Raw genomic sequence first — 41,751 nt, 5'->3', positions numbered from 1 at the left:
AGAGCGCGTGCGCCGTGATGGCGACCCTCCACCCTCTCCCTGGTGACAATAGCTGTGTGGAACCACCCGATCCCATCCCGAACTCGGAAGTGAAACGCACACGCGCCGATGGTAGTGTGGCTTAAGCCATGCAAGAGTAGGTCATCGCCAGGGGCTTTACCCAGAAGGCCGGATCCAACAGGATCCGGCCTTCTTCTTTTGCCCGCCAGAAACCCTGCCGCGCGCCTTCTATTAGGCCGCCCATCCAAGTGGCCGCCCATGCAAAAGGCCGCCCATGCAAAAGGCCGCCCGAGGGCGGCCTTTCGGCTCTCTTCAACCACGAGCCCGGGCGCCGCTAGCCCCGCGACGCCGCACGAAACGTCACCACCAGCACGCCCCGCCAGTCAGGCAGCGCGCGGTTCAACGGTGCCAGGCTTGGAGATGTAGTGCTGCACTGGGAGCAGCAAGCATCGTAGTCTTTGCGCTTTATGGCTTCAGGCCTAGCGGAATGGGCCGATAACCATCGGACAAGGAGCACTGTGTTGATGGCTAGCGCCTCCCCCGATGAACTCGCAATTGGCATTACGCTGCCTTGGCCGGTCTATGACCGGCATGGGAAGTTGTTGCTGGGACGCGGGGTGCTCATCAGTTGCCAGGCGCAGCTGGACGCTCTGCTCGATCGGGGGGTGTATGCCAGCGCCCGGGTCGGTGATGCGCCGGATACCCTGGCGCACTCGAGCGAGCTGCCCGTGTTCGAGGCAGCGCAGGCGCTGCAACGCGACATGCAGCGGGCCCACTGGCAGCTGTTGAATCGGGTGCCAGATTCCCTTCCTCGGGTCACCGCGCTGGCGGATGCTGTCCATGCGTTGATGCGGCGCGACCCCGACGCCATGCTGGCGGCGCTACAGCTGGAGATCGATGCCGATAACCACGCGGCGCGACAGCTTCACGCTGCAGCCTTGTGTGTCCTCGGCGCACGAGTGCTCGGGTTGGATGAAACAGGGGCCCGGTCGCTGCTGCTTGCGGGGCTGACGTACGACCTTGCGTTGGGGCCGCTTGCGACCGTGCTCAATCGGCAGAGTGGCGGCATGACGTCCGAGCAATGGCTTGAGGTCAAGGCCCATCCCAGTACGGCGCATGGCCTGCTGGTGGAGGTGGGCGTCTCGGACCCACTCTGGCTGGACGCAGTGCTGCACCACCACGAACGCCTGGACGGATCCGGATACCCAGTCGGATTGACCGGCGGGGCGATTGCCCCGCTGACACGAATGCTTGCGATTGTGGACATCTACACCGCCATGGTGCGTCCGCGTGCGTATCGCGGGGCGGTTCACGCCAAGGCGGCACTGCGCAGCATCTTCCTCGAGCGGGGGCGCGCGGTGGATGAGGCGATGGCGCAGGCGTTCATCAAGGAAATCGGCGTTTTCCCGCCGGGCACGCTGGTGCGACTGGCCAATGGCGAAGTCGGCGTGGTACGTCGGCGCGGAGAGAATGCGGCGCACCCGACCGTGGCCCGGCTGGTGATGCCGGGTGGAGCATTGGCTTCGATCGGCCTGCAGCGGAACACGGGCGAGCCCGAGTTTGCCGTCATCGAGACCGTGGCCCAGGAACCGCACAGCGCGTTGTTGGCCCGCGCCGTGCGATTGTGGATCTGACGGACAGGCGTCGTTTCAGAGCACCTGCGGGGGCTCGCCGCCCACGATGACGATGTCCGCACGGCGGCGGGCGAACAGACCGACGCTGACGACGCCCGGGATCTGGTTGATCGCCTGTTCGAGGCCGACCGGATCGGTGATCGACAGATTGTGGATGTCGAGGATCAGGTTGCCGTTATCGGTCACCACGCCCTGACCTTCGGCCGTCTGGCGCCACACCGGTTGGCCCCCCGTCATCGCGAGGATCTCGCGGGCCACGAGGCTGCGAGCCATGGGAATGACCTCGACGGGCAAGGGGAACTTGCCGAGCACCTCGACCCGCTTGGCCGGGTCGATGATGCAGACGAACTTCTGGCTGGCCTCGGCAATGATCTTTTCGCGGGTCAGCGCCGCACCACCGCCCTTGATCAGGCACTTGTTCGGATCGCACTCGTCGGCCCCGTCGACATACAGCGACAGCGGGCCGGTGGCGTTGAGGTCGAGGACTTCGATGCCGTGGGCCTGAAGCCGCGCGGTACTCTGATCGGAGCTGGAAACCGCGCCCTTGATGCGGTCCTTGATGCCCGCGAGGGCGTCGATGAAGTAGGCCACGGTGGATCCGGTGCCGACGCCGACGATCATGCCGTCCTCGACGAACTCAATGGCCTTTTCGCCGGCCAGGCGCTTGGCTTCGCTCATGGTGATGTGAACTTTGGGAGTGGTGACAGGAGGAGAGGGACCGACCACAGCGCCGCTTCGGCAGTCAGGCCGGAGGGATTCACTCAAGACTCAGCAGGTGCGTCCATTGCGCAGCGCTGACGGGAAACACCGACAGCCGGTTGCCACGTCGGACCAGGGCAAACTCCTCGCCTAAAGCGTCGGTGTGTTGCTTGATTTCATCGAGCGCGATGGTGCGCTTGAGCTTGCGATCGAATGCCACGTCCACCAGGAACCAGCGCGGCTCCTCGCGCGAGGCCTTGGGGTCGTGGTAATCGGATTTGGGGTCGAACTGGGTTTCGTCCGGATAGGCGCGGCTCGCGACGGTCGCGGTTCCCACGATGCCCGGAACCGGGCAGTTGGAGTGATAGAACAGCACCCCGTCGCCCACCTGCATCTGGTCACGCATGAAATTACGTGCCTGGTAGTTGCGCACGCCGTTCCACGGCTCGGTGCCAACTCGCTGCAGGTCGTCGATGGAAAAGGCGTCGGGTTCGGACTTCATCAGCCAATAGCGGCGGCGGGTCGTCATGCGGGTACTTTTCGACAATCAAAGAACGTGGATTCAGTGCACACGCCATCCACCGGTACGTCCCATTCCGCGGCATGGAGGGCATCCACGCGCTGTACGTCGAAGGCGGCGCCCACCAGGTAGGGCGGCGCGGGCTGCTCATGACGGAGGGCGAACGTGCGGTCATACCAGCCGCCGCCCATGCCCAGCCGTTGGCCGGTGGCATCGAAGCCAACCAAGGGCATGACGGCGAGGGTGAGCTGGGAGGCGTCCAGCAGGGAGTCGGGGCCAAGGTCCGGCTCCGGAATCCCGAGCCGATTGGTGACAAGGGCGTCACCCGAGCGCCATGGCGCAAAGCGGAGGCGGTCGTCGTCCCCGAGCACCGGGAGGCAGTACACGCAACCCGGCGGCAGCCGGAGCTGCCAGGCATGCAAGGCAATCTCACCGTCCATGGCCCAGTACCCGGCGACGTAGCCCTGAGTCGGGGCAAACGGTAGCGTCAGCAAACGGGTGGCCAGTTGTTCGGCGGCGGCCATGCGCGTGGCCGGGGGCAGGGCACGGCGATGGCCGCGCAGCAGGGTGCGAAGTTGTCGGCGTTCTGCCGCGAGATCGAAGGTCATCCAGCGCAATCCGGGGCGGCGGGGCGAACCTGGCCGCGGTTGGCCGGGATCACCGGCAGTGCGGCGCACTGTCGGTGGGGAAAGGAAAGTCCTCCGCTCGTGCCGATGCGTACGAAACGACCTTGAACCCGGGGTTCAAGTGGGAACGCTGGGTGGCCGTCGGGCTTCCCGCTGCGTGGCGGACATGCACTCCGGGCCGCCGTTGCGCCCCCGTGGTCGTCATTAAGGGACAAGGCGAATGTTTGCGTACGCCGTCGAACACAGCAGAGGACGTGCATGCAGTATAGCGTGGTGGACGGCACGCTGGCGGCCGCCCGTCGGTGCGGAACGAGCGGCATTCAGCCGGCCGAACAAATCGCCCCGGCGTCGGTGTCGGCCGTTTTAACGGGCCGTGGCGTCGAACAGACCGTCAAGCTTGCGCTGCAGATCGCCCAGGCTGCGTGCGAGCTCGCGGTCGCGGCCCGCGTTTTCGGTGCGCGCCAATTGCAGTTCGTGAGCGAGATTGAGCGCGGCCAGGACCGCCACGCGGTCAAGAGCGGCCATGCGGTTATTGCCCCGGATTTCGCGCATCTTGCCGTCGAGGACCTTGGCGGCCGCCAGCAGCCCGTCGCGCTCGTCGGGTTCGCAACCGACGGTGTACTCACGGTCGAGGATGCGGATGGTGACCGGATGGCTTGCGCTCACGTGTGCTGCTCCAGCGACTTCAGGCGCGCGATCATGGCCTCGACGCGGGTACGCGCCAGCTCGTTCTTGGCCAGCAGGGCGGACCGCTCGCCCACGAGCTGTTCCTGTTGCTGGCGCAGGCTGCGATTCTCCTCGCCCAGCCGGCGGGTCCGCTCGGTCAGCTCGTCGAGCCGGGCGCTGAGCGACTGCAACTGGGCAATGAGTTCGTCACGATCCATGCTTGAACGATAGCAGCGTGGAGCGGCCGGTCAAGGCACGGCGGTCGCGACCCGCTGGCCTTCCCACTCGAGGATGAACGACAGGCAGTCATCCTCGGGCAAGGGCCGGGCGAGCCAGTAGCCCTGGATCTCGTCGCAAGCGTGGGCCCGCAGGAACTGCATCTGTGCCTCGGTCTCCACGCCTTCGGCGATGACGTTCAGGCCGAGGGAGTGCGCCATCGTGATCACGGTGGTGGTGATGGCTTCATCGTCCGGGTCCACGGTGAGGTCGGCGATGAACGCCTTGTCGATCTTGAGGGTGTTGATCGGCAGCCGCTTGAGGTAGGCAAGCGACGAATAGCCGGTGCCGAAATCGTCGACCGCGAGGGCGATACCGAGTTCGCGGAAAGCCTGCAGGGTCGACGAGGTCTGTTCGGCGTTCTCCATGATGACGCTCTCGGTCAGCTCCAGCTCGAGGCGGTGCGCGTCGATGCCGGTCGCCTCCAGCGTGCGCGCCACCACATTGGGAAGGCCGCCACGCAGGAGCTGAAGGGCGGAGACGTTGACGGCCATGGTCAGCGAGCCGAGGCCGCGATCCTGCCATCGCTTGAGCACGGTGCAGGCCTCGCGCATGGCCCATTCCCCGATCTCCATGATCAGGCCCGTTTCCTCGGCCAGGGGCACGAACTGGATCGGCGCAATCTCGCCGTGCTCGGCGCTGGTCCAGCGCAGAAGCGCCTCCACGCCGGTAATGCGCTGGTCGCGCAGCGAGAGGCGGGGTTGGAACACCAGGCGCAGTTCCCCGCGGTCCAGGACCTTGCGCAACGCTGCGGAGATGGTGGCGCGTCGGCGGATCTCCAGGTCCATGCTGTCGGTGTAGCGCATGAACGTGCGGCGGCCGATTGCCTTGGCCTGGTACATCGCGGTGTCGGCGTGCTTGAGCAGGTCGGTGGGCACCTGCGCGTGGTCGGGGTACAGGCTGATGCCGATGGAGGGCGAGATCACCACCTCGTGCCGCTCGTCCAGGTCCAGCGGCTTCTCGAAGGCGGCGATGATCTGCAGTGCGACCTGTTCGGCCTGCTCGCCGCTGTCGATGCCTTCCAGCACCACGGTGAACTCGTCGCCGCCCAGCCGCGCCACCGTGTGCTGGACGCCCACTGTCTGCTGCAGGCGCGCCGCGGCCGCGCGCAGGATCCGGTCGCCGGCAGCGTGGCCCAGGGAGTCGTTGATGTCCTTGAACCGGTCCAGGTCGAGGAACAGGACGGCGATGCTCTGGTTCTGCCGCCGCGCGCGCACGATGGCCCGGGACAAGCGCTCGGAGAGGAGCGTGCGATTGGGCAGGCCGGTGAGGGTGTCGTAATTGGCGAGGTAGCGCAGTTCCTGCTCGGCCCGCTTCTGGTCGGTGATGTCACCCAGCACCGCGACGTAGTGGCCGCGCTGGCCGCTGGCATCGTGCACGATGCTCGCCTGGAGCCAGCACAGGAATTCGGTGCCATCCTTGCGCTGTTGCCACACCTCGCCGGACCAGCGGCCCTGGCGCTCCAGCTCTTCGCGCATGTGGCGGTAGAAATCCGGGTCGTGCTGCAGGCTGTCGAGCAGGCTGGTGTCGCGGCCGATCACTTCCGCGTCGGTGTAGCCCGTCATGCGCGAGAACGCGGGGTTGACCGAGATGAAATTGAAGTCGCGGTCGAACACGGCGACGGCTTCCGCCATGCTGCGTAGCACTTCGCTGGCGATGCGTCGCTCGCGCTCCGCACTGCGGCTGGCGGTAATGTCGCGGGCGGTGCCGGCCACGCGCACGGCGCGACCGTCGGGGCCGCGTTCAACCACCCGGCCGCGGGCTCGCACCCAGTGCCAGGTCCCGTCGGGCGCGCGCATGCGGTGTTCGGACGTGAACATGGCCGAGTCGCCCCGCAAATGCTGGCGCAATTGATCCAGCACTTGGGGCACATCCTCGCCATGGATCACGTTATCCGTGGTGATCTGCGTGTGGATGTCACCGCCGCTGGGATCGCCGCTCTGGTCGTCCACGCGCATGCGGTGGACTTGGCCGCGGGCCAGGTCGTAGTCCCAGAACTGTTCGCCCGAGGCCCACAGGGCCAGCTTCAGGCGTTCCTCGCGTTCGCGGATCTGGCGGAAATAGCTCTGGTCGAGGCGTCGCCGCCGGTTCCAGCGCCAGCCAAGCGTTGCGCTCGCTCCCAGGAAGGCGAGTACCGCGCCAAAGATGGCCAGCGGGTGCCGCCAGAAAGGCGGAGCAACGCGCACCGGAACCTGGAGCTCTTGCGGACTCCAGATGCCATCGCGATTGGTCGCTTGGGCGCGCAAGGTGTACCGGCCGGGGGGCAGCCGGGTATAGGTGATGTCGGGAGACGCGCCGTTGTCGACCCAGCCCCGATCGAACCCTTCCATTCGATAGCGGTAGCGGATGCGCGCGGCTGGATCGAAGTCGAACGCCCCGATGCGCAACCGCAGGATCTCCGCGCCGGCGGGAATGTCCAATTTCCAGGGCAGCCACAACGCGCCGCTGTCGCCGGTCGCGTCCAGTCCGATACGCGCGGCGAGCAGCCGCACCGGTGGTGTGTAGCGGGAGTCGGGGATGCGTGAGGGATCAAACAGGTTCAGGCCCCGCACACCGCCGAACGCCAGACGGCCGTCGCTCAACCGGGCGACGGCACCTCCGTTGAACTCCAGGTCCTGAAGACCATCGGCCAGGGTGTAGGCCCGGACATGATCGGTGGCGGGGTCGATGCGAAGGATGCCGATATCGGTGCCCAGCCACAGCTCGCGGCCCTTGGACTGGCCGATGGAGAAGACCGTGGGCGTGATATTGGTGCCCAGCTTGCCTGCCAGGGGACGGGAAAAACGGATGCTGCCGTCGCTGCTTTCGTGGGCGCGACTCAAGCCCGAATGCGTGCCCACCCACACCGTGCCGTCCGCGGCTTGGAACACGCTGCGGACAAGATTGCCGGCCAGGCTGTCGGGGTTGTGGTCGCTGTGGCGCAGGTGGCGGATGTTGCCGGTGGACGGATCCAAGATGTCGAGGCCGTCACCTGTGCCGACCCAGATCCGGCCCTTGCTGTCCTCCAGCACTGCATGGACGGTGGGATGCGAAATCGAGCCCCGGTCGCGTTCCCGCCAGGGGTACTGGGTGACGCCAGAGCCGTCGCGCCGGTAATGGAGCAAGCCCATTTTGCTGGTGCCCAGCCACAGGTCACCGTCGCGCGAGCGCACCATCGAGCGCAGGCTGGGGCGACCGAACGGTCCCAGTTCAATGGTTTCGGTTTCACCCGTGCCCACATCGAAACGCAGCAGGCCGTGGGTCGTGGCAAGCCAGAGGCGGCCATGACCCGCATCGTCCATGTCCATGACCCGGCGGATGTCCCGCACCGATTTTGGGGTGTCGGGCAGCTGCTGCGTCCACTCGGTGAAGCGGTCGCCGGCGCTGGCATAACGAAGCAGGCGACCGTCGTCGGTGCCCAGCCACAGGACGCCCGGGGCGGACTCATACACGGAACGGATGCTGTCGTCTGCCGCGGCGCTTCCTTTGTGCTTGGCCTCCGGTTCGAGCACGTAGGAGAACCTGGAGCCCTTGGGGTCGGTGACCGACACGCCCCGGAACCAGCCGCCCGCCCACAACATGCCACTGCGATCCACCATCAAGGCGGTGATCTGGTCTTCCGGAAGGCTGGCCGGGATCGATTCATTCTCCTCGATGGCGAGGACTTCGCCCGTCTTCGGATCAATGCGGCGCAGCCCGTGATTGCCGACCGCGAACCACAGGCGCCGATCGGGCGCCTCGGTGATCGAGTGGATGTCACCTTCGGCCGGGGTGTCGCCGACGGGCCACGCGCGAAGGATTTCCCGGCCATTGGAATGCAGTCGGTACAACCCGTCCGCGCGGCCGACCCACAGGTGCCCCTGCCGGTCAAACGCCAACCCGGTCACCGCGACCGCAGGCCCGACCCGGACCGGATGGCCGCTTGCTCCGATGCGGTACACCCCCGTGGGACCGCCGTACCAGAGCGTGCCCTGGGCATCGACGGCGAGACGCTGTGGTGCGACCTCGCCATCCGCCGTCCCGGACGCGTGAAGGATCCATCGCCGCTGTCCACTCGCGGGGTCCAGCGTTTCCAGGCCGGCCGCGGTCGCGACCCAGAGCAGGCCGCGATGGGGCATCAGGGCCACGACCCGTTGGCGCGGCCCATCGAACGTGCGGTCGGCGTCGTACCGCTGCACCGCGCCAGTGCCCAGATCCAGCCGCGCGAGGTAGCGCGACTGCGTGCCGATCCACAGGCCCCGAGGTCCGTCCAGTGCGAGCGCGGTGATGAAGCTGTCGGGCAGGCTGGCCGGGTTCTGGGGGTCTTGCCGATAGGGCACGAAGCGCTGGCCGTCGTAGCGGTGCAGCCCCCCTTGGGTGCCTACCCAGATGAACCCCTGCGGATCCTGTGCCAGGGCCGTCACAGTGTTCTGGACCAGCCCGCGTTCACTGCCCAGCGACTGGAAGTAGAACTCGCGCGTGGCCGCCACCGCCTGTGGCGGTTGGGCCGGTACCAGCAAGGCCAGTGCCATCAGGCCACGGCCAAGGGCTTTGCGGAGTGGGGAAGACAGCACGGCACCGGGTGCGGAAAGGCAACGCAGCCAGTGTAGGCACCCTGTGAAAGCGCCACAACCAACAGGGGCCGCCCCGGGGCCACGGTGCGGGTTGTTACACTGGCGTCCCCATGACGTGAAGATGCACGTGGCCGAGACCGAACTCCCTTCCTACAGTGCCGTGGACGCGGAAATCCGCCGCCTGGCTTTGGCCATGACTCCGTCGGAGTTGCATGGCGCCTTGTGCGGCTGGTTGGCCGGTGGTGGTGCATCGACCCAACGGGATTGGCTGGCCAGCGTGCTGGTGGATGCGTCGCTGGCCGCGCCCGATGAGAACTCCCCGCTAGACCAGCTCCGCCAAGCCAGCGCCGCCCAGTTGGGCGACCGCAGCTTCGGCTTTGATCTGCTGCTGCCAGAGGCCGATGCGCCCCTGGTCATCCGCAGCGGGGCGCTGTTCGACTGGTGTCGGGGCTTCCTCGGCGGATTTGGGCTGGCGGCGGGAGGCAAGTCGAGCCTTTCAGAAGAGGGGAGCGAGGCGCTGGCGGACATCGCCAAGCTCGCAGCGGCCCAACCCCAGGAAGAGGGCGATGACGAAGACGAGGCAGCCTTGGCCGAAATCGAAGAGTTCGTACGGGTCGCCACCCTCCTGCTGCATGGGGACTGCGTGCTGGCGGCGCAGCACCGGGCCCGCCTGAACTGAGGCCACGTCGCAATGGCCAGTCCCACGGGCATTCCTGCCGCCAACTACGCACGCCGTCGCAAACAACTGATGCGCATGGCGGGCAACGAGGCGATTCTCGTCCTGCCGGCTGCCGCCGAACGCATCCGGAGCCGGGACACGCATTACCCATACCGGCAGGACTCCGACCTGTGGTACCTGACGGGCTTTCCAGAGCCGGAGGCCGTGCTGGTCCTGGTGCCCGGCCGCAAGCACGGTGAGGCCTTGTTGTTCTGTCGCGAGCGACATCCGGAGCGTGAAGGCTGGGACGGGCCGCGTTTTGGTCCGGAAGGCGCCGTCGATGCGTTCGGTCTGGATGATGCGTATCCGATCAGCGACATCGACGACATCCTGCCGGGCCTGCTGGAGGGCCGCAGCCGGGTGTATTACCACTTCGGCCGGGACGCCGAGTTCGATCTCAAGCTGATCGGGTGGGTGAACCGCGTGCGCGCGATGATGAAGATGGGCGACCGCCCGCCGCACGAGTTCCTGGAACTGGGCCACCTGCTGGACGAGATGCGGCTGATCAAGGACCGCGACGAACTGAAGCTGATGCAGCGGGCCGCCGACATCTCCGTGCTGGCGCATGAAGCTGCGATGCGCGCGGTGCGTCCGGGTGTGCACGAGTTCACGCTGCAGGCCGAGCTGGAGCGCCAGTTCCGCCTGCACGACGCCCAACCGGCGTACGGCAGCATCGTCGGGGCGGGTGCGAATGCGTGCGTGCTGCACTACCACGCCAACAATGCCCCGGTGCGCGATGGCGACCTGGTGCTGATCGACGCCGGTGCGGAATTCCGCGGCTACGCGGCCGACATCACCCGCACGTTCCCGGCCAACGGTCGGTTCACGGCGCCGCAGCGCGCGCTGCACGACCTGGTGGTGCAGGCGCAAGCCGCTGCCATGGCGAACGCGCGCCCCGGTGTGCCCTACGAGGCCGGACACACGGCGGCCGTGGAAACGTTGACCGAAGGACTGCTGCGGCTGGGCCTGCTCAAGGGCAAGCTGGAGAAGAACATCGCCGAAGGCCACTACCGGCGCTACTACCGGCACAAGACCGGCCACTGGCTCGGCCTGGACGTGCATGACGTCGGCGAATACCGCTTCGATGGCGAGTCACGCCTGCTGGAGCCCGGCATGGTGTTCACGATTGAGCCGGGTCTGTACGTGCCGGTCGATGACACCGGCGTGGACGCGAAGTGGCGGGGTATCGGCATCCGCATCGAGGACGACATCCTCGTCACCCGCGACGGCCACAAGGTGCTGACGGACCATCTGGTGCGGGATGCCGCGGACATCGAGGCCTTCATGGCGGATACCCGCACGGCTGCCTGAGCCGAACAGTCCGCAACGTTGTTCGCGGATGCCGTGGGGCAGCACCCGAGGCGGCAAAAAAAGCCCGCGGAAAACGCGGGCTTTTTCATGGCAGGCCGCGCCGGGCTCAGCCCGTTGCGAAGCCCTCGCGCGTCAGGTTGACCGGCGCCGCATCGGTGCACACGACATCATCCTCGATACGGATGCCGCCGAAGGGCTTGAATGCCTCGATCCGCGCCCAGTCCACGTCACCGGCGTGCGGGCCCTGGCGCAGCCCGTCAAGCAACAGGTCGATGAAGTACAACCCCGGTTCGATGGTGACGACCATGCCGGGTTGAAGCGTGCGGGTCAGACGGAGATACGGATGACCCGGCGGCTTGGGCAGGGTGCCACCGCGGTCGCTCTCGGCGAATCCAGCGACGTCATGCACCTGCAACCCGATGCCGTGGCCGATGCCATGCGGGAAGAACACGCTGCTCACGCCTGCTTCCACCGCCGATTCGGGCGACAGGCGGCAGATACCGAAGTCGCGCATGATGCCGGCGATCGCGAGGTGCGCGTTCAGGTGCAACTGCCGGTAATCGAAACCGGCACGAACCTCATCGCACATGCGCAGTTGCGCCGCGTCCATGGCTTCGATCAGCGCCTGGAACTCCCCACCCGTGTCCGCGGCATAGGTGCGCGTGATGTCGCAGGCATAGCCGTGGAAGCTGGCGCCCGCATCGATCAGGAAGCTGCGCGATGCGCGGGGCGGCAGCCGGTCACGGTCGGTGTAGTGCAGCACCGCGCCATGTTCGTTGAGGGCGATGATGTTGCCATAGGGCAGATCGTTGGCGTCCTGGCCGGCGGCCTGGCAGTACGCCAGATGGATGCCGAATTCGCTGGAGCCCGCGCGGAAGTTCCGCTCCGCGGCACGGTGCGCGCGCACGCCGATCCGGGTCGCTTCACGCATCATCGCGATTTCGTATGGCGTCTTGAATGCGCGGTGGTATTCCAGGTACTGCAGTACCGCAGGCGGGTTGTTGGGGATGAAGTCGCCCAGCGCACTCTGCGGCTCGCCGAGGATCGCGCAACGCGACGGGTCGCTGGGCAGATGCTGCAGGGCCTCCTCCGGCGTGCGGATCACCACGATGTCGAAGTGCTCCACCCACCACCCGGCCGGCGCTTCGGGTACGACGTGCCAGTAGTCGGCCGGCTGCAGGTAGAGCAGCGTAGGTTTCTTGCCCGGCGTCGCGACGATCCAGCTGCCCGGGTTTCGGGTCAGCGGCAGCCACGCCTTGAACTGGGGGTTGGTCGCGAAGGGGTAGTCCCGGTCATCGAAGGCCTGGTAGTGCAGGTTGCCGCTCGGAACGACGAGGTGGTCATAGCCGCCTCGGGCCAATGCCTCTTGCGTCCTTGCTTGCACCACGTGCACGTGATCGGGGTATAACATCGCCAGATCGTGGATCGTCATGGGGATTCTCTTGGGGGCGTCGAAGGATTCTGACGGTTTCTCCAACACGTTGCAGTCTCCCGCCTCACATGATGGGGGTCGGCCTTGGGCCGTCACGGCCTGGTTGTGGAGCGTGGGCGCGCTGCTGGCCGGCACGCTGCTCACGGGCGCACTGACGCTGCAACAGCAGCGTCGCCTGAACGCGGACCAGTATCGGGGCTTCGAGAATGTCGCCCATCGAGGCTATGACGCCCTCCGCAGCCAGTTGGAGGCCTGCGGGCTTCTGGCACGCACGGTGCAGACACTGTTCCTGACGTCGCAGACGATTACCGAGCCTGAATTCAGGAACCTGTACGACAATCTGCAGCCCCGCGACCGATTTCCCGGTTTGCTGGCACTGGCCTACGCCGATCGCACCGTGGTCGCCGATCGCGAACACTTCATCACCACGCGGGTCGTGCCGCTGGCGGGAAATGAACGATTGCTCGGCCTGGATATCACCACGCAGCCGCCGAACCTCGCCGCGCTGCGTCGTGCCCTGCTGACCGACCGGCCGGCCTTGTCCGGGCCTTTCACCTTGGTGCAGCGCGACGAGAGCGGACAGCCGACTGAAGGCGTGACGCTGAGGTTGCCAGTGTTCGCACCTGGGACGCCGCCGCGTAACGAAGCAGAACGATTGTCACGCGTGCAGGGCTCGCTGGCGGTGTCCTTCCGCGTCCGCAGCCTGATCGAAAGCGGCCTGCAGCCTGACATTCGCGACACCCTTCGGGTCCGCGTCGCCGATGTTACCGGCGGCGGTGCCGGGCACGTGCTGTACGACTCCCACCACGGCCATCCTCCACCGGACGGCGCCCCCACGTTCGACCGCGCGCTCCATTACGGCGGGCGCACCTGGCAAGTGCACATTCATCCGCTGACGTTCCGACCGGCAGGCCTGGGGTGGCGCGAGTCGGTCTTCTGGCCGGGTCTGTTGGCCAGCGTACTGCTCGCTTTGCTGGTGTGGTCGCTGGCAACGACACGGCAGCGGGCACTGGAACTGGGGCTGCGCATCAGCCAGCAGTATCGGGAGAGCGAGGAGCGTTTCCGCACGCTGAATGAGCTGCTGCCCGCGTTGGTACTGCTGGCCGATCGGGCCGACGGCCGGATCACCTATGCCAACCAGGTGGCCCGCGCGCGATTGGGGCCGGGCCAGTTGGGGAGCGGGCTGAATGCGCTTTTCGAGGATGAGTCCGTCCGGGGGCGCCTGGCGGCCGCGGGCGACGACGAAGTCGAGACGCTTGAGGTCGCGCTCCGCGACGCGGAGGGGCAGCGGTTCTGGGCGAGCCTGTCCGTTTCACCCGCGATGTTGGATGAGCATGCGCAATGGCTTTTGGTCGCCACCGACGTGTCGGAGCAGCGGCAGTTGACCGAACTTCTTGCCTATCAGGCCAGCCATGACGCGCTCACCGAACTGTTCAACCGGCGTGAGTTCGAGCAACGTGCGCAACAACTCATCCAGTCGGTGGACGAAGCCGGTCCGGCCAGTGCCCTGTTCTACATCGACCTGGACCAGTTCAAGCTGATCAACGATACCTCCGGTCACATGGCAGGCGATCAGTTGCTGATCCAGTTGGCGGCACTGATGCATGAGCAACTGCGCGGCGGGGACATCCTCGCGCGGCTCGGCGGTGATGAATTCGGCGTGCTGGCCTGCAACGTAGGCGACCAGGCCGGCGCCCGGATGGTGGCGGAACGATTGCGCGAACACGTCGATGGCTTTGTGTTCGTGTGGGAGAACAACACCTACATGATCAGTGCGAGCATCGGCGTGGTCATGATCGACCGCCCAGGCACCTCGTTGCGCGAAGTGATGGCCCAGGCGGACACCGCCTGCTATTTGGCCAAGGAATCGGGCCGCAATCGCGTCCACTTCTATTCCGAACAGGATGACGATGCGGCGCGCAGGCGCAGCGAGATGGAGTGGGCCAATCGATTGCGCTGGGCGATCGACGAAGATCGCTTCCAGCTCTACTACCAGGAGGTTCGCAGCCTGGGCGGGCAGGACGACGGTCGGCCCCGTATTGAATTGCTGCTGCGCTTCCGGGACGAATCTGGCCGCGTGGTCCTGCCGGGAGCCTTCATCCCCGCGGCCGAACGCTATGGCCTCATGGGCATGATCGACCGCTGGGTGATTGAAACCGCGTTGGCCAATTTCGATCGACTGCACCCGGCCGGAAACCGGCTTGCCCTGGCCAACATCAATGTCTCGGGCACCACCATCGAGGACGAATCGCTGACGGACCTGATCCTGACGTTGCTGGACAAGCATGGCATCGAGCCGCAGCGCATCTGCTTCGAAATCACCGAGACGGCCGCCGTGCGCAACCTCGCGCAGGTGTCACGATTCATCGAGCGTTTGCGCACCGCGGGCTGCCGCATTGCGCTCGATGACTTCGGCGCTGGCATGTCCTCGTTCGGGTACCTGAAAAACCTCCCCGTGGACATCATCAAGATCGATGGCAGCTTCATCCGCGACTTGCTCAACGATCCGATGAGCCACGCGATCGTGCGTGCCGTGGCAGACATCGGTCACCAGCGCGGACTGCAGGTCGTGGCCGAATGGGTCTCCAGCGAGGAAATCCTGGAGGCGTTACGCGGATTGGGCGTCGACTACGCGCAGGGCTTCGCACTGCACCAACCCGAGGTGGTCCCGTATCAGACGCATTGATCGTGGGCGATCAGTGGGGCTGTTCGAGCCACAGCCTGAGGTGTGCGTGGGAGTCGCCGGTCAGGGTGATGAAGCGGAATCCCAACCAGGCGTTGCCCGGGGCGCTGGCACCGTTTTGCCACAACAGGTGGGCGCCCACTTCAATCTCCAGTGCCGGACCCTCCGGCTGCGGTAACTGGAAACGCAGCTGGTACAGCCCGTCGTCGACCAGCGCGGTCTCGGAGATGAGCAACATGCCGGTTTCCGATACGTTGCCCAACCTGCCGACCACCTGATCGGTCATCGTGTCGATGACCTCGATGTCCTCAGGGGCGTCCCTGCGATGGGCACGACGGAATTCCTCGCTCATTGGGTCTCCCCGTTGTCAGCGGCTGGGCGGGCGAACTTGCGCAGAGCGCCAAGGGTTGCGTGCCACGCACGATCGATCAGGCGCCCCACCGAGCTCGTGACGATCCGTGCCTGGCCGCGGGCCATGGCTCGCGCCAACGTGTCCAGGGTCTGTTCGTCGACACGCTGGCCGCGCTGGTTCACGAACAGCACGTGTCCCGTGATCGAGCTGTGCCAGGCCAGCCGTCGGCGGACGACGTCGCCCTGCTGGTTGGTCTGGAATTCGAACCACGTGCCAAACGGAAGCGTGCAGAGTTTCTCGTAGCACGCCTCTTCTTCCTCGTTGCGCGGCGGCAGGGGCGGCCGTTCCGGCAACGCCTGCTCGCCAAGCCGGGCGCGCGCCTTGAGCTTCATTGCCAGCTCGGTGCGAGTAGCCGCATCGTCCGACTCCGGTGCGTCGATGCCGCAAAGCTTGCGCGCGATCACTTGCGCGTCGTCTTCGTGGTACCCCACCAGTTGCAGCCCCTCGCGGACGCGATGTTCGACCTCCGCAGGGACGGCCTGGCCGTCGAAGCTGGCGCTCACCAGCGCGCGGGTATCCTCCAGGATCACCCGCCAGGCCTCCGAGTCCTCACTGCTGCGGAGCAGCGTGAGGGTCAGTACGTCTGCCCAAGCCTGGTCGAACAATGAGCGGATGAACCGCGGGAGGTTGCGGTCGCCGATCAATCCATCGAGCACTTCACGGGCACGGGTCTTGGAAACTTCCAGGCGCTCTTTGCCGCGCGCGGCCTCGACGTTGCGACGCTCCGCCACCTCCGCCTTGCGGGCCATGGCGTGGAGGTGTTCCTGCAGCGGCCGGTTGGCGGCCACGAAGACCGAGTTGTCGCCCGTGTAGTGCTTGACCACGTGGTCGACCGCTTTCTGCAGCTGCCCCTCCAGGACGGGGTCGCGCTCGTCTTCGGCCAGCCAGCTGGCACCGGACTCGGCCACTGCGTTCAGGAGTTGCCGGGCGGGGTGCTGGGCCCGGGCGAAGAATGCATGGTCGCGGAGCGCGACCCGCAGCAGCGGGATCTGCAGACGCTCGAGCAGCGACGTCCCCGTCGATTCCTGACGCATGTCGCGTGCCATCTCGGTGAATAGCAACCCGAGCAGCTCGATGACGTCGGTGTCGGCTTGCGAGAGGGCGGCAGACTCACCGTGGACGCGGCGCCCATGCGACAGCAGCACCTGGCGTAGTGCCGCCAGCCCTGACTGGCCCGGCCTGGCAGGCCCGCCGGGGGGTGTGGTCGCGGCCTGGGCCTGCCGCGCCGCCAGAATCTGCTGCAGTTCCTCCGTGGAGAGGTACGGCCCGGTGGGCGTCTGGGGTTCGGTGCGGAGCTTCCCGATCAGCCCCTTGCGATCGGCCAGCAGTTCTTGGAGCAACTGGAACGTCACGTCGTCCTGTTCGCTGCCCCCGGTGACTTCGCCCATCCAGCCTGTGTGCGGTTGCGCGGCCGGCGATGCGCCCGCCACGCGCTGCCCGGCGGGCGCGCGCTCCGCGGATGCGGCGGCCGCCTTCGGATTGACCCGGCGCGTGCGCAGCGGGACGTAGGCCAGGTCCGGCAGGACGCCTTCCCGGGCCAAGAGGCCGTTCAACGCATCCACCAGGTGCGCATAGTGACCAAGGACGTGGGTCTCGAAGCTCTGGAACAGTTCAAGACGTGCATCCTGGCGGATCTGCAGCACGCTGCTGGCCTCGGCGAGGATGCGCGTGAGGGCTTGCGGCCCCACGGGAAGCGTTGAGGCCTCAAACGCGGGCGAGCCTGCGAGCACGCCAAAGCGTTGGCCGAGCAGGAGCAAGGGCAGGCTGCTGCGCGCTTCATGCCGGACGGCCATGGCCCGGAGCGCGGAGGCCTCGGTCACTTCGTCGTCATCCACCAGCCGGAGGTGACCGAAACCGCCAACCGGCTGCGGCGCTTCGTCGTGTCCTTCAACAGGCTCCCGAATCCGTGAGAGGGTCCGTTCAAGCTCGTGCAGGAACCGCGGCACGAGATCGGAGCGATTTACCCGGACGCTACGCAGCGTCTCGAAATGCATCGACTGCTGGGTGGGGTTGCGGGCCTGCTCCGCGTGGCGGAACAGGCGCTCTTCAAAGTCGATCAGCATGCGCTCCAGGCGCACGGCCAGTTCATCCGACGCCAGCGCCAGGACCCGCTCCAGGATGTGCTGGACACGGGACGGCAATCGGGCTGACTCAAGCATCGAACGCATGGGGTGGGTTTCCGTAACCGCGTTGGTTTCCATGGCTGCACTTGGCCCTGTCCAGGTCGCAGGCCCCTTCGCCACCTTTGCGCTACCGGTTCCCGCAGGCCGGCGCCTTGGGTGGACCCTGCTGTGCCGCCTACGTTACACCGAGACGGGCGCGGCGGGCAGGTCAGGCCTTGCCTCCAGGAACAGGCTGACCACGTCATTGGTGAAGCGACGTCCCAGTTCCGTCGGGCGAACGGTGTCGCCCACCTGTTCCAGCCAGCCCGCCTGGCGCGCTTCATCGAGGGGGGGCGCAATTTCCCAGGGCTCCAGCCCCGTGCGGGCCGCGAACTCCGACAGGCGGAATCCGTCCACCAGGCGCAGCGCATTCAACATGTATTCGAAGGGGCGCTTGTCCAGCGCCACCCGCTCATCGCCGCCTATGGCGGCGGCGGTTCCCGCATGGGCCAGGTAGGTCGACGGGTGCTTGTGCTTCCAGCGGCGCAGGATGGCCTGCTCGCTGCCCAACGTGAGCTTGCCGTGCGCGCCGGCGCCAATCCCGAGGTAATCGCCGTAGCGCCAGTAGTTCAGGTTGTGGTCGCACTGCCGACCCGGGCGGGCGTACGCGCTGACTTCGTACTGGGCGTAGCCGGCGTCCGCCAGCAGCGCCTGGCAGTGTTCCTGCATGTCCCAGCTCGCGTCATCGTCGGGAATGCCGACCGGCGGGCGGGCGGCAAATACGGTGTTCGGCTCCAGGGTCAGCTGGTAGTGCGAGACATGCGTCGGCTGCAGGGCGAAGGCGCGCTGCAGGTCGTGCTCGGCCATGGCCAGGGTCTGGCCGGGCAGGGCATACATCAGGTCCAGGTTGATGTTGTCGAAGCCTGCATCCTGCGCCAGCTTGACCGCGGCTTCGGCCTCGCCACTATCGTGGATGCGGCCCAGTCGCTGCAGGCAGCCGTCGTCGAAGCTCTGCACCCCAAAGCTGAGGCGGTTGATGCCGGCGGCGCGGTAACCCTCGAAACGGCCATGCTCGGCCGTGCCCGGATTGGTCTCCAGGGTGATCTCGCAACCGGGGGCGAAGCGCAGGCGCGCACTGGCGCCCTGCAGGAAGCGGTCGATCGCCTGTGGCGGCATGAGGCTGGGCGTGCCCCCGCCGAAGAACACGGTGCGTACGTTGCGGCCCCAGACCAGCGCCAGGTCGTGGTCCAGGTCGGCCAACAGTGCGTCCACGTAGGCCTCGAACGGCGGTTCGCCGCGCCGCTCGTGCGAGTTGAAATCGCAGTAGGGGCATTTGCGCACGCACCACGGGACGTGCACGTACAGGGACAGCGGCGGGGTGGTCAACGTCATCGGTCTATTGTCCCACCCTCGCGGTGCGGATGCCGCCCGCCTCAGCGCACGTGAAGCGGATCGTTCAGCGACAGCGCGCGCAGGCGTGCCCTGAGCTCGGTCACGGCTTGGCCGCGGTGGCTGATCCTGTTCTTGGTGCCAGGATCCAGCTCGGCGGCGGATCGACCCGAGGCGGGGTCGAGGAACACCGGGTCGTACCCGAAGCCACCTTCGCCGGTGCGGGCCCGGAGCACGCTGCCCTGCCAGCGGCCCTCGACCACCAGCGGCTGAGGGTCGTCCGGCGAGCGCAGCAGGACCAGTACGGCGATGAAATGCGCGGTGCGTGCCTCGTCCGGCACGTCCTGCAGGGCCCCCAGCAGCTTGTCGATATTCGCCTGGGCGTCCCCCTGCGACCCCGCATAACGCGCCGAATACAGGCCCGGTGCGCCGTCCAGCGCGTCCACGCACAGGCCGGAATCGTCCGCCAGCGCCGGCAGGCCGGTGACCCGGGCGGCGTGCCGCGCCTTGATCAGCGCGTTTTCCACGAACGTCAGGCCTGTTTCGGGTACGTCGTCCACGCCCAGGCTGCGTTGCGTGACCAGTGTGTAGCCGTCGCCGCCGAGGATCGCGTTCAGTTCGGCCAGCTTGCCGGCATTGCCGGAGGCGAGCACCAGTTGCATGGCGGCTTCAGCCCGCCAGGGCCTGACGCTGCATCTCCACCAGCCGGGCGATCCCGACCTCGGCCAGCGCGGTCATCGCCTGCAACTCGTCGCGGCGGAAGGCGTGGCCTTCGGCCGTGCCCTGCACCTCGATGAAGCCGCCGCCGTCATTCATCACCACGTTCATGTCGGTGTCGCAGTCGCTGTCCTCGGCGTAGTCCAGGTCCAGCACGGGCACGCCGCGGTACACGCCGACCGATACCGCCGCCACCGCGCCGAACACCGGGTCGCGGGCGATGTCCTTGCGCGCCATCAGCCAGCGCACCGCGTCCACCAGGGCCACGTAGGCACCGGTGATGGCGGCCGTTCGGGTGCCACCGTCGGCCTGCAGCACGTCGCAGTCCAGGGTGATGGTGCGTTCACCCAGCAGCTTGCGGTCCACGCAGGCGCGCAGCGAGCGGCCGATCAGGCGCTGGATCTCCAACGTGCGCCCGCCCTGCTTGCCGCGCGCGGCCTCGCGGTCGCTGCGGGTGTTGGTGGCGCGCGGCAGCATGCCGTACTCGGCGGTGACCCAGCCTTCGCCCTTGCCACGGAGGAACGCAGGCACCTTGTTGTCCACGCTGGCGGTGCACAGCACCCGGGTGTCGCCGAAGCTGACCAGCACCGAACCCTCGGCGTGGCGCGTGTAACCGCGTTCGATGCGCACTTCGCGCAGCTGGTCAGGGGCGCGGCCGCTGGGCCGGGAGACGCCTTGCGGCAGGGAGCTGGTCATCGGCGCGATTACCGGGATTGGGGCCGGCGAGTTTACCATTCGCCCCTCGCCGGCCCGGTTCCGGACAGGACACCCGCATGATCCGCAGCATGACCGCCTTCGCCAGTGGCGAACGCGACACCGAATGGGGCTCGCTTTCCTGCGAGCTGCGTTCGGTCAACCACCGTTTCCTCGAGGTGGGCGTGCGCCTGCACGACGAGTTGCGCGCCATGGAGCCGGCGCTGCGCGAACGCATCGCGGCACGCGTGGCCCGCGGCAAGCTGGACCTGACGCTTCGGTTGCGCGCACCGGAAGGCGAAGGCGAGCTGCAGGTCAACCCGGCCCGCGTGCGCGAGCTGTCGGAACTGGCGGTCGACCTGTCGGCGCGATTCCCGGCAATGAAGACGGATTTCACCCAGCTGCTGCAGTTTCCGGGTGTGTTGCAGGCCAAGGCCACCGATGCGGCGGCATTGCAGGCCGAGGCCTTGGCCCTGCTGGACACGGTGCTGGATGAGTTCGTCGCCGCGCGCGAACGCGAAGGCGCCAAGCTGGCCGCCGTCATCATCGAGCGTGTGGACGGCATCGCCGCCATCGCCGTCGAGGTGCGTCAGCTGATGCCCGCGATCCGCGCGGGCCAGCGGGCCAAGCTGGAAGCGCGGCTGTCCGAGTTGGCCCAGCCCGCCGACCCCGGTCGGCTGGAGCAGGAGCTGGTGATGTGGTTGCAGAAGCTCGACGTGGAAGAGGAGCTCGATCGCCTCAACGCCCACGTGGGCGAGGCGCGCCGCGTGCTCAAGCTGAAGGAAGCGGTCGGCCGCCGGCTTGACTTCCTGCTGCAGGAATTCAACCGCGAGGCGAACACCCTGGGCTCCAAGTCGGTGGATGCCCGTACCTCGGCCGCGGCCATTGAACTCAAGGTCCTGATCGACCAGGTCCGCGAACAGATCCAGAACATCGAATGACCATGCGCGGAACCCTGTTCATCGTCGCGGCGCCCTCGGGCGCCGGCAAGTCGAGCATCGTGAATGCGGTGCTGGCGCGCGACCCCAACATCGCCCTGTCGATCTCGTTCACCTCGCGCCAGCCGCGCCCGGGCGAGCGCCATGCCGAGCACTACCACTTCGTCAGCAAGGACGAGTTCGAAGCCATGGTCGCGGCCGGTGACTTCTTCGAGCACGCGCTGGTGCATGGCGACTGGAAGGGCACCGCCCGCCAGTCGGTCGAGCCGCAGCTCAACGCCGGCAAGGACGTGCTGCTGGAGATCGACTGGCAGGGTGCACGCCAGGTGCGCGACAAGGTGCCGGGCGCGGTCAGCGTGTTCATCCTGCCGCCCTCGCGTGAGGCACTGGAGCAGCGCATGCGCAACCGCGGGCAGGACTCCGAGGCGGTGATCCAGCAACGGCTGGCGGCCGCGCGCGAGGAGATGTCGCATTACGGTGAGTTCGACTACGTCATCGTCAACGAGCACTTCGCGGTGGCCGTGGACGAGATGTGTTCGGTGTTCACGGCCAGCCGCCTGCGCCGCGAGCAGCAGGTAGCGCGCCACGGGCGGCTGATCACGGCGCTGTTGTCCGACTGAGCCGCGGTTCAACCCGGACCGTTGCCCGCGTCGCTGCCAGCAGGGGCGCATTCGAGGGGACACGGCCGAAGTTTCCAGCGCGTTGCCGGTGGAGTGCGCGCCCAGGCACGCGAAAACCATCGTGGAAACAATGAGTTGCACCGAAAGCCCGGTCGCCCGTATAATTCCCGGTCCCACCGAGTCTGTATGGACGGCCCTCGGCCGCCAGGAGCCCCATGGCCCGCATCACCGTTGAAGATTGCCTGGAAGTGGTCAACAACCGCTTCGAACTCGTCATGATGGCCGCCAAGCGTGCGCGCCAGCTGGCCAACGGCGTCGAGCCGCAGCTGGACAACAGCGAGGCCAATGACAAGCCGACCGTCCTCGCCCTGCGTGAAATCGCCGCGCGCCGCATCGACCTCGAATACATCGACGCGGTGGAGAAGTCCGAGCGCGAGCGCAAGGAGCGCGAGGCGCTGGAGTGGGCCGCCGCCGAAGTGGTGGCCGACGACGACATGTCGAAGGGCGACGACTGAGTCTCCCTTCACGCGCTCCGGCGCGTGAGCTGATGGCAGCGGCCCCGCCAGTGCGGGGCCGTGTCGTTTTCGTCGTTCAGGCGTGCGTTGCCGCTCGGCGCCCGCACGCGTAGATTGCCAGCATGAACCCTCGCGAGACCGCCCTGCATCCAGCCCCGGCGCACGCGTCCGACGACGTAGGCGTGCCGGGGTATGTGCGTGATCTCGAGCGCGTGGCCGCGTACCTGCCGCCTGACCAGTTGCGCCTGCTCCGGCGTGCCTGGAGGGTGGGGGCCGACGCGCACGAGGGGCAGACGCGCAAGTCGGGTGAGCCTTACATCACGCACCCGGTGGCCGTGGCCCAGGTGTTGGCCGAGCAGGGCCTGGACGTCGAGACCCTGGTGGCGGCGATCCTGCACGACACCATCGAGGACACGCCGCTGACCTACGACGGCCTGGTCGCCGAGTTTGGCGACACGGTGGCCGAGTTGGTGGACGGTGTCACCAAGCTGGACAAGCTGCAGTTCCGTGACCGGCAGGAAGCTGCCGCCGAAAGCTTCCGCAAGATGCTGCTGGCGATGGCGCGGGACCTGCGGGTCATCCTCATCAAGTTGGCCGACCGACTGCACAACATGCGCACGCTGGGCGCGCAGAGCACCGAGGCACGGCAGCGCATCGCGCGCGAGACGCTGGAAATCTACGCGCCCATTGCCCAGCGTCTGGGCATGAACCTGATCAAGGCCGAACTGCAGGACCTGGGCTTCCGCGCCCTGTACCCGTGGCGGCACGCAGTAATCGAGAAGCGCATCCGCACCCAGCCGGTGGTGCGGCGCGAGGCGCTGATCCAGATCGAGGCCACTCTGGCGCAAAGGCTTGCCAAGGAGAAGCTGGTCCATCGGCTGGTCAGCCGGGTGAAGTCGCCGTGGAGCATCTACGGCAAGATGCGCGCCGAGCACAAGAACTTTGCCCAGGTAATGGACGTGTTCGGCTTCCGCGTGGTGCTGCGCAGCGTGCCCGATTGTTACCACGCACTGGGCGTGGTGCATGCCGCCTACAAGCCGCTTGATGCGCGCTTCCGCGATTTCATCGCGATTCCCAAGGCCAACGGTTACCAGTCCCTGCACACCGTGCTGTTCGGGCCCTACGGCTCGCCCATCGAGGTGCAGATCCGCACCGAGGAAATGGACCTGATCGCCGAACGCGGCATCGCGGCGCACTGGTCCTACAAGCATGGGGGCGAGGGCCCCACCAGTGCGCAGAACCGCGCGCAGGACTGGATCAGCGGGTTGGTGGAGGCGCAGCACGCCACTGGCTCGTCGCTGGAATTCCTCGAGAACGTCAAGGTCGACCTCTTCCCGGACGAGGTGTACCTGTTCACGCCCAAGGGCGACATCCTGGCGTTGCCGCGCAATTCGACGGCCCTCGACTTCGCCTATGCGGTGCACACCGACGTGGGCAACCGGGCCGTCGCCGCGCGCGTGGACGGCAAGTTGGTGCCGCTGCGCAGCAAGCTGTCCAGCGGCCAGCGCGTGGAGATCGTCACCGCGAAGTCATCCACGCCCAAGCCGCAGTGGCTGGAGTTCGTGGTGTCCGGCAAGGCGCGTACGTCGATCCGCCAGCAGCTCAAGCAGCTGGAGCACGAGGACGCGGTGCAACTCGGCCATCGCATGCTCGATCGCGCGCTGGAGGTGCTGCAGACCTCGCTGGAGCGCGTGCCGGCCGTGCGCATGGAGGCCTACCTGGCCGAACAGCGCTACGCGCGGCTGGAGGCGTTGCTGGCCGACATCGCGCTGGGCAACCGCATGCCGACGCAGGTCGCGCAGGCCTTGGTGCGCACGGCGCCGGAGAAACTGGAGCGACGCAAGGAGCGCGGGCCGCTGGCAGAGGACCTGATTCTCATCACCGGCCGCGAGCGCGGGGTGATCAGCTTCGCCAACTGCTGCCTGCCCGTACCCGGCGACGACATCATGGGTTACCACACGGCGGGCAAGGGCATCGTGGTGCACCGACTCGATTGCCCCAACGTGGGCGATTACCGGAAGTCGCCCGATCGCTGGGTGCCCATCGGCTGGGACCGCAAGGTCGAAGGCCACTTCGGCGCCGCGCTCAAGATCGAAGTTGACAACCGGCCGGGTGCGCTGGCGCAGGTCGCCGCGGCGATTGCCGAGGCCGACTCCAACATCGACCGCGTGGAGTACCTGGAGCGCGATTCCAACATGGCGGTGATGCGCTTCGGAGTCGAGGTGCGCGATCGCCGCCATCTCGCCGACGTGATGCGGCGCGTACGCCGATTGGGCGTCGTGCTGGGCGTGCAACGCCTTTGAAGCGCTGCCGGCGGGCGGAGCCGGCATTCCGCTAAACTGGGGCATTGCACGCTGGTTCCCGAGGAGCCCCCATGTCCCGCCAGATCATCCATACCGACAAGGCGCCCGCTGCCATCGGCCCGTATTCGCAGGCCGTGCGCGCCGGCAACACCGTGTACCTTTCCGGGCAAATCCCGCTCGACCCGGCCACCGGCCTGGTGGTCGAAGGGGGCATCGACGCGCAGGCACGCCGCGCCTTCGACAACCTCGTTGCTGTTTGCGAGGCCGCCGGCGGCTCGTTGGAAAAGATCGTGCGCCTGGGGCTGTACCTCACCGACCTGGGCGAGTTCGCCACGGTCAACGCGGTGATGGGCGAGTACTTCAATGCGCCGTTCCCCGCACGCTCCACCATCGAGGTGTCGGGGCTGCCCCGCGGTGTGCTGTTCGAGGTCGATGCGGTGATGGTGCTCGACTGAGCCCGTTCCGCGCCGCGTCCTGGACCTTGAGGTCCCGTGCGCGTGGCGCATGGGCGCTTGGCCTGCCGGCGCGGGGCATCGCCTGATGGCGCGCGCGCAGCGACCCGCGCCCGCCTTGGCGGCGGTTGGCGAAACGCCGCTCACCGCGTTGCCCGGTTGTGGGCCGAAGGTGGCCGAGAAGCTCGCGGCTCGCGGCCTGCTGTCGCTGCAGGATTTGTGGCTGCAACTGCCGCGGCAGTATGAGGACCGCACCCAACTGACGCCCATCGCGGCGCTCCAGCCGGGTGTGGCCGCCCAGGTGGAAGGGCAGGTGGAGGCCGTGGATCGCGGCTTCCGTTTCCGTCCGATGTTGCGGGTGGCACTCAGCGACGAGTCGCGCGGCACCCTGGTGCTTCGCTTCTTTCATTTTCGCGCGGCGCAGGTCGCGCAATTCCGCGCCGGTGTTCGTGTGCGCTGCTACGGCACGCCGCGTCCGGGCCAGCACGGGCTGGAAATCGTCCACCCCAGCTATCGCATCGTCAGCGAGGCCGATGAGGCGCTGGGCGACTCGCTGGATCCGGTGTATTCCGCCATCGAGGGCATTGGCCCGGCCACCTTGCGCCGTCTGATCGGGCTGGCGCTGGATCGCCTGCCCGCGGCGGATGCCCTGGAGCTGTTGCCCGAGCCCTTGCGCCGTGAGTGGCAGTTGCCCACGTTGCGCGAGGCCCTGCTGACCATGCACCGCCCCCCGCCGGACGCGGATGTGCGCGCCCTGCTGGCCGGCACGCATCCGGCGCAGCGGCGCCTGGCGCTGGAGGAATTGCTGGCGCATCACCTCAGCCTGCGGCGCCAGCGCATTGCCCAGCAGGCGCATGCCGCCGTGGTGCTGCGCGATACGTCGCTGGCCGAGCGTCTGCGGATGTCACTGCCCTTTGCCCTGACCGGCGCGCAGCAGCGCGTGTTTGAACAGGTGCGCAATGACCTCGCGCGGCCTTCGCCGATGCTTCGCCTGGTCCAGGGTGACGTGGGGTCCGGCAAGACCGTGGTGGCCGCGATGGCGGCGATGATGGCGGTGGCCGCTGGTCGACAGGCTGCGCTGATGGCCCCCACGGAACTGCTGGCCGAACAGCATCTGCACAACCTGCGCGGCTGGCTGGAGCCGCTGGGGGTCCGGGTCGCTTGGCTGGCCGGCAAGGTGACCGGCCGCGCGCGTACACAGGCACTCGCGGCGGTGGCGTCGGGCGAGGCGCAAGTGGTGGTCGGCACCCATGCCTTGATGCAGGAAGGCGTGTCCTTCCACGACCTGGCCCTGGCCATCGTCGACGAGCAACACCGTTTCGGCGTGCACCAGCGGCTGGCGCTGCGCGACAAGGGGGCGGGCGTTTTGGCGCAGGGGGACCGCGACCGCATCGAGGTCGTGCCGCACCAGCTGGTGATGACCGCCACGCCTATTCCGCGCACGCTGGCGATGGCCGCGTATGCCGACCTGGACGTGTCGGCCATCGACGAACTACCACCCGGTCGTACCCCGGTGCAGACCGTGGCCCTGGGCGCGGAGCGCCGGCCCGAGCTCGTCGATCGCATCCGCAAGGCGTGCGCCGAGGGGCGGCAGGCCTATTGGGTGTGCACGCTGATCGATGACAGTGACGAAGTCGTCGCGCAGGCCGCGCAGTCGACTTACGAAGAACTGGGCCGGCAGCTGCCCGACCTGCGCGTCGGACTGGTCCACGGCCGCATGAAAGCGGCCGACAAACAGGCGGCCATGCAGGCCTTCAAGCAGGGAGACATTGACCTGCTGGTGGCCACGACCGTGATCGAGGTGGGCGTGGACGTGCCCAACGCCTCGCTGATGATCATCGAGAATGCGGAGCGGCTGGGGCTGGCGCAGCTGCACCAGTTGCGTGGTCGGGTGGGGCGCGGCAGCGCCGTGTCCAGCTGCGTGCTGTTGTACCAGCCGCCGCTCTCCCAGCTGGCTCGGCAACGCCTGGAAACCATGCGCGAAACCAACGACGGCTTCGTGATCGCAGAAAAGGACCTGGAGCTGCGCGGCCCTGGCGAAATCCTCGGTACCCGCCAGACGGGGCTGGCGGCCTTCCGCGTCGCGGACCTCGCGCGCGACGCGGACCTGCTGCCGCGCGTGCAGCACCTGGGTGAGCGGTTGCTGGTCGAGGCGCCGGACACTGCCGAGCGCATCGTCACCCGCTGGATCGGCGGGGCGGCGCGTTACGCGTCCGCGTAGTGGTAAGTCGGCAGTGAGGCGGACCCGTGGCGCGCAGCGACCTGCCAACGCCGACCACCGCTTAACGCCGGAAAGGTGCTGCGGATGCGGCCGCGATCGGCGGCACGGTCGATCGAAACGCGCATAATCCAAAAATGACCGACACGATTCCGCTGCTCATCGATACCGATCCCGGCGTGGACGACGCGCTGGCCCTGCTGATGGCATTCAACGACACGCGCCACCGCGTGGTCGGCCTCACCATCGCCGCGGGCAACGTGGGGCTGCGGCACACCGTCGCCAATGCGCTCAAGTTGTGCGAGGTCGCGGGCATGGACGTGCCGGTGTTCGCCGGCTGTGCCTCGCCGCTGGTGCATGACGCCGAAGATGCCGCCCACGTGCACGGCCAGGACGGCTTTGGCGACATCGGCTACGTGCCCGCCACCACGCAGGCGCAAGCCGAGCATGCCGCGCTGGCCATCCTGCGCGCGTCGCACGAGCATGCCGGCCGCCTGTTGCTGGTCGCGCTGGGTCCGTTGACCAACATCGCACTCGCCCTGCGCCTGGACCCGACGCTGCCGCAACGCGTGGCACGCCTGGTGGTGATGGGGGGCGCGGTCACCGCGCACGGCAACATCACGCCGGCTGCCGAGTTCAACATCGCCTTCGATCCGGAAGCGGCGCACGTCGTGTTCGGTGCATTCCCGCATCTCGACCTGGCCGACTGGGAGGCGACCATCGCCCACGGTCTGTTGCATGACGACGTGCTGGAGTGGCTGCGGGTCGATGCGCCGCGCGCGCGATTCTACGACGCCATCTCGCGCAAGACCCGCGAATGGTCGGCTGATCGCCGGGGCGCCTACTGGCATTCGGCCGATGCGCTGGCGATGGCGTTCGCGCTGCAGCCCGAGGGTGCCACCGAGATGGTCGAACGTCCGGTGGTAGTGGAACTCGAAGGTCGGCACACCCGCGGCGCCACGGTGGTGGACTGGAACCGCCAGACCGGGCGCCCGGACAACGCCCGGGTGCTGCTGCGGTATGACCAGACCCGTTTCCAGGGCCTGATCCGCGCCGCGCTCGCGGCCGGGTGAGGGTAGGGGTTGCCCGCGGTCGCGAAGCTGGCTACAATGCCGCTCTTTCCTGTTTAGCTACTGGTGTGAGCCATGAAGGCCGGCATTCATCCCGATTACCGCGAAGTCGTCTTCCAGGACGTCACCACTGATTACCAGTTCCTCACCCGCTCGACGCTCGGCTCCAAGGAGTCGGTCAAGTGGGAAGACGGCAATGAGTACCCGCTGATCAAGGTCGATATTTCGTCGGCCTCGCACCCGTTCTACACGGGCAAGCACAAGATCGTGGATACCAGCGGTCGCGTGGACAAGTTCCGCAAGCGCTACGGCAAGTAATCGCCTCCGCTTTGCGATGCCAGACGGCCGCCTCCGGGCGGCCGTTTGCATTTCCGGCCATACGCCCAGTGCGCGCCGCGAATGGAATGGAAGCGCCGCCGCCTGACTAAAGTCAGAGTCCCGACTCAGGGGCAGTGTGCGATAATTCTTGATCGCAAGTCCGGGCCGGCTGGGCATCCGCCGCCGGGTCGACCTGCTCCCTTCCCCCTTACGTACCGTGGTTTTCCGCCGTACGCAGACCGAGGAGTGCTTCGTGTCCGATTCCAAGTCTGGCCTGACCCAGGTCACCCTTGCCGCTGGCGATAAGAGCGTCGTCCTGCCCGTGCAGCACCCGACCCTGGGCGCGCCCTGCATCGACATCGCCAAGCTGACGAAGGAAACCGGGTGCTTCACCTATGACCCGGGCTTCGGCGCCACCGCCAGCTGCAAGTCGGCCATCACCTACATCGATGGCGACGCCGGCGTACTGCTGTACCGCGGCTACCCGATCGAGCAACTGGCCGAGCATTCGAGCTTCCTCGAGGTCGCCTACCTGCTGATGCACGGCGAACTGCCGAACAAGGACCAGTTCGCCTCGTTCGAGCATGAGGTCACGCATCACACGATGATGCACGAGGCCTTCCGCACGTTCCTGTACGGCTTCCGCCACGACGCGCATCCGATGGCCATGCTCACCGGCATGCTCGGTTCGCTGGCGAGCTTCTACCACAACGACCTCGACCTCGAGGATCCGGAGCAGCGCCGCCTGGCCGCGATCCGCCTGCTGGCCAAGGTGCCGACGATCGCCGCCGCCTGCTACCGCTATTCGATCGGCTGGCCGATCCGCTACCCGAAGAACAACCTCGAGTACACCACGCGCTTCCTGCACATGATGAAGGAAGTGCCGTCCGAGCCGCTGGAGCTCAGCCCGATGGCCGCCAAGGCCATGGACCTGCTGTTCATCCTGCACGCCGACCACGAGCAGAACGCCTCGACCTCGACCGTGCGCCTGGTCGGTTCGACCGGTGCCAACCCGTACGTCAGCGTGGCGGCCGGCGTGGCTGCGCTGTGGGGACCTGCCCACGGCGGTGCCAACGAAGCCGTGCTCAAGATGCTGGAAGAGATTGGCCGTCCGGAGAACGTCGGTTCGGCGATCGCCAAGGCCAAGGACAAGGAGTCGGGCTTCCGCCTGATGGGCTTCGGCCACCGCGTCTACAAGAACTTCGACCCGCGCGCCAAGATCATCCGCGAGATGACCCACAAGGTGCTGGGCGAACTGGGCATCAACGACCCGCTGCTCGAGGTCGCGATGAAGCTCGAGGAGGCCGCGCTGAAGGACGAGTACTTCGTGCAGCGCAAGCTCTACCCGAACGTCGACTTCTACTCCGGCATCATCTACAAGGCGCTGGGCATCCCGACCGAGATGTTCACGGTCATGTTCGCCATCGCCCGCACCGCCGGCTGGGTCAGCCACTGGCTGGAGCAGCAGACCGATCCGGAAGCCCGCATCGGCCGTCCGCGCCAGATCTACACCGGTTCGCCGGTGCGCGATTACGTGGACATCGACCAGCGCTGATCCGCATGGCGCAAACGCTGGCCGGCGCACGCGCCGACGCGATGATGGAGCCGCGGCCTCGCCGCGGCTTCGTCGTTTTCAAGTGGCTGATGTATGCGCTGCTGGCCGGCGACGTGGTGCTGTATGCGCTGTACGGGCGGCTGACCGAACTGGTCGACACCGCGGCCTGGCTGATCCTGCTGATGCTGTTCGAGTGGGAGACGGGCGGATGGTCGCTGCCGCCGCGTTGGCGTCCTGCGCTGCATGGCGTGCGCGCTGTCGCGGCGCTGGCCGTGCTAGGCGCTTGCATTGGCTACGCCACGGAAGGCGAGTGGCTGGATTTCGCCAACGAGATGGTGTGGCTGGGCGTGGTGGCCCTGCTGGAGCTGGAAGTGCGATTGCCGCCAGACGCGATGCGGTTGCATCGCATGCGCCGCGTGTGCGCGATCGTGCTCTACACGGCCCTGGTCGGCTTCCTGCTGGCGTGGGCCATCGAAGGCGCCACGGGGCCTGAGCCATTGCATGCCTGGCTGGATGCCTGGGACGCGTTGCTGTGGTTGTTGGCCTTCGTCGTGATCGAGCTCAACGTGTTTGGTTACGCCAGGCACCGGCGCGGCAAGCACCGACTGGCGTAGCCCGCTGATCGGTCGACGGCCGAGCGCTGGGGCGGGTATCCCCGTTGGCCCTTTCGCGTTCGCGCCAGAAAGGCCAAGGCGCCGGATCAGTCCCGCGCCTGTTCAAAGCCGCTGATGTCCTCGTCTACCAGCAACTGCTGGAGTTGCGCGGCCGAGGCGCGCCGCATCGGTTTCTCGTCCAGGCTCGACAGCGGCGCCTGGCGCAGCACGGTGCGGGGTAGCACCGTCACGTCGAACGCGAGGTCCTCGGCGCTGAACACCCACACGGGGAAATCGCCTTCACGTTCGCGATCCAGGCGCAGGTGACGGCTGCGCGCCTCGGCGGGAATGCCGTGCTGGTCCAGGAAGCGCGGCACTGCGTCCGGGTCGTCGTCATGCAGGTGCAGGGCGACCGGGCTGCGGGTGTCGGCGGTGCCTTCCAGCACCGGGCCGACCAGGCGTGGGTCGAACCCAGCGAAGAAGGCCATGGCCCGCAACGCCGCCTCGCGACGCTGGCGGATGGCTTCGAGGTTGCCGGGCTGGAACAGGCGCTGGTACTCGCGCAGCGCCTCCTCGATCTCGCGGTTGCGAGGCAGCGACGCATCGTCATGGATGCCGAGCCGGGCCGCCGCCTTGAGCTTGGCCTGGTGGAAGTCGCGGATGCCCCCCTCGGCCATCAGGCGGGCGGCCTCGTGCGCCAGCCGATGGCGGCGCTCGCGGGTGCGGGTCTGCATGTGCAGGTGGGCGTGGCGCACAGGAACCTCCGCGGCGGCACGACGCAGGCGGAAACCGCCGCGGCCGGCCACAGGGGCCGGCCTTCAAACCCTAGCACACGTCAGAAGATGTCAAATGACTCTTCTGTCGGGGCTTCTGCTTCTTCCGGTCCGTAGTCGACGTAGGTGTCCATGCGCTCCAGATCTTCCGCCTTGACCCATTCAACAATACCGCCGGCGGCCGGGATCAGGCGGCCACCCGGGCCGACGGACACCTGCACCATGCCATCGGGCGGATCGTTGGGACGGATCGGCTGGTCCTTCAGGGCGACGCGCATGTAATCGATCCAGATCGGCAGCGCCGCCTTGCCGCCGTACTCACGGTAGCCCAGGGACTGGAAGTTGTCCCGGCCGACCCATACGGTCGTCACCAGCGGCCCCCCGAAGCCCGAGAACCAGGCGTCACGGTGGTCGTTGGTGGAGCCGGTCTTGCCGCCCACGTCCTCGCGGCCCAACGCCTTGGCGGCGGTGCCGGTGCCGCGCAGGACCACGTCGCGCAGCATCGACACGATCTGGTAGGCGATGCGGTTGTCGATGGCACGCGGTGCCAGCGTCAATTTGCTCAGGTCCAGCGGGGCCGCCGCCGGGGCCGGCTTGGCCTCGGGCTTCGCCGCTGGCTGGCTCGCGGCGGGGGTGCCGCCCGACGGGCCCAGGTCGAAGCCGTCGACCACGGTGGTAGAGGCCGGGGCTGCGGTCACGGTGGTGGCACCCGCCGCGCAGGTGCGACAGGCCACCGCAGGCGTTTCCTTGAACACAACGGCGCCGTCACGGTCCTTGACCTCGTCAATGAACCAAGGCGTGACGCGGAAGCCGCCGTTGGCAAAGGCGGCATAGCCCTGCGCCACGGAGATCGGGGTCAACGAAGCCGTGCCCAGCGACATCGAGAGGTTGGGCGGCAGGTCCGACTCGGGGAAGCCGAAATGGCTGATGTACTTGCGCGCGTAATCCACGCCGATCGCGTCCAGCATGCGCACCGAGACCAGGTTGCGCGACTGCACCATGGCCTCGCGCAGCCGCATCGGACCCGCGAAGTTGCCGGTGTCGTTTTGCGGGCGCCACACATGGCCACGGCGGTCTTTGAACACCACCGGAGCGTCCAGCACGATCGAGGCGGGATTGAACCCGCGCTCCATGGCAGCGGCGTAGACGAACGGCTTGAAGCTGGAGCCGGGCTGGCGGCGCGCCTGCGTAGCGCGGTTGAACTTGTTGCCGGCATAGCTGTAACCGCCGGACAGCGCGCGCAGGGCACCGGTGTCGGCGTCCAGAGACACCAGGGTGGCCTGTGCCCGCGGCACCTGCGCGAGGCGGTAGCGGGGCGGCGTCGCGGTACCGGGCTTTGCATCGGCGGGGGGCTCGATCCGGGTCACGCGCACGATGTCGCCGCGCTTGACCAGGCTGGCGGGGTTGCGACCGCCCCAGCCCTGATCGGGACCCAGTTCAACGGTGGTGCCATCGGCCAGCACCACCGTGGCGGCACGCTCCGCCGTGGCAAGCACCAGGGCCGGCCGCAGCGCGGCCTGCCGGCTGATGCCGCGCAGGTGGCTGCGGGCCTCGGGGGCGCTCTCGCCCGCGGCGAGGTCGATGTGCTTCTCCACGCCGTGCCAGCCGTGGCGCACGTCGTAGGTATGCAGGCCATCGCGCAGCGCCTTGTCGGCCGCCGTCTGCAGGGTCGGGTCAATGGTGGTGGTGACGTGGTAGCCCTTGGTCAGCGCCTCGGCACCGAACTTGTCCACCATGGCTTGGCGCACCATCTCGGCAATGTACGGCGCTTCCACTTCCACCGGGCGCTCATGCGGCGAGGCATGCATCGGCACGGCCTTGGCGGCCTCGGCCTCGGCCCGCGGCACGAATTTCAACTCGGCCATCCGCGACAGGATGTAATCCCGGCGCTCCTTGGCGCGCTCGGGGTTGCTCAGCGGATTGCCGCTGGACGGGAACTTCGGAATACCCGCGAGCGAGGCCATCTCGTCCAGCGACAGGTCGGCCAGCTTCTTGCCGTAGTAGAACTCGGCCGCCGCCGCCACGCCGTAGGCGCGGTTGCCGAAGAAGCTCTTGTTGAGGTACAGCTCGAAGATCTCGTCCTTGCTCAGTTCGCGCTCCATGCGCATCGCCAGCACCATTTCGGTCAGCTTGCGGGTGTAGCTGACCTCGGAGCTGAGATAGAACTGGCGCGCCACCTGCTGGGTGATCGTGGAGCCGCCCGGCACCCGCTTGCCGTCAGTGGTAGCCAACAGCCACACCGCGCGGGCGGTGCCTTTGTAGTCCACGCCATGGTGCTGGTAGAACCGCGCATCCTCGATCGCAATGAAGGCCTGCTTCAGCCGCGCGGGGACCTGTTCGATCTTGACCGGGTAGCGGCGCGTCTCGCCGAACAGGGCCATGAGCTTGCCGTCCCGCGAATAGACGTACATCGGTTCCTGCATCTCCACGTCGCGCAGGGTTTCCACGTCCGGGAGGTTGGGCACGATCAGGTAATACAGGACGCCAAGGGCGACCAGGCCCAGCAGAAACAGGCCGGCAGCGGCGGCCAACGCCCAGCGGAACAGGCGGCGGAATGGGGGCATCTGGGGGGCGGTCCGATTGCGGGTGTATTGGCGGAGGAGTATAGATGAGGTAGGGGTCGGACCTAGGCGTCCGGTCACGGTTCCAATTGCCGTTGAGGGGGAAAGACGGAATCGGCTCGTCAGTTTCTGACAAGAAGTGGTTGCCAGCCGGGGGAAAGTCCGTTATTTAAGACGCGGCCACACAAAGTGCGCGCAAGCGCTTGTGGCAAGGGGAGAATATTGTGGGCGTCATCACGAAAAGCCAGCCGGCCCTGGTCGGCGTGGATATCAGTTCGACGGCAGTAAAGCTGTTGCAGCTGTCCCGGTCGGGCAACCGCTACCGGGTGGAGCACTATGCGGTGGAGCCGCTGCCGCCCAACGCAGTGGTCGAGAAGAACATCGTCGAGGTCGAGGCAGTGGGTGACGCCATCAAGCGTGCCGTGGCGCGCTCGGGCACCCGCGCCAAGTTCGCGGCGGCGGCGGTGGCCGGCTCGTCGGTCATCACCAAGATCATCCCGATGCCGGCCGATCTGGACGAGGACGACCTCGAGTCCCAGGTGGAGCTGGAGGCGGTGAACTACGTGCCGTACCCGATCGAGGAAGTGAACCTCGACTTCGAGGTGCTCGGGCCGATGCCCAACAACCCTGAATCGGTGCAGGTGCTGCTCGCGGCTTCCCGCGCCGAGAACGTCGAGGTGCGATCCTCCGCGCTGGAACTGGGCGGCCTGACCCCCAAGGTCATGGACGTCGAGGCCTTCGCGATCGAGAACGCCTTCGCCCTGATCGCCGACCAGCTGAAGACGCCGCGTGACGGCCTGGTGGCGCTGATCGACTCGGGCGCGACCATGACCACGCTGAACGTGCTGCGCAACGGCCGCACCATCTACAGCCGTGAGCAGGTGTTCGGTGGCAAGCAGCTCACCGACGAAGTGATGCGCCGGTACGGCCTCAGCTACGAGGAGGCGGGCCTGGCCAAGCGCCAGGGCGGCTTGCCCGAAAGTTACGAAACCGAGGTGCTGGAGCCCTTCAAGGAGGCCATGGTCCAGCAGATCAGCCGCCTGCTGCAGTTCTTCTATGCCGGCAGCGAGTTCAACCGTGTCGACCAGATCGTCATCGCCGGTGGCGGCGCTTCCATCCAGGGCATTGCCCAGATGGTGGAGGAGCAACTGGGCGTGCCGACCGCGGTCGCCAATCCGCTGGCGCAGATGACGCTGGGTCCGCGCGTGCAGGCTCACGCACTGGCGCAGGACGCCCCGGCGCTGATGATCGCCTGCGGCCTGGCACTGAGGAGCTTCGACTGATGGCACGGATCAACCTGCTCCCCTGGCGCGCCGAGCGCCGCAAGCAGCGGCAGAAGGAATTCGCCACCATGCTCGGGCTGTCGGCCCTGGGCGCGGTGCTGCTGTCGTTCCTCATCATCAGCTTCTACAGCAGCCAGATCAGCGGCCAGAACGAGCGCAACCAGTTCCTGCGCGACCGCATTACCGAGGTCGACAAGCAGATCGTCGAGATCGAGGAACTGGACAAGAAGAAGGCCAAGCTGCTGGCTCGCAAGGAAGTCATCGAGCAACTGCAGGCCAACCGCTCGCAGATGGTGCACCTGTTTGATTCGCTGGTGCGCACCATTCCCGATGGCGTGATCCTGACCTCGATCAAGCAGGATGCCGAGATGCTCACGCTGGAGGGTCGCTCGCAGTCCAACGCGCGCGTGTCCACCTACCTGCGGAACCTCGAAAGCTCGGGTTGGATGACCAACCCCGAACTGTCGATCATCGAGGCGAAGGGTACCGACAAGGGCCTGCCGTACATGTTCAGCCTGCAGGTCAAGCTGGCGAATCCGAACGCGCCGAAGGATGAGGACGGCGATGGCGTGCCTGACGCGCCGGCGGCACCCGCTCCCGCGGCTGAAGGTACGGCACCTGCGGGCACGGCCCCGGCAACGCCGACCCCGCCTGCTGCGCCTGCGTCGACGACGCCCGCACCGCCACCGACTACTGCAGCGCCCGCCACAGGAGCCTCGTCGTGAGCCAGAAGAAGGTTTCACTGAAGGAACTCGATTTCAACAACATGGGCGCTTGGCCGCGGCAGGCCAAGATTGGCTTCTGCGTCATCGTGGCCGCGATCATCGTGGGCCTGGCCTGGTACCTGTTCGTCGCCGACAAGCGCACCGAGTTGCAGGGGCTGGAGCGCCAGGAGGCCGATCTGCGGTCGGAATTCGAGACCAAGCAGGGGCGCGCGGCCAACCTTGAGCCGCTGAAGCAGCAGTTGGCGCAGATGGAGCAGCAGCTGCAGCAGATGCTGCGCCAGTTGCCGAGCAAGACCGAGATGCCCGACCTGATCGTCGACATCTCCCAGACAGCGCTGGCGACGGGCATCACCAACGAACTGTTCCAGCCCGGACCGGAACAGCCCAAGGAGTTCTACGCCGAGAAGCCGATCGCCTTGCGCATGGTGGGCACCTACCACCAGTTCGGCGGTTTCGTCAGCGGCGTGGCCTCGTTGCCGCGCGTCGTGATCATGACGATGCATGACATCGCACTGCGCCCGCGCGCCAGCCAGGGCAAGGACGGCGCGATCACGCCGAACAGCCCGCTGGAGCTGGCGGGCACGGTGAAGACGTATCGTTACCTCGACGAAGCGGAAGAGGCGGCGCAGCAAGGCGCTGCTGCCGCTCCGGCGCCGGGCCAGGGGGGGGGCTGAGATGGCTGAAATGACTGTTCGTGGCCTGTCGCCCTTGGCGCGGCATGCATTGGCGATCGCGATGCTGGGTCTGCTTGGCGGCTGCGCGCGCGGCGTGACCAGCACGCCGGGCGACGCGCCCAACCTGGAAACCTGGGTCGCTGAAGTGAAGGCGCGTCCAGCGCCGCCGCTGGACCCGCTGCCGGTAATGCAGCAATTCGAAACCTTCGAGTATGCGGCACAAACCCTGCGTGACCCGTTCAGTACCGCCTTCACCGACGACGGTGGCGGTAGCGGGCCGCGACCGGATGCTTCGCGTCGCAAACAGGTCCTGGAGCAGTTCCCGCTGGACAGCCTCGACATGGTCGGGACGCTGGGCCGTGGCGCGGGACTGGTGGCGCTGGTGATGGCGCCGGACAAGGTGACCTATCGTGTGCAGCCCGGTGCCTACATGGGGCAGAGCGACGGTCGCGTGACCGGCGTGTTCGAGGACCGCATCGAGCTTGTGGAACTGGTGCCGGATGGCGCGGGTGGTTGGCTGGAACGTCCGGCCACGGTCGCGTTGGAAGATCAATGATTCTGGGGGATAGGAAGATGACCGATTTCAACGCCAACCGCTCCCGGTCCGACCGGCGTCCGTTGATCCTCCGCACGGGGGGCATCGGCCTCGCGATCGGCGTGGTCGCGGCATTGAGCGCGGCCCATGCCGGGGCACCCACGGCGTCGCCTGCCGTTGCCGCGCCAGTGTCGCTGGCCAATGGCGGTACGACCGCCGTGGACCCCGCCAAGCAGGTGGCGGGCACGGTGAACGTGTCCAACATCGACTTCAAGCGCGGTGATGGCGGCTCAGGTCGCCTGGTGATCAAGTTCGACGGCAACGGCGCCGCACCGGACCTGAAAAACCAGGGTCAGAAGATCGTGATCGATGTCGGCAACGCCCAGTTACCGGCCGCGTTGCAGCGTCCGCTCAACGTGACCGATTTCGCCACGCCCGTGCAGCGCATCGATGCCCGTACCGCCGGTGGCGGCACGCGGTTGGTGCTGGACACCCAGGGGGGCTTCGATTCCATGGCCTACCAGACCGGGAACGAGTACATCGTCGAGGTCATGCCAAAGGCGGTCGCTTCCGCCAAGGCCGCGGGTTCGCGCGCGGTGGGCGCCACCAGCACCGCACCGACCGCCAAGACGTATGGCGGCAAGCCGGTGACGTTCAACTTCCAGGACGTGCCGGTGCGCACGGTGCTGCAGCTGATCGCCGAGGAGTCCGGTCTCAACATCGTGGCCTCGGACACGGTGCAGGGCAACGTGACCCTGCGACTGATCAACGTGCCGTGGGACCAGGCGCTGGACATCGTCCTGCAGGCCAAGGGGCTGGACAAGCGTCGCAGTGGCAACGTGGTGTGGGTCGCGCCGCAGGCTGAAATCGCCAAGTACGAGCAGGACAAGGAAGACGCCCGCATCGCGCTCGACAACCGCGTCGACACGGTGACCGAGTACATCCAGATCAACTACCACAACGCCACGCAGATCTTCAAAGCGCTGTCCGAGGCCAAGGGCGTCGGCGGCGCTGGCGGTAGCGGTGGTTCCGGTGGCCAAGGCGCCAACCAGGACAGCGGTTTCATGTCGCCACGTGGTCGCATGGTGGCCGACGAGCGCACCAACACGCTGATGATCAGCGACATCCCGAAAAAGGTCGCGCAGATGCGCGAGCTGGTCCGGGTGATCGACCGTCCGGTCGACCAGGTCGTGATCGAGGCGCGCGTGGTAATCGCCACGGAGAGTTTCTCGCGCGACCTCGGTGCCAAGTTCGGCTTGAGCGGCAACACCGACAACGTCTATTACAGCGGCGACCTGGAAGCGAACACCCGGACGCGTACGTCGGTTTATGACACCGACCGTGCCAACCAGACGGCGATCAATACCTACAACGCGGCCTATGCGGCTTGGCTGGCGGGTGGTGGCCAGGGTGCCGCACCGGTGGCGCCCGTGCTACAGGCTGCCTCGATCACACGTGGCCTGATGACCAACCTGGGCCTGACCAATCCGGCGGGTGCGGTGGCACTGTCGATCCTCAACGCGGGTTACCTGCTGGACGTCGAACTGTCGGCCATGCAGCAGGAGGGCCGCGGCGAGGTGATCTCCAATCCGCGTATCGTGACCTCGAACCAGCGTGAGGCGGTGATCAGCCAAGGCCAGGAAGTCGGCTACGTGACGATTTCCCCGCAGCAGGGTGGCAATTCGATTCCGATTCCGAACGTGCAGTTCAAGGACGTGCTGTTGGAGATGAAGGTCGTGCCGACCATCACCAACGACGGCCGCGTGTTCCTGAACATGGACGTCAAGAAGGACGAGATCGACGGTTTCATCAATACCTCCATCGGTGACGTGCCGCAGATCAGCAAGCGCGCCGTCAATACCGCCGTGCTGGTCGAGGACGGCCAGACCGTGGTGATCGGCGGCGTGTACGAGTTCCGCGACCGCAACGACGTGACCAAGGTGCCGTTCCTGGGCGACGTCCCGTTCCTGGGCAACCTGTTCAAGAAGAAGGGACGCTCCAAGGAAAAGGCTGAGCTGCTGATCTTCGTCACGCCGAAGGTGTTGCGCGTCTCGCAGCGCTAAGGCATCTGGCAGTCAGATCTGCAAGGGGCTCCCGGTTGGGGGCCCTTTGTCTTTCGGGCCTGCAGTGCTGTCTCCTCGCCAGAGAGTCACGACGAAGATTCCTGCTTCGCCGCAAAGCGTGGCGGTCAGCTGAACCGGTGAAGGCTCCGGTGAACCTTGCCGCCGCCAATAGGTCAAAATCCAGGCAAACCCGGCATGGAATGGCAATGGACGCAGCGGACACCCAGGCAGCGCAACTGCACGAGGTCTTTTTGGCGCTACGTGATGACCTCGGTCGCAGGATCATCGGCCAAGCCGCGCTGGTCGATCGGCTGCTGGTTGCGCTGTTGGCCGACGGTCACCTGCTGGTCGAAGGCGCTCCGGGCCTGGCCAAGACCACGGCCATCCGCGCGCTTGCCGGACGCCTGGAAGCGGACTTCGCCCGCGTGCAGTTCACGCCGGATCTGTTGCCGGCCGATCTGACGGGTACCGAGGTGTGGCGGCCGCAAGAGGGCCGGTTCGAATTCCAGCCGGGACCGATTTTCCACTCGATCCTGCTGGCCGACGAAATCAACCGCGCGCCGGCCAAGGTGCAATCGGCACTGCTCGAGGCGATGGGCGAGCGGCAGGTGACGGTCGGACGGCATACCTATGCCTTGCCGCCGCTGTTCATGGTCATGGCCACGCAGAACCCGATCGAACAGGAAGGCACGTTTCCGCTGCCCGAAGCGCAGTTGGACCGGTTTCTGATGCATGTGCGGATCGGTTATCCGCGGATCGAGGCCGAATCGGAAATCCTGCGGCTGGCGCGTGAGCAGGCCCGCCAGGCGATTGCGCACGATGCCACCGAGCTGCTGGCACGCATATCGCAGCAGCAGGTGTTCGAGGCGCGCGCGCGCGTCCTGGAGCTGCACCTCGCACCGGCGGTGGAGCGCTACGTGATCGAACTGGTACTCGCGTCGCGGGATGCGGGGCGATACGACCCGCAACTGGGCCGACGAATCGGCTGGGGCGCCAGTCCGCGTGGCTCCATCGCACTGGAGCGCTGCGCCCGTGCCCATGCATGGCTGGCCGGACGCGACTTCGTCACGCCCGATGACGTGCGAGCGATCGCGCCCGACGTGCTGCGTCACCGGGTCTTGCCGTCCTACGAGGCGACCGCCGAGGGATGGGATGGCGACCGGCTGGTCGCCGAGTTGTTGCGGTTGGTGCCGCTGCCTTGAGGTCGACGCCGTGGGCATCCGCTTGCCATTGATGGGACGTCTGGCGAAGGTGCGCCGACGCAGCGCCGCACCCGAGCACGGCGCGGAAGCGCGCGACGGAGAAGACGGCGTCGTCCCTACGCTGCAGGAACTCGCTGCGCTGAGGGCCGTCGCAAAAGGCCGTCGGCGTGCACGCCAAGGACGATTCGGCGTGACGGGCCCCGCGCTGTCTCCGCTGCGCGGCCGTGGCATGGAATACGCGGAATCACGTGGGTACGTTGCCGGCGACGATGCGCGCCACATCGACTGGCGGCTGACGGCGCGCACGGGCCGTGCGCATACGAAATTGTTCCAGGCCGAGCGCGAGCGGTTGACGATTGTCGTGGCCGACACCGCCGCCAGTCTGTACTTCGGGACGCGCGTCCGCTTCAAGTCGGTACAGGCCGCGCGCGCGGGCGCACTGGCGGCCTGGGCGGCTGCGGAGGAGGGTGATCGCATCTGCGCCGTGCGGGGCACGCAACACGAGGCGCCGGTGGCCCCTGCCGCCGGCACACGAGGCGCGCTGCGTACGCTCGACGCGCTCGTGCGCTGGTACAGCGCTCCGCCCCCGGATGACCTTGGGTTGCCGGTAGCGTTGGACCACGCGCGCCGGCTTGCGCGACCGGGGTCTCGGCTGGTGGTGCTGGCCGACCCCGCCAGCATCCGTAGCGTTCCCGAAGCCCAATGGCCGGCGCTCAGCCAGCACCACGAAGTCATCGTGCTGCTCCTGACCGATCCGCTTGAGATGCAGCCTCCCATGAGCGCGTTGCCGTTCATGACCGGCGACGCGCGGGTTGAACTGGACCTCGCCAGCCCGGCCCAGCGCAGGCAATGGCAGGCGGCGTTTGTCGAACCGGTGCGCGCCGCGCTGGCGACATTGCCTGCCCGCGGGGTTCGCGTCCAGGCATTGTCCACGGATGCGCCC

General features: G+C 67.2%; 35 protein-coding genes, 1 rRNA gene and 1 other RNA gene (1 of these 37 running past the window's edge). 22 read left to right on the top strand and 15 right to left on the bottom strand.

Annotation, left to right across the window (positions count from 1 at the left end):
* Positions 1-38 precede the first annotated feature (38 nt).
* Positions 39-153 (top strand): 5S ribosomal RNA (gene rrf / locus ACYVBS_RS06665).
* 371 nt (positions 154-524) lie between these two features.
* Complete coding sequence (locus ACYVBS_RS06660) at positions 525-1,634, top strand: HD-GYP domain-containing protein (protein ID WP_460822611.1); 1,110 nt, start codon at positions 525-527, stop codon at positions 1,632-1,634.
* A gap of 15 nt (positions 1,635-1,649) precedes the next feature.
* On the opposite strand, the gene rpiA is transcribed toward ACYVBS_RS06660, so the two are convergent.
* The 7 genes from rpiA to ACYVBS_RS06625 all read right to left on the bottom strand — a co-directional run bounded on the left by rpiA (position 1,650) and on the right by ACYVBS_RS06625 (position 8,911).
* On the bottom strand, positions 1,650-2,312 hold the full coding sequence (gene rpiA / locus ACYVBS_RS06655) for a ribose-5-phosphate isomerase RpiA (protein WP_460822610.1): 663 nt from the start codon (positions 2,310-2,312) through the stop codon (positions 1,650-1,652).
* 79 nt (positions 2,313-2,391) lie between these two features.
* On the bottom strand, positions 2,392-2,862 hold the full coding sequence (locus ACYVBS_RS06650) for an EVE domain-containing protein (protein ID WP_460822609.1): 471 nt from the start codon (positions 2,860-2,862) through the stop codon (positions 2,392-2,394).
* Complete coding sequence (locus ACYVBS_RS06645; RefSeq protein ID WP_460822608.1) at positions 2,859-3,461, bottom strand: 5-formyltetrahydrofolate cyclo-ligase; 603 nt, start codon at positions 3,459-3,461, stop codon at positions 2,859-2,861. Before ACYVBS_RS06645 ends, ACYVBS_RS06650 begins: the two co-directional genes overlap by 4 nt.
* Before the next feature lie 86 nt (positions 3,462-3,547).
* Positions 3,548-3,734: non-coding RNA, 6S RNA (gene ssrS, locus ACYVBS_RS06640), on the bottom strand.
* Positions 3,735-3,842: 108 nt separating this feature from the next.
* Positions 3,843-4,145, bottom strand: coding sequence for a cell division protein ZapA (locus ACYVBS_RS06635; protein ID WP_460822607.1), 303 nt, complete (start codon positions 4,143-4,145; stop codon positions 3,843-3,845).
* The gene (locus tag ACYVBS_RS06630) at positions 4,142-4,363 is read right to left on the bottom strand and encodes a TIGR02449 family protein (protein WP_460822606.1); all 222 of its coding nucleotides are present in this window, start codon (positions 4,361-4,363) and stop codon (positions 4,142-4,144) included. The genes ACYVBS_RS06635 and ACYVBS_RS06630 overlap by 4 nt, the downstream gene beginning before the upstream one ends.
* A gap of 30 nt (positions 4,364-4,393) precedes the next feature.
* On the bottom strand, positions 4,394-8,911 hold the full coding sequence (locus tag ACYVBS_RS06625; protein WP_460822605.1) for an EAL domain-containing protein: 4,518 nt from the start codon (positions 8,909-8,911) through the stop codon (positions 4,394-4,396).
* 163 nt (positions 8,912-9,074) lie between these two features.
* On the opposite strand from ACYVBS_RS06625, the gene ACYVBS_RS06620 reads away from it, so the two are divergent.
* Complete coding sequence (locus tag ACYVBS_RS06620; protein ID WP_460822634.1) at positions 9,075-9,632, top strand: UPF0149 family protein; 558 nt, start codon at positions 9,075-9,077, stop codon at positions 9,630-9,632.
* 12 nt (positions 9,633-9,644) lie between these two features.
* Positions 9,645-10,982 (top strand): aminopeptidase P N-terminal domain-containing protein, encoded by a 1,338-nt coding sequence (locus ACYVBS_RS06615; RefSeq protein ID WP_460822604.1) that lies wholly within the window; start codon positions 9,645-9,647, stop codon positions 10,980-10,982.
* Positions 10,983-11,088: 106 nt separating this feature from the next.
* On the opposite strand, the gene pepQ is transcribed toward ACYVBS_RS06615, so the two are convergent.
* Positions 11,089-12,414: a Xaa-Pro dipeptidase gene (gene pepQ / locus ACYVBS_RS06610; RefSeq protein WP_460822603.1), complete on the bottom strand. Its 1,326-nt coding sequence runs from the start codon at positions 12,412-12,414 to the stop codon at positions 11,089-11,091.
* A 112-nt stretch (positions 12,415-12,526) separates the two neighbouring features.
* Between pepQ and ACYVBS_RS06605 the strand changes: the two genes are divergently transcribed.
* Positions 12,527-15,100 carry a bifunctional diguanylate cyclase/phosphodiesterase gene (locus ACYVBS_RS06605; RefSeq protein ID WP_460822602.1) on the top strand — a complete coding sequence of 858 codons (2,574 nt, stop codon included), beginning with the start codon at positions 12,527-12,529 and terminating at the stop codon, positions 15,098-15,100.
* 10 nt (positions 15,101-15,110) lie between these two features.
* Here the strand turns inward: ACYVBS_RS06605 and ACYVBS_RS06600 are convergent, their stop codons facing one another.
* The 5 genes from ACYVBS_RS06600 to rph form a co-directional block, all read right to left on the bottom strand.
* A complete protein-coding gene (locus ACYVBS_RS06600; protein WP_460822600.1) occupies positions 15,111-15,449 on the bottom strand; it encodes a PilZ domain-containing protein in 339 nt (112 codons plus the stop codon).
* Positions 15,446-17,677 carry a DUF1631 domain-containing protein gene (locus ACYVBS_RS06595; RefSeq protein ID WP_460822599.1) on the bottom strand — a complete coding sequence of 744 codons (2,232 nt, stop codon included), beginning with the start codon at positions 17,675-17,677 and terminating at the stop codon, positions 15,446-15,448. Before ACYVBS_RS06595 ends, ACYVBS_RS06600 begins: the two co-directional genes overlap by 4 nt.
* Positions 17,678-17,812: 135 nt before the next feature.
* Positions 17,813-19,003, bottom strand: coding sequence for a radical SAM family heme chaperone HemW (hemW, locus tag ACYVBS_RS06590; protein ID WP_460822597.1), 1,191 nt, complete (start codon positions 19,001-19,003; stop codon positions 17,813-17,815).
* Positions 19,004-19,044: 41 nt separating this feature from the next.
* Positions 19,045-19,662 carry an RdgB/HAM1 family non-canonical purine NTP pyrophosphatase gene (rdgB, locus tag ACYVBS_RS06585; RefSeq protein WP_460822596.1) on the bottom strand — a complete coding sequence of 206 codons (618 nt, stop codon included), beginning with the start codon at positions 19,660-19,662 and terminating at the stop codon, positions 19,045-19,047.
* A 7-nt stretch (positions 19,663-19,669) separates the two neighbouring features.
* Positions 19,670-20,413 carry a ribonuclease PH gene (gene rph / locus ACYVBS_RS06580; RefSeq protein WP_460822594.1) on the bottom strand — a complete coding sequence of 248 codons (744 nt, stop codon included), beginning with the start codon at positions 20,411-20,413 and terminating at the stop codon, positions 19,670-19,672.
* Between the two features lie 77 nt (positions 20,414-20,490).
* On the opposite strand from rph, the gene ACYVBS_RS06575 reads away from it, so the two are divergent.
* From ACYVBS_RS06575 to ACYVBS_RS06530, 10 genes are all read left to right on the top strand, one after another.
* On the top strand, positions 20,491-21,351 hold the full coding sequence (locus ACYVBS_RS06575) for a YicC/YloC family endoribonuclease (RefSeq protein WP_460822593.1): 861 nt from the start codon (positions 20,491-20,493) through the stop codon (positions 21,349-21,351).
* 2 nt (positions 21,352-21,353) lie between these two features.
* A complete protein-coding gene (gene gmk, locus ACYVBS_RS06570) occupies positions 21,354-21,968 on the top strand; it encodes a guanylate kinase (RefSeq protein WP_460822591.1) in 615 nt (204 codons plus the stop codon).
* Between the two features lie 215 nt (positions 21,969-22,183).
* A complete protein-coding gene (rpoZ, locus tag ACYVBS_RS06565) occupies positions 22,184-22,483 on the top strand; it encodes a DNA-directed RNA polymerase subunit omega (protein WP_460822589.1) in 300 nt (99 codons plus the stop codon).
* A 122-nt stretch (positions 22,484-22,605) separates the two neighbouring features.
* Positions 22,606-24,786, top strand: coding sequence for a RelA/SpoT family protein (locus tag ACYVBS_RS06560; RefSeq protein ID WP_460822588.1), 2,181 nt, complete (start codon positions 22,606-22,608; stop codon positions 24,784-24,786).
* A gap of 71 nt (positions 24,787-24,857) precedes the next feature.
* The gene (locus tag ACYVBS_RS06555; RefSeq protein ID WP_036135660.1) at positions 24,858-25,241 is read left to right on the top strand and encodes a RidA family protein; all 384 of its coding nucleotides are present in this window, start codon (positions 24,858-24,860) and stop codon (positions 25,239-25,241) included.
* 85 nt (positions 25,242-25,326) lie between these two features.
* Entirely contained in the window at positions 25,327-27,459 is a 2,133-nt protein-coding gene (recG, locus tag ACYVBS_RS06550; protein WP_460822633.1) for an ATP-dependent DNA helicase RecG, read from the top strand.
* A 134-nt stretch (positions 27,460-27,593) separates the two neighbouring features.
* Positions 27,594-28,529: a nucleoside hydrolase gene (locus ACYVBS_RS06545; protein ID WP_460822586.1), complete on the top strand. Its 936-nt coding sequence runs from the start codon at positions 27,594-27,596 to the stop codon at positions 28,527-28,529.
* 72 nt (positions 28,530-28,601) lie between these two features.
* On the top strand, positions 28,602-28,844 hold the full coding sequence (locus ACYVBS_RS06540) for a type B 50S ribosomal protein L31 (protein ID WP_460822584.1): 243 nt from the start codon (positions 28,602-28,604) through the stop codon (positions 28,842-28,844).
* Positions 28,845-29,097: 253 nt separating this feature from the next.
* A complete protein-coding gene (locus ACYVBS_RS06535; RefSeq protein WP_460822582.1) occupies positions 29,098-30,399 on the top strand; it encodes a citrate synthase in 1,302 nt (433 codons plus the stop codon).
* Between the two features lie 5 nt (positions 30,400-30,404).
* Positions 30,405-31,013 carry a hypothetical protein gene (locus ACYVBS_RS06530; RefSeq protein ID WP_460822580.1) on the top strand — a complete coding sequence of 203 codons (609 nt, stop codon included), beginning with the start codon at positions 30,405-30,407 and terminating at the stop codon, positions 31,011-31,013.
* Between the two features lie 86 nt (positions 31,014-31,099).
* Here ACYVBS_RS06530 and ACYVBS_RS06525 read toward each other — a convergent pair whose 3' ends face one another.
* Positions 31,100-31,747 carry a hypothetical protein gene (locus ACYVBS_RS06525; protein WP_460822579.1) on the bottom strand — a complete coding sequence of 216 codons (648 nt, stop codon included), beginning with the start codon at positions 31,745-31,747 and terminating at the stop codon, positions 31,100-31,102.
* Between the two features lie 80 nt (positions 31,748-31,827).
* Entirely contained in the window at positions 31,828-34,329 is a 2,502-nt protein-coding gene (locus ACYVBS_RS06520) for a penicillin-binding protein 1A (protein WP_460822577.1), read from the bottom strand.
* A gap of 221 nt (positions 34,330-34,550) precedes the next feature.
* On the opposite strand from ACYVBS_RS06520, the gene ACYVBS_RS06515 reads away from it, so the two are divergent.
* The 7 genes from ACYVBS_RS06515 to ACYVBS_RS06485 form a co-directional block, all read left to right on the top strand.
* Positions 34,551-35,609 carry a pilus assembly protein PilM gene (locus tag ACYVBS_RS06515; protein ID WP_460822576.1) on the top strand — a complete coding sequence of 353 codons (1,059 nt, stop codon included), beginning with the start codon at positions 34,551-34,553 and terminating at the stop codon, positions 35,607-35,609.
* Positions 35,609-36,334 carry a PilN domain-containing protein gene (locus tag ACYVBS_RS06510; protein ID WP_460822574.1) on the top strand — a complete coding sequence of 242 codons (726 nt, stop codon included), beginning with the start codon at positions 35,609-35,611 and terminating at the stop codon, positions 36,332-36,334. The genes ACYVBS_RS06515 and ACYVBS_RS06510 overlap by 1 nt, the downstream gene beginning before the upstream one ends.
* Positions 36,331-37,008: a type IV pilus inner membrane component PilO gene (locus ACYVBS_RS06505; protein WP_460822573.1), complete on the top strand. Its 678-nt coding sequence runs from the start codon at positions 36,331-36,333 to the stop codon at positions 37,006-37,008. The genes ACYVBS_RS06510 and ACYVBS_RS06505 overlap by 4 nt, the downstream gene beginning before the upstream one ends.
* A 61-nt stretch (positions 37,009-37,069) precedes the next feature.
* Complete coding sequence (locus ACYVBS_RS06500; protein ID WP_460822632.1) at positions 37,070-37,564, top strand: pilus assembly protein PilP; 495 nt, start codon at positions 37,070-37,072, stop codon at positions 37,562-37,564.
* Between the two features lie 17 nt (positions 37,565-37,581).
* Positions 37,582-39,606, top strand: a complete 2,025-nt coding sequence (locus ACYVBS_RS06495; protein WP_460822571.1) for a type IV pilus secretin PilQ — start codon at positions 37,582-37,584, stop codon at positions 39,604-39,606.
* A gap of 206 nt (positions 39,607-39,812) precedes the next feature.
* Positions 39,813-40,808, top strand: a complete 996-nt coding sequence (locus ACYVBS_RS06490; RefSeq protein WP_460822569.1) for an AAA family ATPase — start codon at positions 39,813-39,815, stop codon at positions 40,806-40,808.
* A gap of 31 nt (positions 40,809-40,839) precedes the next feature.
* Positions 40,840-41,751: the 5' portion of a DUF58 domain-containing protein gene (locus ACYVBS_RS06485; RefSeq protein WP_460822631.1), read on the top strand. Its footprint extends 51 nt past the window's final position; the window shows 912 of its 963 coding nt (coding positions 1-912); it begins with the start codon at positions 40,840-40,842; the stop codon falls past the right edge of the window.

The organism is Lysobacter olei (genome assembly GCF_054777355.1).
Note: the sequence above shows the minus strand (reverse complement) of the source record. Positions and strands in the feature narration are given on the sequence as shown.

What these genes read in the sequence shown, in the direction of transcription:
- rpoZ (WP_460822589.1), top strand. Translation starts at nt 22,184, where the DNA reads ATGGCCCGCATCACCGTTGAAGATTGCCTGGAAGTGGTCAACAACCGC.
- rdgB (WP_460822596.1), bottom strand. Translation starts at nt 19,662, where the DNA reads ATGCAACTGGTGCTCGCCTCCGGCAATGCCGGCAAGCTGGCCGAACTG.
- ACYVBS_RS06625 (WP_460822605.1), bottom strand. Translation starts at nt 8,911, where the DNA reads ATGGCACTGGCCTTGCTGGTACCGGCCCAACCGCCACAGGCGGTGGCG.
- ACYVBS_RS06600 (WP_460822600.1), bottom strand. Translation starts at nt 15,449, where the DNA reads ATGAGCGAGGAATTCCGTCGTGCCCATCGCAGGGACGCCCCTGAGGAC.
- ACYVBS_RS06620 (WP_460822634.1), top strand. Translation starts at nt 9,075, where the DNA reads ATGCACGTGGCCGAGACCGAACTCCCTTCCTACAGTGCCGTGGACGCG.
- ACYVBS_RS06595 (WP_460822599.1), bottom strand. Translation starts at nt 17,677, where the DNA reads ATGCGTTCGATGCTTGAGTCAGCCCGATTGCCGTCCCGTGTCCAGCAC.
- pepQ (WP_460822603.1), bottom strand. Translation starts at nt 12,414, where the DNA reads ATGACGATCCACGATCTGGCGATGTTATACCCCGATCACGTGCACGTG.
- ACYVBS_RS06630 (WP_460822606.1), bottom strand. Translation starts at nt 4,363, where the DNA reads ATGGATCGTGACGAACTCATTGCCCAGTTGCAGTCGCTCAGCGCCCGG.
- ACYVBS_RS06575 (WP_460822593.1), top strand. Translation starts at nt 20,491, where the DNA reads ATGATCCGCAGCATGACCGCCTTCGCCAGTGGCGAACGCGACACCGAA.
- hemW (WP_460822597.1), bottom strand. Translation starts at nt 19,003, where the DNA reads ATGACGTTGACCACCCCGCCGCTGTCCCTGTACGTGCACGTCCCGTGG.
- ACYVBS_RS06540 (WP_460822584.1), top strand. Translation starts at nt 28,602, where the DNA reads ATGAAGGCCGGCATTCATCCCGATTACCGCGAAGTCGTCTTCCAGGAC.
- ACYVBS_RS06645 (WP_460822608.1), bottom strand. Translation starts at nt 3,461, where the DNA reads ATGACCTTCGATCTCGCGGCAGAACGCCGACAACTTCGCACCCTGCTG.
- rph (WP_460822594.1), bottom strand. Translation starts at nt 20,413, where the DNA reads ATGACCAGCTCCCTGCCGCAAGGCGTCTCCCGGCCCAGCGGCCGCGCC.
- ACYVBS_RS06510 (WP_460822574.1), top strand. Translation starts at nt 35,609, where the DNA reads ATGGCACGGATCAACCTGCTCCCCTGGCGCGCCGAGCGCCGCAAGCAG.
- ACYVBS_RS06660 (WP_460822611.1), top strand. Translation starts at nt 525, where the DNA reads ATGGCTAGCGCCTCCCCCGATGAACTCGCAATTGGCATTACGCTGCCT.
- ACYVBS_RS06555 (WP_036135660.1), top strand. Translation starts at nt 24,858, where the DNA reads ATGTCCCGCCAGATCATCCATACCGACAAGGCGCCCGCTGCCATCGGC.
- rpiA (WP_460822610.1), bottom strand. Translation starts at nt 2,312, where the DNA reads ATGAGCGAAGCCAAGCGCCTGGCCGGCGAAAAGGCCATTGAGTTCGTC.
- ACYVBS_RS06615 (WP_460822604.1), top strand. Translation starts at nt 9,645, where the DNA reads ATGGCCAGTCCCACGGGCATTCCTGCCGCCAACTACGCACGCCGTCGC.
- recG (WP_460822633.1), top strand. Translation starts at nt 25,327, where the DNA reads ATGGCGCGCGCGCAGCGACCCGCGCCCGCCTTGGCGGCGGTTGGCGAA.
- ACYVBS_RS06650 (WP_460822609.1), bottom strand. Translation starts at nt 2,862, where the DNA reads ATGACGACCCGCCGCCGCTATTGGCTGATGAAGTCCGAACCCGACGCC.
- ACYVBS_RS06490 (WP_460822569.1), top strand. Translation starts at nt 39,813, where the DNA reads ATGGACGCAGCGGACACCCAGGCAGCGCAACTGCACGAGGTCTTTTTG.
- ACYVBS_RS06560 (WP_460822588.1), top strand. Translation starts at nt 22,606, where the DNA reads ATGAACCCTCGCGAGACCGCCCTGCATCCAGCCCCGGCGCACGCGTCC.
- ACYVBS_RS06495 (WP_460822571.1), top strand. Translation starts at nt 37,582, where the DNA reads ATGACCGATTTCAACGCCAACCGCTCCCGGTCCGACCGGCGTCCGTTG.
- ACYVBS_RS06530 (WP_460822580.1), top strand. Translation starts at nt 30,405, where the DNA reads ATGGCGCAAACGCTGGCCGGCGCACGCGCCGACGCGATGATGGAGCCG.
- ACYVBS_RS06545 (WP_460822586.1), top strand. Translation starts at nt 27,594, where the DNA reads ATGACCGACACGATTCCGCTGCTCATCGATACCGATCCCGGCGTGGAC.
- ACYVBS_RS06500 (WP_460822632.1), top strand. Translation starts at nt 37,070, where the DNA reads ATGCTGGGTCTGCTTGGCGGCTGCGCGCGCGGCGTGACCAGCACGCCG.
- ACYVBS_RS06520 (WP_460822577.1), bottom strand. Translation starts at nt 34,329, where the DNA reads ATGCCCCCATTCCGCCGCCTGTTCCGCTGGGCGTTGGCCGCCGCTGCC.
- gmk (WP_460822591.1), top strand. Translation starts at nt 21,354, where the DNA reads ATGCGCGGAACCCTGTTCATCGTCGCGGCGCCCTCGGGCGCCGGCAAG.